This is a genomic window from Bacteroides sp. NGMCC 1.200775 (genome assembly GCF_040798045.1).
GTDB classification, from domain to species: domain Bacteria; phylum Bacteroidota; class Bacteroidia; order Bacteroidales; family Bacteroidaceae; genus Bacteroides; species Bacteroides hominis.
This window is the reverse complement of sequence record NZ_JASCQK010000006.1, coordinates 230,687-285,616: the sequence shown is the minus strand read 5'-3', so window position 1 is coordinate 285,616 and position 54,930 is coordinate 230,687. Positions and strand designations below refer to the sequence as shown.

At 39.0% G+C, this 54,930-nt stretch carries 50 protein-coding genes (1 of these 50 running past the window's edge); 30 read left to right on the top strand and 20 right to left on the bottom strand.

The features are described from left to right. The 8 genes from QK890_RS16670 to QK890_RS16635 all read left to right on the top strand — a co-directional run. Positions 1-364: hypothetical protein (locus tag QK890_RS16670; protein ID WP_367627466.1), on the top strand; the 364-nt coding region annotated here is incomplete at its 5' end. A gap of 185 nt (positions 365-549) precedes the next feature. After that, positions 550-792 (top strand): hypothetical protein, encoded by a 243-nt coding sequence (locus QK890_RS16665; protein WP_007562467.1) that lies wholly within the window; start codon positions 550-552, stop codon positions 790-792. Between the two features lie 66 nt (positions 793-858). Next, positions 859-1,497 (top strand): thymidylate synthase, encoded by a 639-nt coding sequence (locus QK890_RS16660; protein ID WP_007562465.1) that lies wholly within the window; start codon positions 859-861, stop codon positions 1,495-1,497. Next, positions 1,494-2,354, top strand: a complete 861-nt coding sequence (locus QK890_RS16655) for a DNA adenine methylase (protein ID WP_007562461.1) — start codon at positions 1,494-1,496, stop codon at positions 2,352-2,354. The genes QK890_RS16660 and QK890_RS16655 overlap by 4 nt, the downstream gene beginning before the upstream one ends. Positions 2,355-2,629: 275 nt before the next feature. Continuing rightward, a complete protein-coding gene (locus QK890_RS16650) occupies positions 2,630-2,839 on the top strand; it encodes a helix-turn-helix domain-containing protein (protein ID WP_032540868.1) in 210 nt (69 codons plus the stop codon). A 73-nt stretch (positions 2,840-2,912) separates the two neighbouring features. Then, entirely contained in the window at positions 2,913-6,251 is a 3,339-nt protein-coding gene (locus QK890_RS16645; protein ID WP_233481267.1) for a helicase-related protein, read from the top strand. A 12-nt stretch (positions 6,252-6,263) separates the two neighbouring features. After that, positions 6,264-9,290, top strand: a complete 3,027-nt coding sequence (locus QK890_RS16640) for a DUF1156 domain-containing protein (protein ID WP_223129545.1) — start codon at positions 6,264-6,266, stop codon at positions 9,288-9,290. Between the two features lie 16 nt (positions 9,291-9,306). After that, positions 9,307-12,597 (top strand): DUF499 domain-containing protein, encoded by a 3,291-nt coding sequence (locus QK890_RS16635; protein ID WP_032540897.1) that lies wholly within the window; start codon positions 9,307-9,309, stop codon positions 12,595-12,597. A gap of 399 nt (positions 12,598-12,996) precedes the next feature. Here the strand turns inward: QK890_RS16635 and dnaK are convergent, their stop codons facing one another. The 3 genes from dnaK to QK890_RS16620 all read right to left on the bottom strand — a co-directional run bounded on the left by dnaK (position 12,997) and on the right by QK890_RS16620 (position 17,897). Next, positions 12,997-14,916, bottom strand: coding sequence for a molecular chaperone DnaK (gene dnaK / locus QK890_RS16630; protein WP_032540870.1), 1,920 nt, complete (start codon positions 14,914-14,916; stop codon positions 12,997-12,999). A 286-nt stretch (positions 14,917-15,202) separates the two neighbouring features. Then, positions 15,203-15,727, bottom strand: a complete 525-nt coding sequence (locus QK890_RS16625) for a UpxY family transcription antiterminator (protein ID WP_032540871.1) — start codon at positions 15,725-15,727, stop codon at positions 15,203-15,205. A 7-nt stretch (positions 15,728-15,734) separates the two neighbouring features. Then, entirely contained in the window at positions 15,735-17,897 is a 2,163-nt protein-coding gene (locus QK890_RS16620; protein ID WP_186993138.1) for an SLBB domain-containing protein, read from the bottom strand. A 533-nt stretch (positions 17,898-18,430) separates the two neighbouring features. On the opposite strand from QK890_RS16620, the gene QK890_RS16615 reads away from it, so the two are divergent. Next, complete coding sequence (locus QK890_RS16615) at positions 18,431-19,570, top strand: ABC transporter substrate-binding protein (protein ID WP_032540898.1); 1,140 nt, start codon at positions 18,431-18,433, stop codon at positions 19,568-19,570. Then, positions 19,567-20,568 carry an iron ABC transporter permease gene (locus QK890_RS16610; RefSeq protein WP_005809813.1) on the top strand — a complete coding sequence of 334 codons (1,002 nt, stop codon included), beginning with the start codon at positions 19,567-19,569 and terminating at the stop codon, positions 20,566-20,568. The genes QK890_RS16615 and QK890_RS16610 overlap by 4 nt, the downstream gene beginning before the upstream one ends. Positions 20,569-20,663: 95 nt before the next feature. On the opposite strand, the gene QK890_RS16605 is transcribed toward QK890_RS16610, so the two are convergent. Next, complete coding sequence (locus QK890_RS16605) at positions 20,664-21,455, bottom strand: META domain-containing protein (protein WP_005809815.1); 792 nt, start codon at positions 21,453-21,455, stop codon at positions 20,664-20,666. 124 nt (positions 21,456-21,579) lie between these two features. Here QK890_RS16605 and QK890_RS16600 point away from each other — a divergent pair, with 124 nt between their 5' ends. The 4 genes from QK890_RS16600 (at position 21,580) to recA (ending at position 25,704) form a co-directional block, all read left to right on the top strand. Next, on the top strand, positions 21,580-22,830 hold the full coding sequence (locus tag QK890_RS16600; protein ID WP_032540873.1) for a hypothetical protein: 1,251 nt from the start codon (positions 21,580-21,582) through the stop codon (positions 22,828-22,830). 94 nt (positions 22,831-22,924) lie between these two features. Further along, complete coding sequence (locus QK890_RS16595) at positions 22,925-24,118, top strand: saccharopine dehydrogenase family protein (protein ID WP_005818807.1); 1,194 nt, start codon at positions 22,925-22,927, stop codon at positions 24,116-24,118. An 85-nt stretch (positions 24,119-24,203) separates the two neighbouring features. After that, positions 24,204-24,650, top strand: coding sequence for a thioredoxin-dependent thiol peroxidase (gene bcp, locus QK890_RS16590; protein ID WP_005775939.1), 447 nt, complete (start codon positions 24,204-24,206; stop codon positions 24,648-24,650). Positions 24,651-24,660: 10 nt separating this feature from the next. Beyond that, the gene (recA, locus tag QK890_RS16585) at positions 24,661-25,704 is read left to right on the top strand and encodes a recombinase RecA (RefSeq protein ID WP_005775938.1); all 1,044 of its coding nucleotides are present in this window, start codon (positions 24,661-24,663) and stop codon (positions 25,702-25,704) included. A 63-nt stretch (positions 25,705-25,767) separates the two neighbouring features. Here recA and QK890_RS16580 read toward each other — a convergent pair whose 3' ends face one another. Then, positions 25,768-25,992 carry a hypothetical protein gene (locus QK890_RS16580; protein WP_005809822.1) on the bottom strand — a complete coding sequence of 75 codons (225 nt, stop codon included), beginning with the start codon at positions 25,990-25,992 and terminating at the stop codon, positions 25,768-25,770. 141 nt (positions 25,993-26,133) lie between these two features. On the opposite strand from QK890_RS16580, the gene QK890_RS16575 reads away from it, so the two are divergent. From QK890_RS16575 to QK890_RS16565, 3 genes are read left to right on the top strand one after another with little or no spacing between them, the layout of a single operon-like run. Beyond that, complete coding sequence (locus QK890_RS16575) at positions 26,134-26,649, top strand: RNA polymerase sigma factor (protein WP_005775936.1); 516 nt, start codon at positions 26,134-26,136, stop codon at positions 26,647-26,649. Continuing rightward, positions 26,630-27,157, top strand: a complete 528-nt coding sequence (locus tag QK890_RS16570; protein WP_005775935.1) for a hypothetical protein — start codon at positions 26,630-26,632, stop codon at positions 27,155-27,157. The genes QK890_RS16575 and QK890_RS16570 overlap by 20 nt, the downstream gene beginning before the upstream one ends. A 6-nt stretch (positions 27,158-27,163) precedes the next feature. Continuing rightward, positions 27,164-27,847, top strand: coding sequence for a DUF4252 domain-containing protein (locus tag QK890_RS16565; RefSeq protein WP_122143662.1), 684 nt, complete (start codon positions 27,164-27,166; stop codon positions 27,845-27,847). Between the two features lie 83 nt (positions 27,848-27,930). On the opposite strand, the gene QK890_RS16560 is transcribed toward QK890_RS16565, so the two are convergent. From QK890_RS16560 to QK890_RS16550, 3 genes are all read right to left on the bottom strand, one after another. Next, a complete protein-coding gene (locus QK890_RS16560; RefSeq protein ID WP_122143661.1) occupies positions 27,931-28,923 on the bottom strand; it encodes a YeiH family protein in 993 nt (330 codons plus the stop codon). Positions 28,924-29,001: 78 nt separating this feature from the next. Next, a complete protein-coding gene (locus tag QK890_RS16555) occupies positions 29,002-29,898 on the bottom strand; it encodes a LysR substrate-binding domain-containing protein (protein ID WP_005775932.1) in 897 nt (298 codons plus the stop codon). Positions 29,899-29,923: 25 nt separating this feature from the next. After that, positions 29,924-30,505: a DUF6621 family protein gene (locus QK890_RS16550; RefSeq protein WP_044299557.1), complete on the bottom strand. Its 582-nt coding sequence runs from the start codon at positions 30,503-30,505 to the stop codon at positions 29,924-29,926. Positions 30,506-30,728: 223 nt separating this feature from the next. Between QK890_RS16550 and clpB the strand changes: the two genes are divergently transcribed. Continuing rightward, entirely contained in the window at positions 30,729-33,317 is a 2,589-nt protein-coding gene (clpB, locus tag QK890_RS16545; RefSeq protein ID WP_005775930.1) for an ATP-dependent chaperone ClpB, read from the top strand. A gap of 76 nt (positions 33,318-33,393) precedes the next feature. Here the strand turns inward: clpB and QK890_RS16540 are convergent, their stop codons facing one another. From QK890_RS16540 to nusB, 6 genes are all read right to left on the bottom strand, one after another. Beyond that, entirely contained in the window at positions 33,394-33,633 is a 240-nt protein-coding gene (locus QK890_RS16540) for a hypothetical protein (protein ID WP_250704148.1), read from the bottom strand. Between the two features lie 494 nt (positions 33,634-34,127). Next, positions 34,128-34,544, bottom strand: a complete 417-nt coding sequence (locus tag QK890_RS16535; RefSeq protein ID WP_022011923.1) for a DUF5606 domain-containing protein — start codon at positions 34,542-34,544, stop codon at positions 34,128-34,130. Positions 34,545-34,561: 17 nt separating this feature from the next. Beyond that, positions 34,562-35,179: a dephospho-CoA kinase gene (gene coaE / locus QK890_RS16530; RefSeq protein WP_250704135.1), complete on the bottom strand. Its 618-nt coding sequence runs from the start codon at positions 35,177-35,179 to the stop codon at positions 34,562-34,564. After that, positions 35,169-36,182, bottom strand: coding sequence for a CdaR family protein (locus QK890_RS16525; RefSeq protein ID WP_005818784.1), 1,014 nt, complete (start codon positions 36,180-36,182; stop codon positions 35,169-35,171). Before QK890_RS16525 ends, coaE begins: the two co-directional genes overlap by 11 nt. A gap of 23 nt (positions 36,183-36,205) precedes the next feature. Then, a complete protein-coding gene (gene yajC / locus QK890_RS16520) occupies positions 36,206-36,532 on the bottom strand; it encodes a preprotein translocase subunit YajC (RefSeq protein WP_005775925.1) in 327 nt (108 codons plus the stop codon). Positions 36,533-36,577: 45 nt separating this feature from the next. Beyond that, a complete protein-coding gene (gene nusB / locus QK890_RS16515; protein WP_005775923.1) occupies positions 36,578-37,504 on the bottom strand; it encodes a transcription antitermination factor NusB in 927 nt (308 codons plus the stop codon). A 168-nt stretch (positions 37,505-37,672) separates the two neighbouring features. Here nusB and QK890_RS16510 point away from each other — a divergent pair, with 168 nt between their 5' ends. The 4 genes from QK890_RS16510 (at position 37,673) to QK890_RS16495 (ending at position 39,912) form a co-directional block, all read left to right on the top strand. Continuing rightward, on the top strand, positions 37,673-38,059 hold the full coding sequence (locus QK890_RS16510; protein ID WP_044299561.1) for a PUR family DNA/RNA-binding protein: 387 nt from the start codon (positions 37,673-37,675) through the stop codon (positions 38,057-38,059). 144 nt (positions 38,060-38,203) lie between these two features. Continuing rightward, positions 38,204-38,794, top strand: coding sequence for a 50S ribosomal protein L25/general stress protein Ctc (locus QK890_RS16505; protein ID WP_005775921.1), 591 nt, complete (start codon positions 38,204-38,206; stop codon positions 38,792-38,794). Between the two features lie 103 nt (positions 38,795-38,897). Beyond that, positions 38,898-39,461, top strand: coding sequence for an aminoacyl-tRNA hydrolase (pth, locus tag QK890_RS16500; protein WP_005809833.1), 564 nt, complete (start codon positions 38,898-38,900; stop codon positions 39,459-39,461). Positions 39,462-39,486: 25 nt separating this feature from the next. Continuing rightward, the gene (locus QK890_RS16495; protein WP_005809834.1) at positions 39,487-39,912 is read left to right on the top strand and encodes an RNA-binding S4 domain-containing protein; all 426 of its coding nucleotides are present in this window, start codon (positions 39,487-39,489) and stop codon (positions 39,910-39,912) included. A gap of 105 nt (positions 39,913-40,017) precedes the next feature. Here QK890_RS16495 and QK890_RS16490 read toward each other — a convergent pair whose 3' ends face one another. Further along, entirely contained in the window at positions 40,018-40,776 is a 759-nt protein-coding gene (locus QK890_RS16490) for a BT1926 family outer membrane beta-barrel protein (protein WP_032529731.1), read from the bottom strand. 46 nt (positions 40,777-40,822) lie between these two features. Further along, positions 40,823-42,337, bottom strand: coding sequence for a hypothetical protein (locus tag QK890_RS16485; protein WP_250712285.1), 1,515 nt, complete (start codon positions 42,335-42,337; stop codon positions 40,823-40,825). 227 nt (positions 42,338-42,564) lie between these two features. Between QK890_RS16485 and QK890_RS16480 the strand changes: the two genes are divergently transcribed. After that, positions 42,565-42,924: a helix-turn-helix domain-containing protein gene (locus QK890_RS16480; protein ID WP_005775915.1), complete on the top strand. Its 360-nt coding sequence runs from the start codon at positions 42,565-42,567 to the stop codon at positions 42,922-42,924. Positions 42,925-43,337: 413 nt separating this feature from the next. On the opposite strand, the gene QK890_RS16475 is transcribed toward QK890_RS16480, so the two are convergent. Next, entirely contained in the window at positions 43,338-45,497 is a 2,160-nt protein-coding gene (locus tag QK890_RS16475; protein WP_250703939.1) for a glycoside hydrolase family 97 protein, read from the bottom strand. 151 nt (positions 45,498-45,648) lie between these two features. Here QK890_RS16475 and crcB point away from each other — a divergent pair, with 151 nt between their 5' ends. The 3 genes from crcB (at position 45,649) to eno (ending at position 48,146) form a co-directional block, all read left to right on the top strand. Then, positions 45,649-46,035 (top strand): fluoride efflux transporter CrcB, encoded by a 387-nt coding sequence (gene crcB / locus QK890_RS16470; protein WP_005809844.1) that lies wholly within the window; start codon positions 45,649-45,651, stop codon positions 46,033-46,035. 8 nt (positions 46,036-46,043) lie between these two features. Next, positions 46,044-46,709 (top strand): pentapeptide repeat-containing protein, encoded by a 666-nt coding sequence (locus QK890_RS16465; protein WP_032540879.1) that lies wholly within the window; start codon positions 46,044-46,046, stop codon positions 46,707-46,709. A 147-nt stretch (positions 46,710-46,856) separates the two neighbouring features. Continuing rightward, a complete protein-coding gene (eno, locus tag QK890_RS16460; protein WP_005775910.1) occupies positions 46,857-48,146 on the top strand; it encodes a phosphopyruvate hydratase in 1,290 nt (429 codons plus the stop codon). Positions 48,147-48,377: 231 nt separating this feature from the next. On the opposite strand, the gene QK890_RS16455 is transcribed toward eno, so the two are convergent. After that, complete coding sequence (locus QK890_RS16455) at positions 48,378-49,547, bottom strand: 6-bladed beta-propeller (protein WP_022011837.1); 1,170 nt, start codon at positions 49,545-49,547, stop codon at positions 48,378-48,380. A gap of 927 nt (positions 49,548-50,474) precedes the next feature. Between QK890_RS16455 and QK890_RS16450 the strand changes: the two genes are divergently transcribed. From QK890_RS16450 to ric, 4 genes are all read left to right on the top strand, one after another. Then, complete coding sequence (locus QK890_RS16450; protein ID WP_005809848.1) at positions 50,475-51,335, top strand: hypothetical protein; 861 nt, start codon at positions 50,475-50,477, stop codon at positions 51,333-51,335. A 9-nt stretch (positions 51,336-51,344) separates the two neighbouring features. Beyond that, positions 51,345-51,740 carry a thiol-disulfide oxidoreductase DCC family protein gene (locus QK890_RS16445; RefSeq protein ID WP_005809850.1) on the top strand — a complete coding sequence of 132 codons (396 nt, stop codon included), beginning with the start codon at positions 51,345-51,347 and terminating at the stop codon, positions 51,738-51,740. A gap of 63 nt (positions 51,741-51,803) precedes the next feature. Continuing rightward, positions 51,804-52,268: a MaoC family dehydratase gene (locus QK890_RS16440; RefSeq protein WP_005775901.1), complete on the top strand. Its 465-nt coding sequence runs from the start codon at positions 51,804-51,806 to the stop codon at positions 52,266-52,268. A 163-nt stretch (positions 52,269-52,431) separates the two neighbouring features. Then, positions 52,432-53,160 (top strand): iron-sulfur cluster repair di-iron protein, encoded by a 729-nt coding sequence (ric, locus tag QK890_RS16435; RefSeq protein WP_005809855.1) that lies wholly within the window; start codon positions 52,432-52,434, stop codon positions 53,158-53,160. A 236-nt stretch (positions 53,161-53,396) separates the two neighbouring features. On the opposite strand, the gene QK890_RS16430 is transcribed toward ric, so the two are convergent. Both QK890_RS16430 and QK890_RS16425 read right to left on the bottom strand, forming a co-directional pair. After that, entirely contained in the window at positions 53,397-53,996 is a 600-nt protein-coding gene (locus QK890_RS16430; RefSeq protein ID WP_005809857.1) for a hypothetical protein, read from the bottom strand. 181 nt (positions 53,997-54,177) lie between these two features. Continuing rightward, positions 54,178-54,930, bottom strand: partial view of a fimbrillin family protein gene (locus QK890_RS16425; RefSeq protein WP_005809859.1) — the 3' end only. The gene runs 1,137 nt beyond the window's last position; the window shows 753 of its 1,890 coding nt (coding positions 1,138-1,890); its start codon lies off the right edge, out of view; its stop codon occupies positions 54,178-54,180.

The following is a 54,930-nucleotide window of genomic DNA, read 5'->3' as shown; positions in this document are numbered from 1 at the left end:
AGAGGAGTTCGGACACAAGCCTACTGATGAGGAAATCCGCACATTGGTTATGTCATGGTATAACAGCCAGACTGATGCAGCTATCCTATCCGGATTCGCCTATAATGGCGCCCCTGTATGGCTTTCTGTGGAGAACCAGTACAACTATAAGGCAGCATACGATTTGGCCGTTCAGACGGGCGGAGAAACCCTGCCAGTGACGTTTAAGTTTGGTTCGGATGAACAACCGGAATACCATACTTTTACTCAGTTAGAAGAACTGAAAGATTTCTATACAAAAGCAGTAGGATTCATTCAGACAGTTCTGGCTGAAGGCTGGGAAAAAAAGGACAAGTTCAATTTGGAATTATATCGGATTGAGTGATTGACAATCCCTTCGGGGGAGGGATAAAAAAAGCCCCCGGCCTGTTAATATAGACGCCAATCATTTATTAACACAAAACGCCACGAGAGTGCGCGACCGGGGGCAATGCCCTCTGCCGCACTCTCGTGGCGTTTTTACGCATTAAATAAATGATTGGCATTGCAAAAGTACAAAAATGATTGGATATGACATTGTTTGAAGCACTTAAATTTAACAGAGAACCGCTTGAAATGCTTATAAGTTTGGGCGGCAAGCAGGATGACCTTCGATTCATAGACTTATATACGGAGTATGAGGTCATGAAAAAACAAGGTGAAAAGACCACTTATGCAGTGGCGTTTTTGGCAAATAAATATTCGGTAAGCGAACGTAAGGTGTATGATGTTATCAAACGGTTTGGAAAGCACTGCACGCTCGGTGCAGTGTGATTGATGTGCCGGGGATGCCTTGTGTTGTCCGGTAGAGCTACCTTTGTACAACCAAAAATAAAGCTCATGAATAAGTATTACCAGACATTAGACAAGATACTCCAAACGGGCAAAATCCAGACCAATAGGAAAGGGCGTATCAAGTATCTATTAAACGAAAGGCTCATGCTAACCCCCGCTGATTTACTTGACATATTTGAAAGCCACGGGATAGCCAGGAAAAAGCTGAAAGAGGAATTGAAACTGTTTATGCAAGGAGTCCGGGATGTGGAAAAATACAAAGAGGCAGGGATTACCTGGTGGGATTATTGCGGCCATACCCTTGTAAACAGCTATCCAACTTACTTTGAAAAGCTTCCACCCCTCATAACCAGGATTAACCGGGAAAAGCGCAACAGCAAGAATTATGTCCTGTTTCTTGGAGAAACCGGGGTGGAAAGCAACCAGGCACCCTGCCTGAGTCTTGTGCAGTTCCAAATTGATGAGGGAGAATTGGTGCTATCTGCATATCAGCGTAGTTCTGATGCGAACCTTGGGCTTCCGGCTGATATTTATCATCTTTATCTGATGGCAAGGCAGGTGGAGCTTCCCCTGAAGTCCATAACCCTTGACCTTGGAAATGTGCATATATATGAAAATAACATTGACCGGACTCTGGAACTGTTATCCGGAGTTGAAAACATTAAATTTGACTTGAACGTATGAAGAATATGAATTTATCTGCACCACTGCCATTTGTAGGCCAAAAAAGAATGTTTGCTAAAGAGTTTATTAAAGTTTTGGAACAGTTCCCTGAAGATACCGTGTTTGTGGACTTGTTTGGCGGTTCCGGACTTCTTTCGCATATAGCCAAAAGAAGCAAGCCCGATGCTACTGTTGTCTACAATGACTTCGACAACTACCGGTTCAGACTGAAAAATATCCCACAGACAAATAAACTGCTTGCCGATATTAGGGAGCTGGTGGGTAATTCGATACCCAAACATAAACCAATTAAAGGGGAACTTAGAGAACGCATTTTTAAACGTATCGAGGAAGAAGAACTAAATGTTGGGTACGTGGATTTTATAACCTTATCATCCTCACTTATGTTCTCCATGAAGTATAAATTGTCTGTAGCCGAAATGCGCAAGGAAGTCCTTTATAACAACATTCGCAAGACCGGTTATCCGGAGTCTTCTGACTACTTAAAAGGGCTTGAAATTGTATCATGCGACTACAAAGCAGTATTCAACCAATATAAGGATGTTCCCGGAGTCGTCTTTTTAATTGATCCGCCTTATCTTTCCACTGATGTTGGTACGTACAATATGTATTGGCGCTTGTCTGATTATTTGGATGTTTTAAAGATACTCGAAAAGCATTCCTTCGTTTATTTCACATCCAATAAATCCTCCATACTTGAACTGTGTGAATGGATTGGAGCAAACAAAACCATTGGCAATCCTTTTGAGGGTTGTACAAAAAAGGAATTCAATGCCCACATGAATTATTCTGCCGAATATACAGACATGATGCTGTATAAGAAACAGGAAAAATTAGTTCATAAAACAGCTGCTTAGCACTGAACAAAGATACAATTTTTCAAGTAGAAGGCCAAACTTTTGAGCCTTATTTTAATGCCGTTATAAAGCCATTTTTTATGAAATTATAAAGCCGAAACAGAGGTCATTACAAAACTTTTGTTTCGGCTTTTTGAGTGTTGCGCGCTTTCCTTTTTTGAACGCTTCGTTTTGTCCTTTTCCCTGAAAATCGAACGCTTCGTTTCGGATTCTGCGGAAATTTGGATTTGCGGATTATAGTTTTATATCTTTGTTTAACAATTAAGAATTTTGTGATGGACAAACCTATGAATCGGATAAAAGAAGTGCTTGAAGAAAAAGGTATCAAACAAACCTGGCTGGCAGAAAAACTTGGAAAAAGTTTCTGTATTGTCAATTCTTATGTTTGCAATAGAAGACAGCCCAGTTTGGAAGTCTTATTTCAGATAGCAGAAGTCCTTCAAATGGACGTAAAAGATCTTATAAAATCCTCTAACAATGATTGAAGTCGGCAATATAATAAAGAATCTAATACCAACAGAAGCTGTTGTTGTTAACAAAATACAGAAATTAGGAACTATGTATTCGCTCAAATTTACAGGAGTAAATACGAATAAAAGCAGTTCCAAGGTGATTACAGAAGAACAGTTCAGTTCTTTAGAAGTATTGACATCTGATGGAGAGTTCAATTTCAAGGGCGATCCCGATAAATTTGTATTATTTGCAGAAGCAGAAAGAATAAATTCCGCTTATCAATTTGATCCTCTATTTGCCATCAATTGTAGTGTTGTAGATCCACTACCCCACCAAGTAGAAGCCGTATACAAATTTTTGCTTCCCCAACCTAAGATACGTTTTCTGCTGGCAGATGATACAGGTGCAGGAAAAACAATTATGGCAGGCTTATTATTGAAGGAACTATTAATGCGAAAGATCATTGAGCGTATACTTATTATCACCCCAGGCGGCCTGACCAAACAATGGCAAGAAGATGAAATGGGAGTAAAATTTAATATTCCGTTTACGCTTGTCAATAGAAGTATTTTTAATGCTGACCCTACCATTTTTCGCTCGGCAAATAAAGTGGTAGCTTCTATTGATTTCATTTGCCGGGAGGATGTGTTGAACATTGTCAGCAATACAAACTGGGATATGGTCATCTTTGATGAGGCTCATAAGCTATCGGCTTATGAATATGGGCAAAAAACATATAAGTCAAAGCGATATGAAGCTGCACATTTACTTTCGCAACAATGTGAGCATATCTTGCTATTGACAGCTACCCCACATAGAGGAAGAACTGATACGTTCAAGAAACTTCTTCAATTATTAGACGAAGATATCTTTGCAACAGAGGATATTGCTGCCGACAGAGTAAAAGAATTAAGTAAAGATGGGCTGAATAAGTTTTTCATACGCCGATTAAAGGAGGACATGAAAGACTGGAATGGCAACAATCTATACAAGGATCGGTATACTAAAACTGTATCTTTTCAATTGACACCAGAAGAGAAGCGACTTTATGATAATGTAACCAATTATCTGACCAAACAAAAAGAAGAAGCAACCGAAACAAGGAACATTCATGTGTCTTTAGCCTTGGCTGTAATGCAACGACGATTGGTTAGTTCTATTTTTGCGATCAAAAATACATTATACAAACGCTGGATCGCGCTACAAGGCATAGTAGATGAAGTCAGCAAGAATCCTAATATATGGAAGCAACGTCAAAAGTTAGAAGAACTGGATGTGGATAGTATTGACCAATATGATGACCTGGAGGACGATGAACGGGATGCGTTGGATGGTATCCTATCTGACCCTCGAAAATTCAAACTGTTCACCACTTCAAAAAGTTTAGCAGAGATACAGACCGAAGCTAAAGAAGTGAAACGGCTGTATGAAATGGCGAACAGCCTGTACAATCAAAATCAAGAAGAAAAGAAATACATTGAGCTAAAAGAACTCTTAAAAAGTCAGGGAGTTATCAATGGTGAAAAACTCGTTATTTTCACAGAGCACAAAGACACATTGCTCTATTTGAGAGAACGCCTAAGCAATAACGGCTATAAGGTAGCAGTCATTCATGGAGGCTTATCGGTTGATGAACGCCGCCAGGCACAATGGGATTTCATGTCTCCTGAAACCCAAATACTCATTGCAACTGATGCTGCAGGCGAAGGTATCAATCTTCAATTTTGTAGATTGCTAATAAATTGGGATATCCCATGGAACCCTAATCGCTTAGAGCAACGCATGGGACGTATCCACCGCTATGGACAGAAAAATGATGTATTGGTCTTCAATATGGTGGCGGACAACACTCGGGAAGGGCAAGTATTGTCCCGTTTACTGATAAAGTTGGATATTATTCGTCAAAGCATGGGTGATGACCGCGTTTATGATGTTATTCAAGATGTACTGAAGGATGTCAGTCTGGATGCTATTATAGCTTCCGTCTTTGATGGAAAAGAATCTTCCTTTGATAAGTTTATAGAGCAGGATGAAACCATCATTGAGAAAGTATTTCGGAATAAGATAGAAGAACAACAAAAAGTAATCGCCCATAGTGAAGTCGATTATAAAGATGCCCGTATCCTCAAAGAACATTCTGACGAGAAACGATTGCAACCGATTTATATTCGTCTGTTTTTTGAAAGGACTTTCAGCTATTTAGGTGGCAAATATAGGATGATACAGGACGGAATTTATCAAATGGAAAACATTCCGGATATACTTTCCAAACGTCTAAAAGATGATTATAACATCTATGCTGAAAATATCAATAAATTATTGTTCTGTTTCGATAAGCACATATTCCTGGACTATCAGAACACCAATGCCATATTGGGTAAGGTACACTATATCAATCCGGGTAATGCTTTGTTTGATGCACTCATTGATTGTGTGCGGGATTCTTTCAGAGACGAAATGCTGAAAGGTACGATTCTCGTTTCACCGGAAGATACTGAAGACTATTTTGCTTTTTACGTTAAAAATCAAATCACAGATAACCGTCCTAACAAAGGAGACGACAGTATAGCTAATGAGCAGCTTAGTTTTGTCTATCAAACTAATAATGGAGTGTTTCATGCAACTTCACCGGCCAAGTTTCTGGATCTGCATGCACCCCTTCAATTTGCCAAGCAAATCACTCCTCCTGCTGTTATAGGTAATGAAGAAGTCACCGAATGGGCATTCGAGAATATCACCTTACCTCTGTTCACCTCTACGCAAAAGATTGTAGAATCAGATGCTACAAAGCGGAAAGAATATTTGCAGACTGCATTCAGTCAGATTATCATGGATTTGGACATAGAGATTAATGAATTGCAAGGTAAGGTGTTATTGGGAGATGTAAAAATACAGGAAAAGCTGCTGCATAAGATGGAACGAAAAGCAGAACTACTTCGCAAAAAAGATGAACGCATACGCGAAATGGAGCAAATGGTTCAAATAAATCCCAAAGCTCCGGAAATATTGGGATGTGCTTATGTCGTCCCCCTCAGCCAAATGGAGTATGAGCAACATTATGGTATGAAAAGAGACGATGAAGTAGAAGCCATAGCTATGAACATGGCTATCGAATATGAAGCAGTCAATGAATGGCAAGCGGAAGATGTTTCCAGCCAAAACTTAGGATATGATATCCGGAGCATCAACAAGTTGGATATTAAACGGTATATTGAGGTCAAAGGGCGTTCAGGGATCGATGGAGTTATGCTGTCGGAGAATGAAATGAACCGGTTGGCACAACTAGGAAACAGTGCATGGCTTTATATTGTAGTGAATTGCAAATCTAAACCACAATTGCACCGTATTCAAAACCCAGCCAAGAAGCTAATCTTTGAACGGAAAGACAAAGGAGTACAATACTACCTGCCACTGGATGAATGGAGAAATAAAACTGAAAAATAAGAAAACATAGATATGACAAAAGCAAAAAAGCTAATAGAGGTAGCTATGCCGATTAAAGAAATATCGGCCGAAAGTGTACGTGATAAATCTATTCGTCACGGGCACATTTCTACTTTACATTTATGGTGGGCACGCCGTCCACTTCCTGTGTGCAGGGCTGTAATCTTTGCCAGTCTGGTACCAGACCCATTGGATGAACAATGCCCGCAGGCTTTTAAAGATGCTATACAGGAGTTGTTAGGAAACGATCCACTATATGCACCTTATCCGGATATTCCATATACTGCCATATACGATCCAATGCCGGACAATCTACGCAATCGTTTGCTGATGTTTATAGGTAAGTTTTCTCCAGTCTGTCAAACTAATATGTTGAAAGGCAAAAATACAGCTTCGAAAGAGCAGTTAAGTGAAGGTTGCCTGATAAAATGGGAAAGTAAAAATGATAAGGTTGTTTTGACAAAAGCAAGAAAGTTAATTTGGGTTGCATACAATGCAGGACAGAATCCTGATGCTTCTTTTATTTCGTTAAGTCAATCATTTGATGCTGCCTATCAAGCTATTGAAGAAGCTGAAAACAATCTCTATAGTTGTATAGACCGTCATTTAGAAACTGATATCATAAAAGAAAAGGAAGTTGCGCTACAAACTGCAATTGATTGTTTTCAAAAACAGATGCCAAGTGTGTTCGATCCATTTGCGGGTGGAGGCGCTATACCTTTAGAGGCAGCACGTTTGGGATGTCGCAGTTATGGCAATGATATTAATCCAGTTGCCCATATCATTGAAAAAGGAAGTGTAGAGTTTCCACAGAAATATGGTAAGCCCATACGATATACAGAAGAGGAGTTTCGTCGTATTTACGGGAAAGAAGGTATAGACATACTCATTACCAAGGGAATTTCTATCTGTAACGGCATTATTGATATTCCCAACAGGCTTTCTTTTGATGTGGAATATTATGCCAAGCAATTGTTAGCTATGACAGAGAAAGAAGTAGGGTATTTATATCCTGCAGATGAGAATGGGAACAAACCAATCGCTTACTATTGGGCAAGAACTGCTACTTGCTCTAATCCAAGCTGTAAAGCAGAAGTTCCTTTATTGAAGCAGTTTTATTTGGCAAATACTTCATCGAAAAAGGTGTATTTGAATCCTGTCATTAATGGGACAGATATTCAATTCGAGATTAAGGAAGGAACGTGCCCTATAAAAGAAGGATGGAACAAAACAGGAAACCTAACTTGTCCATGTTGTGGTAGTGTAACAACTTCTAAGCAAGTAAAAGAACAGTCTTGTGAATCCCAGTTAAAGGAAAAATTTATTGCAACTATAGTAGAGTCTCATGGTGGAAAAAAATATCAACTTCCATCCATAGACTTATTACTCCCCAATATTGATTACCATAATGAGTTTATACCCTTAGAAATGATGACTAAGCAAACAGACTTAATTAGCAGTCGTGGATGGGGAATAAATCAATGGTATCAAATGTTTTCTAGCCGCCAACTTTACATGCTCCAATCATTTACCAAAAACTTCTCTCTTTTAAAAAACAAAATAGAGCCTACACAATACACTCAAGCTCTTTACACTTACTTAGCAATCTGGATTGATCGAATTGCTGTTGTAAACACATCTTTGGGAAGATGGCATAATAGTGGTGAAAAAATAGAACACCCATTCAGCAGACAAGCTATTGCCATGGTTTTCGATTATCCGGAATCCAATCCTTTCTGTAGTAGTTCTGGCAGCGCAACAAACCAACTTGAATGGATACTGCGATATATAGAATCAGAAAGTAATTCTTCTTTTTGTACTAATTTAAAAAATGCATCAAGTGGAGAAAGAAACCAATTTGGAGAAAAACAACTAACCGCTGTGGTTACAGACCCTCCATATTATGATGCGATTGCGTATGCTGATATATCAGATTTTTTCTACGTTTGGCTAAAGCGAACATTAAATGATACATATCCATTAAACTTTTCAACACCGCAAACACCTAAATCAGAGGAGTGTACTGCGCTAAAACATCATCATAACAATAGCGAACAAGAAGCTAAATTATACTTTGAAAAGAAGCTCACAGATATATTTGATGCAATAGAACAACAAACGTCTGATATTGTCAGTATAATGTTTGCTCACCAAACAACAGAAGCATGGACCACGTTGTGTAATTCTATTCTAAGTGCCCGCATGAACATAACAGGCAGCTGGCCTATGGATACTGAAATGGCAAATAGAAGTTTGGGACTGGCAAGTGCCGCACTTGAATCTTCTGTAACCGTTTCCTGTCGTCCCTCCGAACGTTCTGGTTATGGCAGCTTCAAACAAGTGAAACGAGCCATTGAAGAAAAAGTTAATAAAGAGGTAGAAAAACTTTATGGGTTAGGTTTTCGCGGCGCCGATCTATTAACAGCTTGCTTTGGACAAGCAGTAAGTGAATTTGGCAAATATGAAAAAGTAGAGAAAGCTGATGGAAGCGAAGTGAATGTAACAGAACTTTTAGAACTTGCAAAAACAGCAGCCTTCAATGCCTTGCTCAGAGGTTTTGAAGGAGATGAATATACCAAATTCTACATTGGCTGGTTACAAATGAATGGTATGGGAAAGACTGATTTTGATGACGCTGCCAAATTCACACGCATCGGCATGAATATAGATGTTAGCAACATATTCCATCATCATTTACTAATTAAAGATGGAAACAAACAACATTTAGCTTCCTACACAGAGCGAATCACAGGCGAAATACAAGGCACTAGCATCAGTGATCCATTGATAGACCAAGTACAACAAGCAATGATGCTATGGTCTAAAGAAAATCGTCCTAAACTATTGCGTCTTATTAAGCTGGTAGGTTCTGAAGCTAACAATAGTTTTTGGCGTGTATTGGCCTCCCTAAAAGAGTTACTCCCCGATGGAGATGACCTTAAACAAGTAAATGAGCTACTTGCTAATAGTGAGGAACTAATTCAGTCTTGCCAGAAGGATATAACCGGTCAAGCTACACAAATGAATTTAGGATTTTAATAAATACAGAATGATTATGAATGATAATTTATCCAAAGCACTCAGTATTTTTATTGAAGCTATGCGTCCGTTTGTCGTGGGTTTCTTACTGGAGAAATTTAAGGATGAGCCTTGGGAAGGCGTATTCTTTGCACGGCTTAAACCGGACAAACAAAACACTTGGAATAAAGCTGTTCAGTCGCTATCCGCAGATAGTGACCGTAAGCAACTGGTAGATTATAGCAATCTCTCAAGCTTTGCCATTGCCTTTAAACAAGAGCTAACCGATGAATTGGGAAGTAGCAAGGAGGCAAATAAACTTATCAGCTATCTGCAAGAGATACAGGAAGTACGTAATAAATGCAACCACTATCAGCCATTGGATGAAGACGAGATAGACAGAGCTTTTGGCACTATGAAATTAGTAGCTAAATTACTTCAGATGCCTGATTTAGTGACAGAAATAGATACAATAAAAAATAGAGGAAATGAACCGACTATTCAAATAGAGACACCTATCACTACAGAAGCTTCTTCTACAGTTTCTTTCTCCGAAAACTCCCCTCTACCGGCCTGGTATACGAATGTATACCCTCATTATGACATCCGCAACGGCTCACTTGACGAATCTGTTTTTGCTGCAAACCTTAGCGAAGTGGCTATGGGCATCGGACAAGAGGTGTATAGCAATCCGACTATGTTCTTTGAAAAGACCTATATCACAGCCGGATTGCGTGACATAGCCAACCGGGTTGTTCGGGCGTTGAATGGTGAAGAAACCGATAACCGGGTAATCTCCCTGCAGACAGGATTCGGAGGTGGTAAAACGCATACGTTGATCTCTTTATACCACATTACAAAAACTGGAAAATCTCTACTCTCTTCAGCTTATACTCAGCATATTTTAGATAGTAAAGTAGCTCCTCAGTTTGAGAATGCGCAAGTAGCAGTGTTTACCAATAACACCACTGATGTATCACAAGGCAGAACCACCGATAATGGAATCACTATTTATACTTTATGGGGAGAGTTGGCTTATCAATTAGGAGGTTTAGAAGGATACAACTTAATTAAAAAGAATGACATAGAACGAATTTCACCGGCAGCCAACTTATTCCGACCTATCCTGGAAAAGTCAGCTCCTGCTCTTATACTAATTGATGAGTTAGCGGACTATTGTAATAAAGCATCGGCAGTCATGATAGGAAAAGGAAGTCTATCTGACCAGACTATTGGTTTTATGCAAACACTGACTGAAATAGTATCTTCCGTACCTCGCTGCGTATTAATTGCCACATTACCCGCTAGCGCAACGGAAGTTGCTTCATCGGCCATCGGTCAGCAGATACTGACTGCTTTAGAAAACCGTATTGTCCGGGTTGGAACAAGTATTAAACCCGTCGAAGATGAAGAAATATTTGAAGTCGTTCGCCGTCGTTTATTCGACAACATTGGGAATCCACAAGTGATAGAGCTTGTTTTAAACCGTTACAAGAATACATATCATAATCGGCGTTCCGATTTACCCAATCAAGCCGACCGCATGGAATATATTAACAAGATGCGCAAATCTTATCCCTTCCATCCGGAATTGATTGATATGTTTCGTTTAAAATGGGGACAGGATTCTCGTTTCCAGCGTACTCGTGGAGTATTACGATTATTAGCATCCATCGTGAAGGATTTATGGACACGACGGGGATCATTAACCGGTACCCAAGCATTAATCCATACCTCGGATGTCAACCTTAGTAATCTGCCAACATTGACAGGTACTATAACCAGCCTGATGGGAAGTCAGTGGGAAACAGTGATTCATGCCGATGTTATAGGTACCTCAAGCAATGCTTATAAAATAGATAACGAAGATCCTAACAACAATATCGGTAAATATAACTTAACCCAAGGTATAGCCACTACCATATTAATGGCTTCATTGGGCAACTTGCAAAACAAAGGATTGACTATTGAAGAACTAAAACTATGTATTTTGAAACCTAGTGCATTCAATCATAGTGAAGTAAATAGTGCATTAAACAAATTGGAACAAGTAGCTCATTATCTCTATTCCACTAATGTTGGCTCACGCAGTTATTGGTTTCAATCCAAACCTAATATCAATATTTTGGTAAATCAGGCTAAAGCTGAAATAAACCAAGCGGATATTTCGGGGGAAATTATTAATCGACTAAATGTACAAACCCGTAATGTATCAAAAATCAAGGTACTGGTTAATCCAGCCAATGACATTCCTGAACAAAAAAGCCTTACATTGGTGATACTCGGCCCTGAGTATACAACACAACCCGGAAGTATAAATACCAAAACCAAAAAGCAAGTTGAGCAAATAGCCCAAAATAAAGGTAATAGTAGTCGAATATACAGAAATACTATACTATATTTGGCATGCTCTGAAATAGGTTTAGGTATGCTACATAGTAAGCTACTCGAGTATTTGGCTTGTACGAAAATACAAGCTGAATATAGTGGACAGATAGAACCAGAACAGAAGAAAGATATTTTGGAGCGTAAAGCCGAGTACGATAAGCAAGCAAATGCTTTACTTATTTCCGCTTATAATATTGTATGTAAATACTCTGTAAGCGAGGGGCTAGAGAAAATCGAGATTAAAGATTTTGCACAAGATTTTAACACGCAACTAAGTAGCAATCTTTTTAACAATATAAAAGAAGAAGAATGGCTGCTTGAAAAGTCAATTGGGCTCGGAACTTTACGCAGCAGTGGCTTATACCCTACAATAGAGCAACCTATACAAGTTAACGACTTATATGAATCCTTTTTACGATTTGATGACAAACCCATGATTTGTGGAGTGGAAACTGTCAGTCAAAGTATCCAAAAGTATTGCGAGAATGGTGATTTTAATGTAGCTTGTGGTGAACAAGGAAACTACAATCGCATTTATCATCATGAATCTGTTCCATTCTTAGATGTTACCGATCCGCAATATTGGTTAGTGGATAAATCTATTAATAATCAACCAAAATCTGAAGAAAGTTCTACCGATGAACAGTCAAGTGCTTGGAATTCACCCACAGGAGAAAAATCGGAGCATACGGACTACTCCCAACCTGTTGATGAGATACGGAAATTCAAGTCCATCAAAGTATCCGGAAAAGTACCGGTTGAGCGTTGGACTGATTTATTCTCCAGCTTTGTTGTTCCTCTCAAAAATAATGGTTTGGAAATAGAAATCTCTTTTAAGGCTAAAACCACAAGTTCAAATCCATTGGATGAATCGGCACAAATTTACAAAGTAGTAAAGGAATCGGCAATGCAATTAGGCCTCAATTTGGAAGAAGAATAGAATAAATAAAATAAAGTAAGAGCCATGAAATCTGTGACTCTTACTTTATTTTTGCTACTTATTATTGTACCTCTTTGGAATTAAGAGATGGATAATAAAACCGGACAAGTATCTACCAGTCAATCATATTTATTGTAAAAAAACGCAAGTAAAGATACAATTCGTGCAGAGATAGACTATTCAATATTACCTAGAAAGACAACAAAGTGAGTATTAGAATTCAATATATATGAGGAAGTTAATTAAAAATCATATTTTCACATACTAAAGCGCGTGACAAATATAATGCAAACATATATAAATATAACATAATAAACAGAGGAAAAACACAAAATAAAAAGCGGTAAATCAATGATTTACCGCTTTTTATTTTATATACTACTTATTTATTTATAGATATTAGTGGACCTCTTCAAAGTCAGCATCCTGAACGTTATCGTCTTGTTTGCCGTTATTTTGTCCAGCATTAGCCTGACCTGCGTTCATATCCGGACCAGCCTGCGCACCACCTTGCGCACCACTCTGAGCGTACATTTCAGCACTTGCAGCCTGGAATGCAGTATTCAGTTCGGCCATAGCGCTATCGATAGTTGCCATATCCTGAGCCTTGTGAGCATCTTTCAGTTTCTGAAGAGCTGTTTCGATCGGGGCTTTCTTATCTGCCGGCAACTTATCACCCAGTTCCTTCAACTGAGTTTCAGTCTGGAAGATTAAACTGTCAGCCTGATTCAACTTGTCGATCTTCTCACGTTCTTTCTTATCTGCTTCTGCATTAGCCTCAGCTTCTGCTTTCATCTTTTCGATCTCTTCTTTGCTCAAACCGCTGGAAGCCTCGATACGGATAGCCTGTTCCTTACCTGTAGCTTTATCTTTAGCAGATACTTTCAAGATACCGTTGGCGTCAATATCAAATGTAACCTCGATCTGAGGAACACCACGGCGTGCCGGAGCAATGCCAGTCAGGTTGAACTGACCGATTGATTTGTTCTGTGCAGCCATCGGACGCTCACCTTGCAAAACATGGATGGTGACCTCGGTCTGATTGTCGGCAGCAGTAGAGAATGTTTCGCTCTTACGTGCAGGAATTGTAGTATTAGCGTCAATCAATTTAGTCATAACACCACCCAGAGTTTCGATACCCATTGACAACGGAGTTACATCCAACAAGACCACACCTTTGATTTCGTCAGTCAGTACAGCACCTTGAACAGCGGCACCTACAGCTACTACCTCATCCGGATTAACACCCTTTGAAGGAATTTTACCGAAGAAATCTTCAACCAACTTCTGTACAGCCGGAATACGTGAAGAACCACCTACAAGAATTACTTCATCAATATCTGAGTTACTCAAACCAGCATCTTGCATTGCTTTCTTACAAGGTTCAAGACAAGCCTGAATCAGATTGTGAGCCAAAGATTCAAATTTAGCACGAGTCAGAGTCTTAACCAAGTGCTTAGGTACACCACCTACCGGCATGATATACGGCAAGTTGATTTCAGTACTTGTAGAAGAAGACAGCTCAATTTTAGCTTTTTCAGCTGCTTCTTTCAAACGCTGCATAGCCATCGGATCCTGAGTCAGGTCAGCACCTTCGTCATTCTTAAATTCCTGAACCAACCAGTCGATAATTACCTGGTCAAAGTCATCACCACCCAAGTGAGTATCACCGTTTGTAGAAAGTACTTCAAATACGCCACCGCCGAATTCCAGAATAGAGATATCGAATGTACCACCACCTAAGTCGAATACGGCAATCTTCATATCTTTGTGAGCCTTGTCGAGACCATAAGCCAACGCAGCTGCTGTCGGTTCGTTTACAATACGTTTCACTTCCAGACCGGCAATCTGTCCGGCTTCTTTTGTGGCCTGACGCTGTGAATCAGAGAAATATGCAGGAACAGTGATTACTGCTTCTGTTACTTCTTGTCCCAGGTAATCCTCAGCTGTCTTCTTCATTTTCTGCAGAATCATTGCTGAAATTTCCTGCGGAGTATATAAGCGTCCGTCTATATCTACACGCGGAGTATTATTATCACCCTTCACCACTTTATAAGGTACACGTGCGATTTCTTTCTGCACCTGATCCCAATTTTCACCCATAAAACGTTTGATAGAGAAAACTGTACGGGTAGGATTCGTGATAGCCTGACGTTTTGCAGGATCACCCACTTTACGTTCGCCACCGTCTACAAATGCTACAATGGAGGGAGTTGTACGTTTACCCTCACTATTTGCTATTACTACAGGTTCGTTTCCTTCAAATACAGAAACACAAGAGTTTGTAGTTCCTAAGTCAATACCAATAATTTTTCCCATGATCGTTATTCTTTTATTTATTATTATTTCAGTTTCTTTTGTCCGGTTATTCCCGCACCCCCTTCAGGAGTTTGTCTCAAACGGACGACTATAAAAAAACAAACCTTGTGCCAAAAGGTTGAGTAAGATGGAAAGTGACAGGATTCTGACAGAAAGTCAGATTTTGACATTTTCATGTCACCCAAAGGATGAAAAAGAGTCAAAGTTACAGGGAAATAAAATAATAATTCCCCGCCCTGAAACGGACGAGGAATTATCGTTGAGATGAAAAAAGAGAAAGTAATATCTAAAACCTTTCAATCCACTCTCCAGGTATGGTTATGCGAAAACATCCCATAGTATGAAAACGGATTATTATGCGTATTTCTGTTTCCGAAGTATCGAGTTCGCCCACCAGTCCATTTAAAGAACCTCCGGTGACACGAACCATAGGAGCCGGTTCCGGACAATCAGGTATCCACTCCACAGCAGTATCTATATGAGAAAACAATAATTGATAACTGTTCACCTGCCATTCCGGTATCCGATATTCCCATATATTTTGAGGAATAATTAATCCTTGTATTCCGGACAACTGCAAAACATCAGATTCTGAAGCCCAGATAAGAATGCAACGAGTTATCTGTGGTAACAATGTTTCCTTGGGACGGCCCTGCCATTGATAAGTAATTTTCCGCAATGGAAGATAATTCCGTACTTTTCGTTGATCCAGTTCTTGTTTTACACGTTGCTCTGCCCGCGAAGCTGTAAAAGCAAGATACCAATGACATGACTGTTTCTCCGCCATTTCGGGCTTTTCATTTATATTCATCTATCTCTTATTTTGTTAAACTCACCATAGAAGCAACCATTGCAGCAATAGAAGCCATGGAACTACTCATGCCTGCTGCTCCGGACACAGTAGCTTTTTTCCGTTCTTCTTTAGTGGGAACGATTATTTCACACCCGGGCTCAATGGCATTTGCCGTATTGTGTCTTAATCGGGAAACAGTGCCATTCATATATACAACATAGGCACGTCGCTTCAAGGCCCGGTTGCCAAAGCCGCCGGCTTGACCTATATAATAATCAATTCCACTTCCTTTTTGATAAAGAACCGTATTGGGATACATCACAGCTCCGGTTATGGTCACAGTACTGACATATTTAGGAATAAAAAGTACATCTCCCTCACGCAACACCAAATCTTCATCGGACTTTGGTTTTGCTAATGCTTTTTCAAGTTCAATACCTACTGAATAAGTCTGATCGACTTCCAGAGCAGCCAAAGATACCGAATCTTTTCCGGTTCCCTTAACAGCAAACCGGACTGCATCTTGTTTTTGCCGGATTTCATCAGCTGTCATCCTACGCATCAGGCGTGCACCTTTTACATAGGCATCTTTCGACAATCCTCCGGCCTTAGCTATCAGATCACTCAACCGTTCATTCCTTTTAGTCAGCGCATAGTTGCCTGTGAATATTACTTCTCCATCAACCGTCACATTCGCCTGTTTCTGATAGCCCGGGCTTCTACGTATAAAAACCATATCATAAGGTTCCAATTCAAACACCCTCTTTGCTCCTATCAATAGGCCATTCTCCAATTCAACCGTAAAACTTTTCCCTATTACAGAAGAGGAAGAGGTGCTTTTAGCATCTTTAATACGCCGCGATACATCGATACGAACCGTTGAAGCTGATTCCAACAGACCACCGGCTTTTAAAATCAGATCCTGGATAGTCATATTTTTAGCAAAAGGAAAATATCCCGGATTTGCCACATCGCCATAGATAGCCAATGTTCCTTCCTTTTCCAGTTCCCGGATACTCGATATATAAAGTACATCATTTTTTTGAAGGGGTAAATCAGGAATACTCCCCTCCATCAGTTTCCTCAAATCAACAGGAATCATTTCATGTGACAGATCCTCACGCTCTCGCTTAAGCAACGCTCTATTAAGAAAAGCATCCCCACGAAGCCCTTCGGCCTGACATATCAGTTGTTTTATAGTTCCTGTCAAACTGTCCAGTTGATACATACCGGCACGATATACTGCCCCACGAACTTCCACTTTATTAGAGAAACGATCTAATACCGCCTCTACGGAAACTTCATCATCATCAGTCAGAATAAAGTTTTCATAATCCACTTTATCTACATTATATATTTGCTTCTCTCTTCCGCTACGACGCAATAAACGAACCGTATTCCGATAAGCATCCCCTGTAAAGCCGCCTGCATAGTTGATTAAGGTAGCCAGAGACTCTCCCTGTTTCATCTCATAAATCATCGGTCGTTTCACTTTTCCTGAAATACCGACCAGATTCTCATAAGGAGAGACCAGAATCACATCTCCTTCCGACAAACGGATATCATCTGCCAGTTTTCCCTCCATTATATATTTATATACATCCACATCAGCTACCTTTTCACCGTTCCGCACGACTTGAATCGTACGCAAGCTGCCAATTCGATTGACCCCTCCAGCCCGATACAAAGCATGAAACACTGATGCAAAAGCAGATAACCGATAGGTACCGGGAACTTCAACCTCCCCCATGACATTGACCATAATGGAACGTATCTTTCCTAATGTCACCTTGATATGTACCGATTCTCCGGAGATAGCTGCATAGATTTTACTAAATTCACGCCGTAGATGCTGCTCGGCCTCCTGCATGTTCAGACCACTCAGGTAAATAGGACCGATGTTCTCCACCACAATACTTCCTTCGGGAGAGATAGTCTCTCTTACCGTATTTTCCGAAGTTCCCCATATATCAATTATCACTTCATCTCCCGGTCCTAACATGTAGTTTTCTGGAGTAGGAATATTCAGATTAGGTTCAAATGACAAGTTCCGACTTGCAAATATATTGCGTCCAAAAACCTGAGTTTGTTCGCTCTGTCCTACTACTTTTTGCAGCTCTTCCTGTTGAGCCCTTACCCATCCAATAAATAAAAGAAACAGTAAAAAGACTAATACTTTCTTGCCCATTTTCCTAAGTTATTCTATAAGATTATTTTTCTTCTTAAATCTCCGAAAATCATAAAGTATCCATATCAGACAAGCAAGCAGTCCTAATATTACACTTCCAAGAATCAATCCTAATAAAATCATAGTAGTTAGCTTTTAATATATTCTCAATAAAACACTCTTATTATCAACGTATTATATCTAAAAAAATGTGTTTTTAAACGTACGTTTAAAAACACATTAAAAACAAGTGATTCGTTAAAGGGAAAGATTTATAAAATCATAGAGATAAAATGAAAAGAAAAAGAACAGACATTGATTTGAGAATGAGGTTATTTCAATAACAATGAAAGTTAAAATGAAGTCTTTTTATTAAACACTTTGTGTATTTAAATATTAGCTTTATCTTTGTGAACAAATAAACGTACGTTTAAAAACACATTTTCATCGGCTTTCCCTTTGCTCGTATTTACGGCATTTTCCTTATTAGGCAGACCTATAATCCGGAATAATCCTGTATTTTTGCACCACGACTAATCAATATTTAAAGTATGATGAACCGATCTTCTTTTATTCTTTTTGTACTAATATCATTTCTGCTCACTGCTTGCAAAGAAAAGCAGAAAGCAACACTCACTGTCGAAGAAGGTGTTTCGGCCCCTCTTTCATATGCAGAAGGATTCGGAATAACACATTCTCCTGAATACACTACAGTAACAGTATATAATCCCTGGAAACCGGGAGAGACCTATGATATCTATTATCTTGTGAAAACCGAAGATCAGCCTGTCCCTGCCAACGGTCACAAAATAGTGATCCCACTAAAAAGTATTATGACCAACTCAGCTACTCATTTGGGGTTTCTTGAACTTCTGGGGGAATTGCATAAAGTGACAGGGGTGTGCAACTCGGCCTATATTTACAATCCTACCATTCTGCAAGGTGTCAAGGAGGGTAAAATAAAAGATTTGGGCGATGCTTTCAATCTGGACATAGAAAACTTACTTTTATTACACCCACAGGCCGTAATGACTTCTGCCTACAATACCGAAGACGAAAACAGCCGACGTATGAAACAAACGGGATTGCCGATCCTATATAATATTGAATGGCAAGAAAAATCTATTCTGGGACGTGCAGAATGGATTAAATTTGTCGGAGCCCTTTTTGACAAAGAAGCATTGGCTGACAGCATTTTCGGGCAAATAGCAAAACAATACAATGAAGTAAAAAAGAGTGCCGAGAAATTTTCATATGCGCCTTCTATACTTTCCGGGCAAGATTACAGGGGAACCTGGTCTATGCCGGGAGGAAGAAGCTATAGTGCACAACTCTTCCGCGATGCAGGTGCCAATTACTATTATGCCAACGACACAACAGCTTCCGGTAGTATATCCAGCAGTATTGAAGAAGCTCTGATACATTTCAACCAAGCTGACATATGGGTAGGCGTACAAGCCAATACTTTGGAAGAGTTGGGACGAATGGACTCGAAATACAAACTATTCAAATCATATAAAGACGGCAATGTATACCATATAAACAAGCGGGCAAATGCTACTGGTGGAAACGACTATTGGGAAAGTGGAGTAGCTCGTCCGGATCTATTATTGAGTGATATGATCAAGATCGTTCATCCGACACTATTGCCTGACTACGAGTTAACTTACATGGATAAATTAAGAAGTGAATGAAAAACTACCGGCTGTTTTTATTATTAATCATATTATTAGTCATTGCTTTCATGGCAGATATTGCTATTGGAAGCGTCAACCTCTCCATACGAGACGTATGGGATACACTTACCGGAGGCAGTGATAATCTTATCTATCGTGAAATTATCATCAATCACCGACTTCCCAAAGCATTAACAGCTATTTTAGCAGGAGCATCACTTTCTGTTGCCGGAGTATTGATGCAAACTCTGTTTCATAACCCACTGGCCGGTCCTGACGTATTGGGAGTAACTTCCGGCGCCAGCCTGGGAGTAGCCTTACTCACTTTAGGCACTTCTTCGCTTCCTTTATGGCTTATAGCAGGATGGGGGCAAGTGACAGCTGCTATCATTGGGGCTATAGGAGTTTTATTATTGGTAATAATCGTTTCTATCAAAATACCTCAGACTGTCTCTCTGTTAATTATAGGCATGATGTTCGGCAACTTTGCCGGTGCCATCGTCAGTATCCTGCAAAGTATGAGCAATCCGGATACTCTCAAGCTTTTTATTACCTGGACCTTTGGCAGCCTCTCTTCAGTGGGCTGGGAACAGATGAGTGTGATGGCCCCTGTCATTGCCTGTGGAATTCTGACTGCATTGCTCTTGCAAAAGCAACTCAATATTTTGTTGTTGGGAAAAAACTATGCCAACGGATTGGGAGTCTCTGTGATCAGATTACGCCTTTGGATTATTCTGGCCACTGCACTTTTGGCCGGAACTTCGACGGCTTTTACCGGTCCTATAGCCTTCATAGGCATCACCATGCCCCATGTAGCCAGAGGATTGTTTGGGAGCCCTAATCACCGTATTATTCTTCCGGGCTCCATACTGTGTGGTGCCATTACGCTGTTAATTTGCGACTTAATTTCTCAAATGCCCGGAATGCAGGGTACATTACCTATCAATGCAGTAACTGCTTTGTTTGGCTCTCCAGTAATCGTTTGGATCATATTCCGCAACTCATATCTAAAATAAGAAGAACCATTATTATACTAAACCTTAGTTAAAAGATACAGAGAAGGGTGTCCCACGTGGGACACCCTTCTCTGTATCTTTTAACTAAGGCACTACTATTTTTTCACTAATACCATTACCAATGTTCCGTCTGCGTTATACAAACCAATTCCACCACCGGACAATACATCAAATGATTTCACCTCATTGATAGCCTTCATCACTTTACTTTCTACCTCCATGTCCGGACAAGCCATCATAGTAGAAATAACATTTGGGAAAGAAATAGAACGAGGATTTTCTTTATCAGTTTCAAATCCTCCATTAATCAGATTACATCCGGCATTTCCATGAATAGATTTCTTTTTAATGTCAAAACTGATAAAAGGCTGCTTCTCCATACCGGAAGGGATAGCCTCACCATTCACTTCCTCTATTTTCCATTCACCGTTCAGTGCAGACAACTTCACCGTAGATACTTTCTTCTGAAGGACAACTACCGGGCGACTGGAAGCATTACAAAGAGCCATGTTCTGTTTACCCAGTTTTTTATAACTCTTTACCTGTCCCAATGCATTCAGTACATTTTGTTCCGTTGTCATATCAGGACAAGCCATACGAGTACTTCCCAAACGACTCATATCAATAGTACCGGGTTTTGAATTTAGATCTATCGAACCCATCATACGATTACAGCCGCTGTTACCATATACTTTTCCAGTTGCTGTATCAAAACCGATAAACGGCAATTCCTGATTCTCTGCCGGAACAATAGCTGAACCGTTCACTTCAATAATGTTCCATTCACCATTTAAAGATGATAAAGAAGCGGTCTCTTTGGTTGAACCACAAGATGACATTGCGAATGCTGCACCTGCCATGCAAATTGAAAACAATACTTTTTTCATTGTTATACTATTTAAGTTAAATATTGGCGCAAATATAGATAAAAAATAATATAAAGTTGATACATTTGTCGAATTAAGATAAACAGAACAGACATACGAATAGTTCAACAAACAATATACAATCATGAAAAGACGTATCAGAACCTTATTACTCCTCCTCTTGACAGTCGCTTCGGCGGCAATTGCACAGAAAGATTATTCCGTACCCCTCGCTTCCCCCTTGGCTCCATCGGTTGATGAAGAAACGAATTTCATAACAACGTATTTTCCGATGAAACAATTATGTAAGTGGACACCTGGAATAAAATTTATGTTTATTCCGGATAGTGGTGACGAATTCATCCCCATATTTTATTGTTACGAAAACGGGAAAGAAGTAGTTAACGACTTACTCAAAAATAAAACTGTAGAATATGTAGGATCAGAAGAAACAGAGCATGAAACATATATCGGTAAAATATATACTTCACGTTTCATTTTTGAATGTGAAGGTAAAAAATACTATTATGAAATGAAAGATACCAAACTAAACGATCTGTGTGATAAAGATCCTCGTGCCGGTATCAACGGGCTCGTCTACCTGCAAGATATAAATACTGCCAAAGAATTATTGATTGGAAAAACACTTTATACCCGGACTACCATAGTAAAAGTAGATGATGTCAGCAGTTACTCCGGATACAGAGAGGTCAGCATTCCCAAAGGCGAACCCGTAAAAGTCATAGCAATAAGTATTGGTAGCAAAGCTTTTCCTGTGAGAATTGTTTTTACTGACAGTGAAGGGAACACCTATTATATTGACGTAGCCATGTCCAGAACAAATTCCTGTATGGAACCTGAAGATTTTCAAGCAGAAAAAAGGATGAGCTACTTCCCCAATGCATTTTCTTTTACCAATCCGGACATTAAAGCCAAAGAGTCCATTCAATCTAAATATATCGGACAAGCCGTTTATCCCTTAAAAACAATACGAACAAAACAAGCAGATTTACTGCGTTATACTCCCCTACAAATCAAAGATGTGCAACCTGAAAAAACAGGAACGTCAGTTACACTCCTACTGGCAGATGTTTTGGGAACAACATACCGAATAAAAGTAGATTTGAGATATGACCCTATCCTTAGAAATGAAGATTTCATCGAAAATCTTTTTGAATTTGCCAACATACGAAAAAAATATCCGAACATTAGCGAAGCCAACTGGTTAATGCTTGCTAAAGGAGAGGTAAAACCGGGTATGACAACCGAAGAGTGTAAGTTGGCAATCGGCGAACCTATCGAAATCAGAGCCCGGACCGACTCTCGTTTTGAGACATGGTTATACAGAGGAAAAATACTGGAGTTTGAAAATGGTATCTTGCTTCGCGCCAAATAAAGAAACTTAAATCGGCGAATATTCTGAAATAATGCCGTATATTTGTTCCATCAACAATTCTTAAATTCTTAATTTAAAATTCTTAATTAAAGAAATGGGTAGAGTTCTTATTATCGGTGCAGGCGGTGTAGGTACCGTTGTAGCACACAAAGTGGCACAAAATGCCGATGTATTTACTGATATCATGATCGCCAGCCGCACGAAGTCAAAATGTGACGACATTGTGAAAGCCATCGGCAACCCCAGCATAAAAACAGCCCAAGTGGATGCTGATAATGTAGACGAACTGGTAGCACTATTCAACGACTTCAAACCGGAAATGGTTATTAACGTTGCTTTGCCTTATCAAGATCTGACTATCATGGAAGCCTGCCTGAAAGCAGGTGTAAACTACCTGGATACCGCTAATTATGAGCCTAAAGACGAAGCTCACTTTGAATATAGCTGGCAATGGGCTTATCACGAACGTTTCAAAGAGGCAGGTCTGACTGCTATCTTAGGTTGTGGATTCGACCCAGGGGTAAGTGGCATTTATACGGCATATGCTGCCAAACATTATTTCGATGAAATTCAATACCTGGATATAGTAGATTGTAATGCCGGAAATCATCACAAGGCTTTTGCTACAAACTTCAATCCGGAAATCAATATCCGTGAAATCACCCAAAACGGACGTTATTATGAAAACGGACAATGGGTAACCACCGAACCCTTGGAAATTCATAAAGACTTGACTTATCCGAATATAGGTCCTCGCGATTCATACTTGTTATACCACGAAGAGTTAGAATCACTTGTAAAACACTTTCCAACTATCAAACGAGCACGTTTCTGGATGACATTCGGTCAGGAATATCTGACTCATCTACGTGTGATTCAGAACATCGGTATGGCCCGCATCGACGAAATCGATTACAACGGGCAAAAAATTGTTCCTTTGCAATTCTTGAAGGCCGTGCTACCTAATCCTCAAGATCTGGGTGAAAATTACGAAGGGGAAACCTCTATCGGTTGCCGCATCCGTGGCTTAAAAGATGGCAAAGAACGTACCTACTATGTATACAATAACTGTAGTCACGAAGCAGCATACAAAGAAACTGGTATGCAGGGAGTAAGCTATACCACAGGTGTCCCGGCCATGATTGGTGCCATGATGTTCTTCAAAGGCGAATGGAAGCGACCGGGTGTGAATAATGTGGAAGAGTTTAATCCGGATCCGTTCATGGAACAATTGAACAAACAAGGTCTGCCTTGGCACGAAGAATTCGACGGAAACCTGGAATTGTAATTAACATAATAATATGTCAATTGGCTATATGCCACCTTGTGGTAAGCTGATTGACATAATTTATACATTGGGAAAATCATCAAAGATGAATATAGGAGATAAAGCCCCTGAATTGCTGGGTATCAATGAAAAGGGAGAAGAGGTACGCCTCAGCAACTATAAAGGAAGAAAAATCGTCCTTTATTTCTACCCCAAAGATAGCACTTCCGGCTGTACGGCTCAGGCTTGCAGCCTGCGTGATAATTACGCAGAATTGCGTAAGGCCGGATACGAAGTGATCGGTGTTAGTGTAGACAATGAAAAGTCACATCAAAAATTTATTGAAAAGAATAATCTGCCATTTACCTTGATTGCCGATACTGATAAAAAATTAGTAGAGCAATTTGGAGTATGGGGAGAGAAAAAGCTATATGGCCGTGCCTATATGGGTACTTTACGCACTACTTTCCTGATCAATGAAGAAGGAGTCGTTGAACGAATCATTGGTCCGAAAGAGGTAAAGACCAAAGAACACGCTTCACAAATTTTATAAATCGATCATTATGGCAAAGAAAGAAGACGAGTTAAATTTTGAAACAGATAATAATAAAATGGCATCAAGCGAAAAATTAAAAGCCTTACAGGCTGCCATGGACAAGATAGAGAAAAGCTTCGGTAAAGGTTCTATCATGAAAATGGGTGAAGAAGTGGTAGAACAAGTAGAAGTAATTCCTACAGGTTCGATTGCACTGAATGCAGCATTAGGCGTAGGCGGTTATCCCCGCGGAAGAATAATTGAAATTTATGGTCCGGAATCATCCGGTAAAACCACACTGGCGATCCACGCCATTGCAGAAGCACAAAAAGCCGGTGGAATTGCCGCTTTCATTGATGCTGAACATGCCTTTGACCGTTTTTATGCGGCCAAGCTGGGAGTGGATGTAGATAATCTGTTTATCTCTCAACCGGATAACGGAGAACAGGCACTGGAAATTGCAGAGCAATTGATCCGCTCTTCAGCCATCGACATCATCGTAGTGGACTCCGTAGCCGCCTTGACTCCGAAAGCAGAAATAGAAGGAGACATGGGCGACAATAAAGTAGGTTTGCAGGCTCGATTAATGTCTCAGGCATTACGCAAGTTGACATCAGCAGTGAGTAAAACCCGTACGACTTGTGTTTTCATCAACCAATTGCGTGAGAAAATCGGTGTAATGTTCGGTAATCCCGAAACAACAACCGGTGGCAATGCATTGAAATTCTATGCTTCGGTACGTTTGGATATCCGCGGTTCACAACAAATAAAAGACGGTGAAGAAGTGATTGGTAAACAAACAAAGGTCAAGGTTGTGAAGAACAAAGTAGCCCCTCCTTTCCGTAAAGCAGAATTCGATATCATGTTTGGCGAAGGTATATCACATTCTGGAGAGATTATTGATCTGGGAGCCGATTTAGGAATCATCAAGAAAAGTGGTTCATGGTATAGCTATAACGACACGAAGCTGGGACAAGGTCGCGATGCAGCTAAACAGTGTATTGCCGATAATCCTGAACTCGCTGAAGAACTGGAAGGATTAATCTTCGAAAAACTGAGAGAACACAAATAACTCTAATCAATAGATAACGATTGGCTGTATTTCATTGAATGACAGCCAATCGTTTATCATATATCAATTCAGAGAATTCCGTTTTTCCAATGCCAACGGATAGTACTTATCCAGTAACATCGCCCACTCCGCTATAAGTTCAATTGGCATTCTCTGACCATTTTCATCACCAGACTCTGCAAATGTCCTTATCCGATCATCCAATGTAACCAAGCGCCGTATCTCCGGTTCTCTCTCACCTAATACCTCTACAATAATATCCAATTTCGTAATTTCACTTTCACTCATAGTATTTCATTTTAATTAAGTCATTAAAAGTACATCCTTTTCATCAAATATCTTCATATTACTTGCTCTTTTTTCTCTTTCTTTGTAACATAATTCGTCCCGTTACGTCTTACAAATATAAACATTGACAAAAACGAATCCATGGATGCTGAGAGTTTTAAAAAAGAGTTTCTGCCTTATCACCGCAAACTGTACCGTGTAGCTTACCGACTACTGGAGAATTCAGCCGATGCGGAGGATATAGTGCAAGAAGCCTACCTGAAGCTGTGGGATAAGCGGGAAGGACTGACTGTTATTAGTAATCCGGAAGCATTTAGTGTCACTTTGGTAAAGAATATGTGTTTTGATTTGCTCCGCTCAGGAAAGTACATATTGTCCCGACAAACCGTAGAACTGTCTGCCGTTCAGGATATTTCCCAGTCGGACAACCTGGAAGTACGCGAAGGCGCACGACAGGTAACAGATATCATAGCCCACTTACCCGAACAGCAGCAACGGATCATAAACATGCGCGATATCAAAGGCTGTTCTTACGAAGAGATAGAACAAGTTACCGGATTGAATTCTATTAATGTTCGTGTACTGCTATCACGAGCAAGGAAAAAGATACGTGAAGAATTTAATAAATGGAATAATTATGAAAGTCGAAGAAATTGAAAGGTTGCTCGCCAAGTTTTATGAGGGGACTACTACCGAGAGCCAAGAAGAGGCGCTGAGAGATTATTTCAGAACAACGGAAGTGCCCGAACATCTGCTGAAGGACAAAGAAATCTTTCTTAACCTTTACTTAAACGCAGATCATGATGTGGAAATTCCTGCATATTTGGAGGACAAACTAAACTTGTTGATTGATGAAATGGCCGAGAAAGAACAACGCTTCTTCCGCCCCAACAGTTCCAAGAACAATTGGCGCTGGATTGGAAGTATAGCAGCCACTATACTATTACTTGTCGGTCTTGGATATGGTATCGACAATCTGGGTAAAAATGTGTGTCCACCTACACCGCAAGACACGTTTTCTGACCCGGAAGAAGCCTATCGAATGTTTCAGGCGACATTACTGGAGATTTCCGTTAACCTGAACAACGGGTTCAATGAAGTGAAGGAAAGCCAAATTGACATGAGAAGAATACATCAAGAAGTAAAAAACGAAATAAAAAAATAAACGGTTATGAAAACAATGAAATTTATTCTGGTTTGTGTGCTGCTATTATCACCTCTCTTTTGTCAGGCACAAAAGAATCTGTTCAACAAATACAACGACATGAAAGGGGTATCATCAGTTTACATCTCTAAAGCAATGATGGAACTAAATCCGAACTTATTTATGAAGGACCTTTATATAGGTAAGGTGGCAGAACACTTGAATTCTGTTCAGGTCCTTTCTACGCGTGATAATAAGATACGTGAAGAGATGGCTAAAGATATTCGTTCTTTGGTGCAGTCATCCAAATATGAACTATTGATGAAACAAAAAGGGACAACTTCCGGTTCAGAAATCTATGTAAATCGTAAAGGAAGTAAGATAAAAGAACTAATTATGGTAATGGACGGAGCATCTTCCCTAAAATTTGTATATATGGAAGGAGATATGACGACGGATGATATCAAAAAACTAATGTTGTATCAAAATACCAGTCAGTGCTTTATAATATCAGGAGATAGGCTCTATACCAATAATAAACCTGTCATTTATGACAGCAAGAAAGATATACGCAAACAAAAAGGTATGATAGAATTAAGCGGAACTTATAATTTGAACACTATAGATACAAATTATAGCGAAGAATTAAACGCTTTGAATGACGAACTAAAAAACCTTGGGAAAGAATTAAAAAACATAAGTACAGAGTAAATGATATAGGATAGTTATTATATGTAAGAGGTACGATGTATTTAGACATCGTACCTCTTACATACAGTTCTGTTTATATTTAATCAGCACCAATAAATATATGCTAAAGTGCTCAGACTAATCACTGCCCACAAAAGTACTCCCTGTATCAAAGGTTTGATACCTACGGACTTCACAACATCCAATGAAAGAGAAGCCCCGATGAAAAACATAGTGATAGTTAAAGTCTTACGAGCCAATCCATTGATAGCTGCCCCCAATGCAGGCACACTATCCAACAAATAGGTATTCACAATCATAGCTAATACAAAGAAGAAGATAAACCAAGGAATGCTGATCTTCTGTCCTTTACTTTTAAAGATAAACGAAGTAGCAAATGCCATTGGAATAATCCAAAGGGCACGGGTCAATTTAATAGTAGTAGCAACTTTTAGTGCCTCCTCACCGTATGCAGCACCGGCACCTACCACAGAACTTGTATCATGAATAGCAATGGCAGCCCAAGTTCCGAACTCATGTTGACTCATATTTAAAGCATGTCCGATTACTGGAAAGATAAAAAGTGCAAGTGCGTTTAATATGAATATTGTAGCCAACGCTACAGACATTTCACTATCATTCGCCTTTACTACAGGACCTACAGCAGCAATAGCACTACCACCACAAATCGCCGTACCCGAACTGATAAGATAAGAGGTATTACGATCTACCTTCAAGAACTTACGACCAATAAACCACCCAATGATCAGTGTACCGATTACTGAAATAACAGTAAACTCCATTCCTTCTTTACCGGAAGCAAGTGCCGAATGCAAATTCATACCAAAACCTAATCCGACAACAGAGTATTGCAACAAATATTTGGATGTCTTTTTATTAAATTTCGGATGCGCCTGTCCACATGTCAATGCGAAAGCTAACCCAAGGAAGAGAGCTAATGGTGGAGTTACCCATGCAGAAAGTGCCTGCAATCCTGGAACATAATCCAACATTAGAAATAAAGTCAAAATAGAAAGTAAAGAAACATAGACCTTTTTATTGTTTGTCTGTAACGTTTTCGTAATAGCTGATACCATATCTTATTATCTTTTTTATTTTTCGGGTGCAAAGATACGGCTACTTATCGGTATATGCCAATTGCATCTAATTATGCTTTATAACTTTTTATTATGATGCATGGCAAACTGCATCAAAACCTGTGACAATCCACTCTCCTGCCCTTGGGGTTGGGCAAAACAGAATTCACGCAACATAGGCATGCCTTTGATTTCGATAACCCGAAAAGTACCGGAAAGTAATTCACGACTGATGGAACGGATAGAAACAATTCCCATACAATCTGTATGTTCCAGAAATAATTTGATACTCTCCGTACTACCCAAATATAAAAGCACATTCAAAGATGATAACTTTATATTATGTCCGGACAAAGCTCTTTCAAAAACATCCAACGTGCCCGAACCTCTCTCACGAAGCACAAGAGGAATTCTGGATAAATCTTCGGGAGTAATTTCATCCGGTAATGAGAGCTTATTACCTGTGTGGACAACAGCCACCAATTCATCCTGCAAAAACGTAGTATATTTAAGATTCGGCAAACGAGAAATTCCCTCCACTAAACCTAAGTCAATGCGGTGTTCCTGCAAAGCTGCTTCTATTTCTCTGGAATTCCCATTCAGCAAAGAAAGATTTACCTGAGGAAATTTTGCTATAAAATTAGCCAATAAAGGAGGAAGCACATATTGCGCAATTGTAGTACTGGCACCTAACTTTAAATCACCTATATATTCATTATGGAGTAAATGCATTTCATATTCCAGCCGTTTATAGTCCTCCAATATCTTTTCACTATGTTCTTGCAAAAGCTTCCCTGCCTCTGTCAAAGATATCTTATTCCCTTGCCTGTCAAACAAGCGGGCCTGATAGCAAGTTTCCAATTCCTGAATATGCTTGGTTATAGCAGGCTGACTGACAAACAACTCTTGTGACGCTTTCGTAAAACTAAGGTTCTTAGCAACACTTAAAAATACTTTTAGACGAAAATCAGACATAAATATAAAGGTTTATTGTCTATAATTACAATTCTTCTCCCCTGATTCCCAACGCTTGCATCAACGGATATGCAAGCATTTCCCATTGATGCCCTTCCAGCATTTCCTCCGGTTCATTCATACGAAACTGAATCGTTTTTTTATTTTTAATCTTTTTCAACCGATTCATTACTTTATCACCATATTCTTCATTAAAAGAGACTAAAATCAATTGTCTCACATCGGCAGAATCTGCAACAATATTTAATAAATCGAGATATAATTCCTCACGGGATACCATTTCCTCACAAGGTACACCGGCAAAAGAAAACTCTCCAAACTGACTCTTAAACGCTACACCATTCAGCTCTGTAGATAAATCAGACGGTACACAATTAGATAACCGGACGGAATTCTTATCGTATACCACTAATATTTGAATCTGATTTTCTCCTTCTGTTATGCCTGAGTCTAACGCTAAATAAGTTATCAATTCCGAAAGATCAATCTCTTGTAACTCACGCTTCAATGTTCGCTCAAAATATTTCTTCAGATCCGTTATAACTAAATTCAAGAACGCTGCATCTATCAATATCACATTCGAAGAGAACTTTATTTTTTCGTCCATATAGTAATTCCTTTATAATTATATTCAGGCTATAAAGATACAACATACTTCTAAAATGCCCTTGCATTCGGACACAATTTCCTTGTAAAAAGGAAAATATATGACATTTTGGCTTTTACATTCCTTAAAAAGCTGAAAAAAAGTCAGTTTTTAACCCATGGCAAATCTTTTGCGCCTTCAATAGTGTTATTGAAAATAAGAAAAAGAAAGGAGAATAAACGATATGAATTTCAACAATTTTACCATTAAATCACAGGAAGCTGTACAGGAAGCGATCAATCTGGCACAAAGCCGGGGACAACAAGCCATTGAAACAGCTCATATCCTGTATGGAGTGATGAAGGTAGGCGAAAATGTTACTAACTTTATCTTCCAGAAGTTAGGATTGAACGGCCAGCAAATCGCCCTTGTACTCGACAAGCAAATTGACTCTTTCCCAAAAGTTTCGGGTGGTGAGCCTTATTTGAGTCGGGAAGCAAACGAAGTCTTCCAGAAAGCAACACAGTATTCCAAAGAAATGGGTGATGAATTTGTTTCACTGGAACACTTATTACTGGCATTACTAACGGTAAAGAGTACTGTATCTACTATTCTGAAAGATGCAGGAATGACCGAAAAAGAACTACGCGGAGCTATTAATGAATTGAGAAAAGGAGAAAAAGTCACTTCTCAGTCCAGTGAAGATAATTATCAATCACTGGAAAAATACGCCATAAACCTGAACGAAGCCGCTCGTAGCGGCAAACTCGATCCGGTGATCGGACGTGACGAAGAAATTCGGCGTGTACTTCAGATTCTGAGTCGACGCACCAAAAATAACCCTATATTAATAGGTGAACCGGGTACCGGTAAAACAGCAATAGTTGAAGGACTGGCACACCGTATCCTCCGGGGAGATGTTCCTGAAAACCTGAAAGATAAACAAGTATACTCTCTGGATATGGGGGCACTGGTTGCAGGAGCCAAATACAAAGGAGAGTTTGAAGAGCGGCTTAAATCCGTAGTGAATGAAGTGAAAAAATCTGAAGGTAACATCATACTCTTCATCGATGAGATCCATACATTGGTAGGAGCCGGGAAGGGAGAAGGTGCCATGGATGCAGCTAATATCTTGAAACCTGCACTTGCCCGTGGAGAGTTACGTTCCATCGGTGCTACGACCCTTGATGAATACCAGAAGTATTTTGAGAAAGACAAAGCTTTGGAACGCCGTTTCCAGATAGTACAAGTAGATGAGCCAGATAATCTGAGTACAATATCCATTCTGCGTGGTCTGAAAGAACGATATGAAAATCATCACCATGTACGTATCAAAGACGATGCAATCATAGCTGCCGTAGAATTAAGCAGTCGATATATAACTGATCGTTTTTTACCGGATAAAGCAATTGACCTCATGGATGAGGCGGCAGCCAAACTCCGTATGGAGGTAGATTCCGTCCCGGAAGGATTGGATGAAATATCACGTAAAATCAAACAGTTAGAGATCGAACGGGAAGCCATTAAACGCGAAAATGATGAACCGAAATTACAAACAATCGGCAAAGAATTGGCCGAACTGAAAGAACAGGAGAAATCATACAAAGCAAAATGGCAAAGTGAAAAAAGTCTGATGGATATAATCCAGCAGAACAAAGTTGAAATCGAAAATCTTAAATTTGAAGCCGACAAGGCTGAACGTGAAGGCAACTATGGGAAAGTTGCAGAAATCCGATATGGAAAATTACAAGAATTGAATAAGGAAATTGAGGATACCCAGAAAAAGTTACATGAAATGCAAGGGGATACAGCTATGATAAAGGAAGAGGTAGATGCTGAAGATATCGCCGATGTAGTATCCCGCTGGACCGGAATTCCCGTAAGCAAAATGATGCAGAGTGAAAAGGACAAGTTACTTCATCTTGAAGAAGAATTACATCAGCGTGTTATCGGGCAAGATGAAGCCATTGCAGCTGTATCCGATGCCGTACGCCGCAGCCGCGCAGGATTGCAGGATCCCAAGCGTCCGATTGGTTCCTTCATCTTCCTGGGCACTACCGGAGTAGGTAAAACCGAACTGGCTAAAGCACTTGCAGAGTTTCTTTTTGATGATGAAACAATGATGACCCGTATTGATATGAGTGAATATCAGGAGAAACATAGTGTTTCACGTTTAGTTGGAGCACCTCCGGGATACGTGGGATACGATGAAGGAGGACAGTTGACAGAAGCCATACGGCGTAAACCCTATTCTGTAGTACTGTTTGACGAGATCGAAAAGGCTCATCCGGATGTATTCAATATATTGTTACAGGTACTTGATGACGGAAGGTTAACAGACAATAAAGGTCGCGTGGTAAATTTCAAAAATACAATCATCATCATGACCTCTAATATGGGTAGTAGCTACATACAGAGTCAAATGGAAAAACTGAACAGCGCCAACAAAGACGAAGTTGTAGAAGAAACCAAGAAAGAGGTAATGAATATGCTAAAGAAAACCATACGCCCCGAATTCTTAAACCGTATTGATGAAACCATCATGTTTCTACCACTAACGGAAAAAGAAATAAAACAAATTGTCCTGCTGCAAATCAAAAGTGTGCAGAAGATGCTTGCGGGTAATGGAGTAGAGTTGAAGCTGACAGATGCCGCTTTAGATTTTCTTTCACAAGTAGGTTATGATCCAGAGTTCGGTGCACGTCCTGTAAAAAGAGCTATTCAGAGATATTTATTAAATGATTTATCAAAGAAATTATTAGCACAAGAAGTAGACCGTAGTAAAGCAATTATTGTAGATGCACAAGGTGACGGATTGGTTTTTCGTAACTAAAGAATTGAGAATCTATAAACTATAGCGATCTGCCGGTATGCCTTATGGTATACCGGCTTTTCTCTTTCTTGAAAGTTCAATAAGTGATCCTCTTGACCTCCACCGGATAGGATGCACAATGAATAACAAGCACATACATGCCTCTTCTCGGCAATATAAAAGTAACACAATCTCCCGTTGAGTGAATCTTCCCTATTAACTCACCCTGCTCACTATACAGGTATACCATTGTATTAACTTGCAGACGTTCCAAAGACAAAACTCCGGTAAAATCGTCCAGTTTCATACAGATACCGCTATCTCTTGTTGCTTTCATGCTCTTTCCTTCTCTCCTATCACTCCCGGTTCCCTCGAAAGAATCTTTCGTATATAAAAAAGCGTGGGAACGTTGCAATTATCGTACCTGAGGCTCTGGACTGCCACTATTCAAATAATGTACAACAACCCACGCTCGATACTATATATTTGCATATACAGCAGAGCATGAGCGTTCGTTGCATTATTCCTGAATAGTGAAATTGTCCAGATTTCAAGTACAGAATAATATCTTAAAAACGCTTTTGTTCTTTTTGTGTAATATTCCTCGCAACACTGACTCTTCAGGTATCGACGGATTGCAACAAAGATAATTAAAAAGCCCTGAATACGACAAATAAGTTCTCTAAAATATTCTATGCAAATTTTATATAGTTATGCAAGAACAGCTTAAGGAGCCTTTTGTTTATTGGGGCATGATAAAAAATAAAAGCGCAATATCCCCCTTTCAGTAAGGGATATTGCGCTTTTAACTAAAAGAAACAGAATTAATTTTTATTCCGCCTCAGCAGCAGCTTCTTCACCAAATTCTGTAATTCCGTTAGAAACAAGAATATTGTACCATAAGATCAATTTCTTGATATCATTCACATACACTCTGTCACGATCAAAATCAGGCAAAACCTCAGCTAAATATTGGCGTAGTTGCTCGGGAGTAGCCTTCTTCACATCTATAGAGGCCATAGCTGCATTTTCCTTTTCTTTTATTGAACGCAATACGTCACGCAAAGGTACTTCTGAATCGTTTGTGTACATTGCTATATCTGCCAAAGAGATAATCTTTTCATTACCATAAGCAGGAAAACGTTTCTTAGTCGCATCAATTGTTTCTACAATTAACATATTTTTCCCCTGCGAAATAAGCTTATACAATCCCGGTTTACCGGAGATAGACAAAATAGTCTTTAACATAGTATATTACTTTTATATTAGTTATTTTTTGCGGAGCAAAGGTAATGAATCTTTTGATATAGGAAAGCAATTAACTCTAAAATCTGTGGTATCAACGGTTTCTCATCATCATTTATTATAACGAAAGAAGCCTGTTCACACTTTTCTTCATCACTCATTTGGCTCCGAATACGTTGCATTATCTGTTCACACGAAGCATTGTCACGTCGAACTGTACGATCCACCCTTATTTCTAAAGGGGCATAAACCATCACAATATAATCAACCTCATCAGCAAACCCCGACTCTATAAGGATTGCTGATTCCATACCTATAATATCCATGCAACCCTTGTGTGAAGCCCATTGCCTGAAATGCTCTTTAACTCTCGGATGTATGATTCTATTGACCTGAGAAGCATGTATGGAGGAAGCAAAAAGGTATGAAGCCAATAAGACCTTATTTAATTTACCGTTTAAGAAAATCTCCTCTCCTACCAAGTCGCACAGTTCCTTACGTATAACAAGATCGGTCGCTACAATTCTCTTGGACTCTTCATCTGAAATATAGACAGGAATCCCCATTACTTCAAGTAGCCGTGAAACAATACTTTTGCCACTGCCTATCCCACCGGTTATACCAATTTTAATTGCCATAAGAAGAAACTTGTTCTATAAGAAAATCAACCTGCTCCGGATGAATGCGTATATGACTCACTCCACGTGGAACTGACTTCAATTTGACAGTATATTTATCAGTGCCCAACTTTAAAAGTTCTTCATAAGAGACATTTACAACAAAATCACTTGCCTTAATTTTGCGAAAACGGCTTAGTCCAACCTGAAATGTAATCTGGACTTTAGACGGAAAAGCTCTCAACACCTTATCTGCCGGAAAATTAATACCACGCAATGGTACTTCAACAGTCTTTTCCGTATATATATCCACAGGCAAAGTTAAATCAATCGCTCCGGGAACAAACTTAGCTCCTTTCACTCCGGCAAGCGCAATTCGTTGCCTCAATGTATCCGCTACATTCTCAAAGTTCACTTTTTGTGTATAGGCAGTTGTAATTGTATCCAATATAGCTACAGGAGCATATACTAAAACAGAATCCGGAGAATAAATGGTATCGGAAATATAGTATTGACGCCCTGCAGTAACTTTACCCTCTAATTTAACAGGCACCAATTTCGACTTTCCGGTAGAATAAATATACTCCAAGGTATCTGGTTTGACAGAAAGCAGACGAGTGGACACATTGAGCTGTCCCAGAATCTTTTTCTCAAGTTCTGAAGTATAAATCTTCACATGATTATTAGGGGCCTTTGACTCAGAAAAATCGATATTTACCGGAAAGAAACTTTTGCCCAACATATAGTTCAGCAATACCGTACCCTTATCTTTTACTTTGATACGCAATTCAGAAGGAGGTTCAGAAGTTAAAACTACATGATTAGGTACTCCTTTCAGACGAACAGGAATTGAAAATTCTGCTTCATAATCATTATTTAATGTTTGAAGCAGCCAAAATCCACCTGCAATAAAAAAGAAAAATAAAAAAATTAAGAACTCTCTGCTCTTATCACTAAGCAGAAAGTCCTTAATCCTTCTTGATAATTTTAAATAAATATACTTTATGTTCCTACGTTCGAACATAGGCTTTATTTATTTTTAGTTCCTTATTTCGTAGCAGACTGGCTATTGGCAGCTGAAGCATCTGCAAAAATAGAGTTCTTATCTATCTTAATTTTTACATTAGAAGCGATTTCAAGAACAATATAATCATCATTGATTTCCTTAATCACACCATGAATACCACCAGCAGTAATTACATTCTGATTCACCTGGAGAGACTTACGGAAATTAGCGATCTCTTTCTGTTTCTTATTCTGCGGACGAATCATGAAGAAATACATGATAACAAACATTGCTATCAGCATAATCCACATCAAACTACCATCAGGGCCAGCAGCAGGAGCTTGAAAAAATACAGTTAATAGGTTCATAAAATAATCAGTTTTTTAGTTTTTTAATCTATTTGGACAAAGGTATTAGTTTTTTGTCAACTTACCTTCTTTTTTTAATTGATTAACTATTCCGTCCAATGTACCATTGATAAAGCTACCGCTCTTCACTGTACTATAGAGTTTGGCAATCTCTACATACTCATTTAACGAAACACTGACCGGAATGTTCGGAAAACTAAGAATTTCTGCCAACGCACACTGCATAATAATCACATCCATGAAAGCTACACGATCCAAATCCCAGTTCTTTGTGTTTTCACTGATCAGATGACGATAATAATCGGCATTCAGAATGGCCCGACGGAACAAGCGCCGTGCAAATTCCTGATCTTCATCATCCTTAAACTCAGGCAATAATGGCTGGTTAGCCCCTTGTTTTTCTTCAAAACGCTTGATAGTTTTCAATACAAATGTATCAACAATCTCTTTATCATCATTCCAATATAAACTCTGATCTTCCAACACTTGATCCAGCGAATCATTATTGAAAACAAACGTTTTATATAGTTTTCTCCACAACTCACGATCCATTTCGTAAGATTTATCGGAAGAAGCCATATATTCTTTATATATATCGGATGCAATAATCTTCTCGTACAATTCTTTGATAAAGTCCTGATCGTTTGCCCAGGTTCTTTTCTGGTTAGCTATAAACTCGCTCAATTGTTTATTTACTTCAAGTTGTGCGATAAACTTATTTTCCACAAACTTCATGTTAGGATACAACTCTTCTTTTGTCGGCGCCAATTTAGCTTTCGCTGTGTCAATGCGTTTTTGTGCATATTCCGTCAAAGCAATCATAAGCATCAGCAAATAGTTGTATAAGTCGTAAGCCTTAGAGAGGCTAAAGAACAACTCTTTCTCCGCTGAGTCTAAATTTTTGCTGCCGTTTTGATAGTAAGCATACACTATCTGTATGATCTTTAGACGAATAAGAACTCTGTTAATCATAATCTTAATTAATACTGTTATTAACGAATTGCAAAAGTAGACATTTTTAATGAGTTTACGCAAATAAATCACATTTTTTAATGCAGTATTTCATTCTCTTTCCTTTTTCTTTTGACGGTTTAAAAAAAATATCCAATTTTGAAGCCAATTATAAACAGACCTAACAATATGGAAGATTTTAAAAAGAAAATAGGAACAGACATGAATGATAAAGAGATTGTATTCTCCAAATCGATTAAAGCTGGTAAACGTATATATTATCTGGACGTTAAAAAGAACCGTAAAGATGAAATGTTTCTTGCTATCACTGAAAGCAAAAAAGTCGTAATGGGAGAAGGAGACGATTCCCAGGTAAGTTTTGAAAAGCATAAAATCTTTTTGTATAAAGAAGATTTTGGTAAATTCATGTCCGGTCTTGAACAAGCGATCAGTTATATCAATCAGAATCAAGAATATACCGAAGAATTAGAATCCGGAAAAAAAATCGAATCTGAAAGCGAAACTGAAACTGCAGTTTTAGATAGTGAAATTAAAATAGATATTGATTTTGAATAATTAAAAACATCAATTCTTTGATATTTCAGAAAGAAAGTGTACTTTTGCACCGCTTTTTGCACATCGTGTGATAATCACATCGTGTGATGGTGAATTAAGCAAGCAAAATAACTTAATTTAGAGTAACACAAAAAATTTCAAGAAATGAGATCAATTGAAGTTAAAGGAACTGCAAGAACAATTGCAGAACGCTCTTCTGAACAGGCAAGAGCTTTGAAAGAAATTCGTAACAACGGTGGTGTACCTTGTGTACTTTACGGTGGTGGAGAAGTTGTTCACTTCACAGTGACTAACGAAGGACTTCGCAATCTGGTTTATACTCCGCACATCCACGTAGTAGACCTGATTATCGATGGTAAAAAAGTGAATGCGATTTTGAAAGACATTCAATTTCACCCTGTAAAAGATACTATCCTGCACGTAGACTTCTATCAGATTGACGAAGCTAAACCTATCGTAATGGAAGTACCGGTACAACTTGAAGGTCTTGCTGAAGGTGTGAAAGCCGGTGGTAAATTAGCATTGCAGATGCGTAAACTGAAAGTTAAAGCTTTGTACAACGTTATTCCTGAGAAACTGACTGTCAATGTATCTCACTTGGGTCTTGGCAAAACAGTTAAAGTAGGCGAATTGAGCTATGAAGGACTGGAACTTCTGAATGCAAAAGAAGCTGTTGTATGTGCCGTTAAGTTGACTCGTGCGGCAAGAGGTGCAGCTGCTGCAGCAGGAAAATAATATCGCTATCCTTTATTAGAGATATCATTCAAACGCAGATTAATGCAGATTTCACATCTGTGTTAATCTGCGTTTTTATTTAAAAACAAATAAACTGAAAGATATGAAATACTTAATTGTCGGATTAGGCAACATTGGTCCAGAATACCATGAAACTCGCCATAATATAGGCTTTATGGTGTTGGATGCTTTGGCTAAAGCAAACAACCTATCATTCAAGGACGGTCGTTATGGCTTTACAGCTACCCTATCTGTAAAAGGAAGACAAATGATTCTGTTGAAGCCTTCGACATTTATGAATCTAAGTGGCAATGCCGTGCGTTATTGGATGCAAAAGGAAAATATTCCATTGGAGAATATGCTAATCATCGTTGATGACCTGGCTCTTCCTTTTGGAACATTACGTCTGAAAAGCAAAGGTAGCGATGCAGGTCATAACGGATTAAAACATATCGCAGCTATCTTGGGAACTCAGAATTATGCACGGTTGAGATTTGGCATTGGCAATGACTTCCCAAAGGGCGGACAAGTTGATTTCGTATTAGGACATTTTACGGAAGAAGACTGGACAACAATGAACGAGCGCCTGGAGACAGCCGGAGAGATTGCCAAAAGCTTTTGTTTGGCAGGAATCGACATAACGATGAATCAATTCAACAAAAAATAATAATTCATTTTCAATTTATAACCCAATGCCTGAAGCAAGAATAGATAAATGGATGTGGGCAGTCCGCATCTTCAAAACCCGCACCATCGCCGCTGAGGCCTGCAAAAAAGGACGAATCAGCATCAACGGATCGTTTGTGAAAGCATCTCGTATGATAAAGCCAGGAGACGTAATTCAAGTAAAAAAGCCCCCCATTACATACTCTTTCAAAGTATTACAAGCTATCGAGAAACGAATCGGAGCAAAGCTTGTATCCGAGATGATGGAAAACGTAACGACACCCGATCAATACGAACTTTTGGAAATGAGCAAAATCAGTGGTTTCATTGATCGCGCAAGAGGCACCGGACGCCCGACTAAAAAAGACCGTCGAAGCATTGAAGAATTCACTACTCCGGAATTTATGGATGACTTTGATTTTGACTTTGATTTTGAAGAAGACAATAAATAAAAATCCCCGACAGCCGTCACGGACACCGGGGAGGTATAAATAAATGGACTTATTTATAAAATCACCCACCCGACCGATAACCTATCGGCCGGATGGAGATAGAGGTCAAAACTTAAATCCGATCTTCAATGTCGGAGCTGCCAAAACACTGTAGTTATGGCTGTCTGCCGACAGATCGCCAAGACCGGCTTGCGGATTATACGTGGTCTTGTTGTACGTATAAGCAAACGGATCGATTTGCGCACCGACGTAGAGGGCAGGAAGAACATAGTAATCGACACCGATAGTCAAGGCGCCACGAAGATTCCAGCTTTCGGCAACCGATTTGCCCATAGAGGTCTCTTCATCATACTTCATTTCATTTTCGCCGTAAGCAAAACCTACGCGAACGCCTGTATACCACATCAGGTTAGGAACACGCTTGATGTTGAAATAACGATCAACACCTGCCGACACATTATAGGCGAACGACTGAGCATCGGCTACGGCACGGTAGTTAGGGATACTCCCATCACCGATCTCCGTATTTTCGTCTATTGTACCGGGAACAGCCGGATAACCGGGGTTATTCGTGAAGCTGACACCGCCACCCAAATTTAGTTTCCACTGATCTTTGAAGAACCAGCCCCCTTCGAAACCAACCATCAGCTTTTTGTCTGCCCAGTTGGTTGAGAGCGCTCTGACTTCATAGTCAGTCAGCAGCCCCGAAGGGGCTGTGACATTTGTGTAACTATTGTATCCAACAGTAGCCGCTACCGTAAAGTCTCCTTTTTTAGGAGTATTGTCTTTACTACAGTTCTGTGCATTAGCTGCAAGACACATCATGGGTAGAACGGCCAACACTAAAAGTCTTTTTATTTTCATACGATACTTTTTTTGATTTGTTGTTTTCTGCCGTTACTTTAGGTGATTATTCAGCTCTTAATTCTGCATCCAACGCAGCTTTTGCATTGTCAACAATAATTTTCTTAGCAGCAATCTCTTTTTCCAGATTATCCAACTCTTCTTTTCCCTTAGCTAATTGAGCCTCAGCATTCGTGATATTAGCTTCATAGAATTTAATCTGTTCCTTAGCCTGAGCAATATTTAATTCACATTGAGCAATTAATTCTTCAAGGTTCTGACTATTATTATAAAGTGCATTAAGAACACTATACTCACTCCAAAGTTTCATCGGAGTCTCATTTGCATCATTAAATGCTTTAGCAACAGTTTCATTCGCTTTAACCAATGCTACAATTGCACTAACGGCATCATTATATGCTTTTACATCAACAGCTGCAAGAGTAGCAGCAAATTCATCAGAAGCAGCCTTTTCTTTATCATACTCAGCTTGTGCAATCACAATACCATCTTTCGCAGAAGCAATTGCACGCTTTGCATTTTCTATAGCTTGCTCTTTAGCCTCCTTTTCTGCATCTGTTGTTTCACCCATCTTATTTGCATCTTCCAACTGTGCATTAGCAGAAGCAAGACGACCATAAGCAGTATTCTTATCCTTAGTATCTGCTGACGTACCCAAAGCATCTGCCGCATTTTTTACACGATTTGCAAAAGATGTTTCTGCTTCAAGTTTTTGGCTTTCACTTATATAAGCCCCTAAATTAACAACATCAGATTTAATACCAGTAGTCGATTCCCACTGCAAATATTCTGTTCCTGTAAATGCAACGACACCATAATAAAGATTATTTACCTCTTCAATTGCATCTCTATCCAAAGCATCAATAGCTTCCTGAATACCTTTGGCGTCTGCATCCAAAGCAGCACCTTCATTATTCATCACTGTACTATTGGCTAACCTATACTTTTGAAGAGCAGCCTCCTTTTTAGCGTTAAGCGCATCCTTATCAATATTTGCATTAACTGGGTCTTTCAGAACCTCCAATTTAGCAGTTTCCGCTGCGATACTTCTATTCAAAGTAATAGTGTTAATCTTAGCATTTGCTTCTGCTGTAGTTATACCTGCTTCTAACTGAGCAAGACCGGCTGTTCTGGTAAGAAAGTTTTCATTCAAAACAGCCAATTCACCAGCAGCTATAGTATACTGTCCGTATAACCACTGAACACGTTCATCAGCATTTTTTAAAATAGCCAGTTCAGCTTCAGAAGCAGCTTTCTTTGCTTCAGCAATTGCTTTTTCCGCCTCGGCTTTAATTCGTTCAATTTCAACAGCAAATTTCTGTTTAGCCTCTTCAGTCATTTCTTTCTGGTATTCAGCTTGTGCATTTTTTAATGCAGCCTCAGCTTCAGCTGTAATTTTCGTAGCCTCAGCTTGTGCATTTGCCAATGCTGCCAAGCCTTTCAACTGCTCAGCTTTAGCATTACGCACTGCCTCTACTGAAGTCGATTCGTTGTTATCAACGCAAGCTCCCAGTGACAAAGCACCCAGGAGCACTGCTACCATCACGAGTTTCTTTTTCATAATCTCAAAATTTTAATGAATAATAGTAATAATATAAATGTTATGTTCCACTCTGTTTTTCTTCTGCTACCAGAAGAGTGTTGTTTCACTTCTCTCAGTGATCCGCTGCAAATATATCCTAATTTATCTGATAAAACAAATAAATTATGAACAAAATACAAAAATAGACAGAGATTCTTTTATATCGATAAACCTAACTCTTCAGATTATGTTGTACTTTCATGCAAATGAAAAAAAGTAATATTTATATAGGTGAAATTATCAAGAATGTAATGTCTGAGAGACAGGTTACTAAAGCCGAACTCGCAAGACGGTTGGACGTTAAGCCTCAAAGTGTAGATTACCTACTAACAAGGAAAAGCATCGATACGGATACATTATACAATATTTCACTGGCGTTAGATTATGATTTTTCCCTTTTATATAGCATCAAAAAAGAACAGAGAAATTATGATAATGAAGATATCAGATATAAATTGGGAAATGCCAAAATTACAGTAGAAATAGAACTGCAGCAAGATGAAATTATCAAGCTAAACCTGAAAAAGAAAATAGCCGAGTTACTGGATGGAGGAGCTAATAAGTAGAGTTGTTTACACCTTATTATATATAGGGAACAAAAGCTATCAAAGCAAAGATATAATCATAACAGAATAATTTAACAATGTTAAGGAGAAAACAAAGATCGTTATTCCCTCTGTACAAAGAACAAATCTTTTAAATGCAAACAACTTGTTCTTTGCATTCAAAAAACAAGCTTTAACTCTATGTTAAAGTTAGCTTTATAAACATTCAACATTAGACTATTAATCACTTGATTAAAAACGATATAATCAATAAAGATAAGAACAGCAGATAAAAATAGAAAGTCAAGAGATGACTCACTTAATTGATAATATAGTAACTATCAACAAAAGGAGTCCGGACATACATATTGTGTATCCGGACTCTTTCATTTCAAAAAAATAACCAAACTAACCTTTTTACCACTAACCCACCTTTATTTCCACTTTTTAAGTTCTTTTCGGTCGGCCGGAGTAGCTTCTATCAGACTGAGAGCGAAACCTCCACTACGAGCCAATTTAGTAGAAATCCTGGTTTTATTAGTCACTATACCTTTTTTAATCTCATAAGAGGTAGGATTCTTCTCATAATCCGCATCTTTCCCATCAGCATATAAAGTGGCTACATACTGTTTCCCCGGATCCAGGAAATCAAGAACGAATGTAGAAGTACGGGATTTTTCACCTGTAATACCTCCAACGAACCAATTATCGGTTCCTTTGGCTTTTCGAGCCACCGTGATATATTCTCCCGGTTCTGCTTCAATATATTTACTGTCATCCCAGTCTACTGCCACGTCTTTAATAAACTGAAATGCATCCATGTGGCGCTCATAACTCTCCGGAAGGTCGGCAGCCATTTGCAGCGGACTATAAAGTGTAACATAAAGGGCCAATTGTTTTGCCAAAGTGGTATGCACAAAACTATGTTCACCACTCAAGAAAGACAATTGAGTGTCAAAAATACCTGGAGTATAATCCATTGGACCACCAATCAAGCGTGTAAAAGGAAGCAATGTAGTGTGGAATGGTTTATTCCCACCAAAAGCTTCATATTCTGTTCCACGGGCAGACTCGTTACCGATCAGATTCGGATACGTACGACACAATCCGGTTGGACGAACGGCTTCGTGAGCATTTACCATGATTTTATGATCGGCTGCTTTCTTCACTGCATAGAGATAATGATTATTCAGCCATTGCCCGTAATGATGCTCACCGCGTGGGATTATATTGCCTACATATCCGCTCTTCACAGCGTTGTAGCCGTTATCTTCCATAAATTGGTAAGCTTTGTCCATATGGCGTTCATAGTTACGAACAGATGCAGAGGTTTCATGGTGCATCATCAACTTTACCCCTTTATTCTTGGCATATTCATTCAACATTCTCACATCAAAGTCAGGATATGGAGTGACGAAATCAAACACATAATCTTTTGACTTGCCAAACCAGTCCTCCCATCCTTCATTCCAGCCCTCAACCAATACCTGGTCAAAACCGTGTTCAGCGGCAAAATCGATATAACGTTTCACATTCTCATTATTGGCACCATGACGCCCATTGGGCTTAGTTTTAGCATAATCGGTCTCACCCAACTTCACTGAATAAACGTCGTCAGTATAAGCCCATGTACTTTTACCCGTAATCATCTCCCACCATACACCTACATATTTGACAGGCTTAATCCAAGAAGTATCCTCCAATTTACATGGCTCGTTCAGGTTTAATGTTAATTTGGAAGTAAGAATGTCACGTGCATCATCACTGACCATGATTGTACGCCATGGAGACTGACAAGGAGTCTGCATATATCCTTTATCTCCCTGTGCATCAGGAGTCAGCCATGATTCAAAAACAAAGTTTTTATCATCTAAATTAAGATGCATACAAGAGTAATCCACTAAGGCAGCTTCATGAAGGTTGATATACAATCCATCACCGGTCTTCATTTGTAAAGCAGTCTGAACCCCGGTAGGAGAAAAAGGAGTCTGGGAAGCATTGGGAGTAACAGCTGTTTTCATCAGGCCACGTATTTCCGAAAGCTTCGATCGAGTATAATCATATTCTTGTGTATCATAATCGCCCGGTATCCAGAAAGCAGTATGATCGCCTGTCATAGCAAATTGGGAATGCTCCTCTTTTATCACAAAATAATTCAGATTCTTTTGCTGCGGAAATTCATAGCGAAAACCAAGTCCGTCATCATATAAACGAAAACGAATCAACATCTTACGATCCTGAGCTTTTTGGTCTAAAGTTACCGCAAGCTCATTATAATTGTTACGGATTTGCTTTACTTCTCCCCAAACAGGTTTCCAGGTTTCGTCAAAAGAAGAAGTCTTGGCATCGATCAATGTAAAACCATCCATCAGACCGGGATCATCTTTCAGTTCAAGGCCCAGTTTAGAAGGTTTAATCACTTCTTTACCCTTATAAGAAAGTTCATACACAGGCTCCCCCTTTCCATTCACCGAAAAGTTCAGTTTCAAGAGTCCATTTGGAGAAGTAATGCTTTCGGCCATTGCCACACTACTCACTAAAAGAGAAAGAAAAAAGCAAGCCAACTTAAAAGTCAGTTTATTCATGTTCTTCATGATATGGTTTAATATAAATTAGTAATCATGCAACAAAGATAAGCAAGAAGCAGATTCCGGTTCGACGAATAGAACTGAAATAAAGAAGATTTATCAGAAAACGTTTGCATAAACAGTTGACAGTGGTAACTTTGCCAACAAAATAAAAAAGATGAAAGAGATTATTTATATATTTATCGGAGGAGGCATAGGCAGTGTATCCCGCTATCTGGCACAAATAGCCGTCAACGAGAAACTTAGCCCTACTTTTTTCCCCTTTCCGTGGGGAACATTTGCCGTGAACATTGCTGGAAGTTTGTTAATAGGATTATTTTATTCACTTTCAGAACGTCTTGATCTATCCTTCGAATTAAGGCTATTTCTGACTGTTGGTTTCTGTGGAGGTTTTACCACATTTTCTACTTTGGCTAATGATGGCCTGAGTTTACTGAAAGGAGGCTTCTACGGCATATTCGCATTTTACACATTAGCCAGTATGATACTCGGGCTTTTAGCCGTATTAGGTGGAGGATACCTCGGAGAACATTTAAAACAATAGACTAATATATGAAACCAGCAATTAAGAAAGTCCAACCTGTTAAAGTCATAGCCCCATTCATCAATGAGCAGTCCGAAAGCATCACTCCGCTCGATATTTTGGTGGATGAAGAGAAAATTTCTGATTTATATTTCTCTAAAGGAGTTGTCCGACAAGTAAATAAGCCCTATCTAAGTATTAACAATTGTACTTTCAAACAACAAATATTCAACGAATGCCAGTTGAAATCAGCCCAATTAACAGACATACGTTTTGAAAATTGCGACTTATCCAACGTGTCCTTTGCCGGAACTACTTTCTACCGGGTAGAATTTATATCATGCAAGCTCTTAGGAACAGGTTTTCCGGAAGCCACCCTAAACCATGTCCGGATGGAGCATTGTTATGGACAATATATCAATCTTTCCATGACGAAAATGCGAACCGTTCGTTTCAGCCATTGTGATTTTCGAAACGCCAGCCTCAATGACAGTAAATTAATACCAGCAGCTTTCGACAATTGTGAATTGCTTGAAGCAGATTTTTCGCATACGTCTTTAAAAGGTATCGACCTCAGGAGCTCAAGAATAACAGGTATTCAACTAAACATAGCTGACCTGAAAGGGGCTATAGTCAGTTCATTACAGGCAATGGACTTACTGCCTCTGTTAGGAGTCAAGGTTGAAGACGACTGAACTTTTCCACCCCTCTCTTTGTTTTATAGTATAAAAGTGATAATACTGATTTATAGGGAAAGAGACCGCACGGAATACCTATTAATAGTTATTCTACCGCTTCCCATAAGTGAGTACATTTGCAGAGACTAAAAAACAAGAGAAATAATGAAAATAGAAAAAATTACAGGACGAGAGATTCTCGACTCAAGAGGTAACCCTACAGTAGAAGTAGACGTAGTATTGGAATCAGGCATCATGGGACGTGCATCCGTTCCGTCGGGCGCATCGACCGGTGAGCATGAAGCGCTTGAACTCCGCGACGGTGATAAACATCGTTACGGCGGTAAGGGTGTACAGAAAGCAGTAGAGAACGTTAATAAAGTCATTGCCCCACATCTGATTGGTATGTCAGCCCTCGACCAAATGGGCATTGACCATGCTATGCTGGCACTGGACGGAACAAAGACAAAAGCCAAACTGGGTGCAAACGCTATCCTGGGTGTTTCACTTGCCGTAGCCAAAGCAGCTGCCAATTATCTTGATATTCCCCTTTACAGATATATCGGCGGCACAAATACTTATGTTTTGCCCGTCCCAATGATGAATATCATTAATGGAGGATCACATAGCGATGCCCCAATCGCCTTTCAAGAATTTATGATTCGCCCGGTTGGTGCAAACTCTTTCAAAGAGGGACTGCGCATGGGTGCCGAAGTATTCCACGCCTTGAAAAAAGTATTAAAAGACCGTGGTTTGAGTACAGCTGTAGGTGATGAAGGAGGCTTCGCTCCGAATCTGGAAGGCACAGAAGATGCACTAAACTCTATCCTTGCCGCTATTAAAGCTGCCGGATATGAACCGGGTAAGGATGTAATGATCGGCATGGACTGCGCTTCTTCCGAATTCTATCATGACGGTATCTACGATTACACCAAGTTTGAAGGTGAAAAGGGTAAAAAACGTACAGCCGAGGAACAGATTGACTATCTGGAGAAACTTATCAACGAATATCCGATTGATTCCATCGAAGACGGTATGAGTGAAAATGACTGGGAAGGCTGGAAAAAATTAACTCAACGTATCGGCGACCGCTGCCAATTGGTAGGTGATGACCTTTTCGTTACTAATGTTGATTTCTTGGCAAAAGGTATCGAAAAAGGTTGTGCCAATTCTATTCTGATTAAAGTAAACCAAATAGGTTCGCTGACAGAAACATTAAACGCTATTGAAATGGCACACCGCCACGGATATACAACAGTCACCTCTCACCGTTCCGGCGAAACAGAAGATGCAACCATTGCAGATATTGCCGTAGCAACAAACAGCGGACAGATTAAAACCGGTTCGTTGAGCCGTTCGGACCGCATGGCGAAATACAATCAGTTGCTTCGTATAGAAGAAGAATTGGGTGACCGTGCTGTATATGGTTACAAACGAATTACCGTAAAAGGCTAAATAAAATCATGATAAGCATAGCATGATGAAAGGTTAGTTATTTTTATAATGATTGAATGTAAATGTGAAAAGGAGGTTGTGTCAAATACGCTTTGACACAACCTCATAGTATACGTAAAGAACAAGAGCAACACCATCTATTCGGTCAACAATCCTGCGAATGGAATAAAAGGAGTGTTCAGCAGGTGGTGGATGATCCACTGCTCTTGATAAAATAGTTGGTTGCCTTTTTCATTTTAAACCACTATTTTTTTGCTTTACCAACATGATTACAGGATTGTCTTCTTCATTCAACTTTGAAGCAATATCTTTCAATTTGCCATCTTTCAGTTGCTCTTTCTTATAAATCTCAATAAGTTGGGATGCACTTAAACTCGTGACATCCTCGATATCGCGATTTATTGATTTCGCCGTCATAGCTACAGTTCTTTTTTCTGCATAGTCATCATTATATACGGCAACTTGAAATATGGCTTTTTCCTTCTTGTCGTACACCAGCTCATCTGTATAGAATCCGTTACCTTTTTCAAAGTTAAATACATTTTTAACGGTTTCCATAAAGTAATAACGGTCGGTATGAATACCCATATAAAGAAAAATTTCAGGCTCCATAGTATTTGCAGAGGGGGTTCTTACAATAAAGGGGCTTAATGTACCATCCGGTGCATAGTTATACAATGTATCGGCTGATGCGTCCATAAGTGTCCATTTGCCGTTACTTAGGCGTATTTGGTAAGAATAATTTGCTATAAATCGATCTCCATCAGTCACAATCGGTGTGTTAATCGTTTTAAAAGGAATAAAAATTTCCCGGGTGATACTTCCATCCTGTTTTGATATAAGAATATGGTACGATTTGTTTCTATCTTTTCCTTTGTTATGATAATCTGACATATCATAACAGATCAAATTATGTTTGTCATAATCAAAAATAGATGAAATATCTCTACCAAGATTCAAACACCGTTTGAATTCTCCGTTAAGATCGTATACTAAGATTTTATTTCCCGGTGACTTTACGAATATTTCATCATTGTTTTCATCAAGAATAATCTCATTAATCCTTGCATATTCTTCTGCCCCTTGCCCTCGCCGATTTATCTTTTTTAATCCTTTACCGGTTTGCCTGTCAAAAATAAAAATATCCCCATCATTATTCCTATTGGTTACCAATAAGTATTCTTTTCCCACATCTTGTACTAAGCCTTGTGTAAGAAACTCATCTGTAGTTTCCAGCGCAACATATTCCACATTCATAAAATCCTGAAGAATCAATTCTTTTTTAGGATAGCTTTTCGAAACGTCCACGATGATTAAATCATCGTTTGATTGTTTATTTCTTCCACATCCAGTCAATACTACCAACAGAATGACTGTCAAAACAGTGTTTACTTGTTTCATCTTATTTGTTTTATTTGTTTTTTTATGTAACAAAGATTAGTACGATCAATAATTATTTTAAATTTTTCATATTCAATTCCTTTTAAGGTTAAAAAACGGGCTGAAGTGTTTCGGGGTAAATATACCACTATCTGATGTCTTAAGCAAGAAAAAAACATTAATATACAAGAAATCAAAAAGAATAAATTAAGTGACAAGATTCTATTATTGAAAGAATATCACAATATCGACTTCTCTTTTTTTTCCATCATTCGAACTGTTCGAATTGAATAATAGATTACTGCCTTTATCTGATTTCTATCTTTCTGCTTCAGAAATGCATAGGGTTGTGTGGGTTGGTTATAAACTATCTTTTGAGGTCTACATTCATTTCGTTATGATGAAATACCGGTTATACCTGTAACATGTTCATTGTCATCGGAAAAATTGTTATCTGAAGGATTGGAATATGATCAGGGGGGGGATAAAGAAATTCAGTAATATGTACCGGTGGGGATATCATCGTTATTGGGTGGACGAGGTATGATAGCCTTTTTATGTCTGAAAACGAGTAATGGAACTTGTTAATGGTTAACAATACAAGTGTGAAATGTTAATAAGTTATCGGTAACATTAAACCATGTTATAATAGAGCAGAATATCGTGCGTAAATTTGCTAATTAGTTGGGAATCGGTATTTTTGTATTGTGTTTTTTCATAAGTATTAGATTTAAGGTTAACAAAAGATTGGTTGCTCGGGACGAGTAGCCATTTTTTGTTTTATGCAGTAATGTGGTTTCGCTTCCGATGATATTTATTTCTTTAATTTCCCTGTTCCCTTTGTAATTTATAGATGGTTTTGAGAGCAAAACGACTTTTATATTGTTATTAGTGCAATATCAGCTATCTATAGGCTTGTTCTATTTACTAATTATTAAAGGAAACATTATGAAAAAGAATCTATTGTTTTTTGGAGCACTTGTGAGTGCTTTTCTGTTGGCCTCTTGTTCGGGTGGAAGCAAGAGCAAAGCTCCTGTTGCCAGTACGGCAGATATTGAAAATGCGACAGAGGTAATCAAATATTATAATACTTCTCTCGGAGTATTAAAAGATATGGTGAAGGAAAAAGATGTAAATGCCGTTTTGGATTATATGGAACAAAAAGGAAAAGTACCGGCTCTTACCGCCATCGCCCCACCGACAGTTGTTGCAAAAGATTCGGCGACGGTGATGAATCCCGGAGATTACTTCAATGGAGAAACCCGCCAGAATCTGGTGCAGAACTATGCCGGATTGTTTAAGGCGAGAGCAGAGTTCTACGCAAATTTCGATACCTATCTTTCTTACTTGAAAAAGAAAGATGTAACCAAAGCGAAGCAACTGTTAGAGGCGAATTATCAGTTGAGCACACAGATGTCTGAATACAAGCAGAATGTTTTTGATATTCTGAGTCCGTTTACCGAACAGGCTGAACAGGTGCTTCTGGCGGACAGTCCGCTGAAAGAACAGATTATGTCTGTACGGAAGATGTCTGCTACGATGCAGAGTATTTTGAACCTGTATGCACGTAAGCATATGATGGATGGCCCCCGCATTGACCTGAAAGTAGCTGAACTTACCAAACAACTCGATGCTGCTAAAAAACTTCCTGCCGTGAATGGTCATGAAAGCGAGATGAAGTCTTATCAGACTTTCCTTTCACAGGTAGAAATATTTATCAAACAGGTGCAGAAGGCTCGGGAAAAAGGAGAATACAGTGATGCCGATTATGATATGTTGACCAGTGCATACGAGACTTCCATTATTTAGAAAAATAGAATGAATATTATACTTTTCGATGGTATATGTAATCTCTGCAACGGGACAGTTTCTTTTATTGTAAAGAGGGATAAAAGAAAGCTGTTCCGTTTTGTTTCACTGCAATCTGAAGCGGGTAAAACTTTGTTGGGCCGGTATGCTGTTGAAAGTAGTAATAAGACTCTCTATTATTTTCGGAAAGGAGATTGTTATTCTAAATCTACGGCTATACTTTATATCTTAAAAGACCTGGGAGGATTCTGGCAGTGTTTTTATCCATTGATCCTGATTCCGGTAAAAGTAAGGGATGCATTGTATTTATTGGTTTCCAAATATCGGTATCGGATATTTGGGAAAGTAGATTCATGTACTAAGCCGGCGAGTTTTTCTGATGAAGAATCTAAAAGACCGGATTAATTTTAACTTATCTAAAAAAAATATATCTTTGTAGCAAAGATGTACATTTTTAAATGAAGAAATATGGATAAAGTAATTATTAATTCTTATGAAGATTTTGAGAAATTAGTGGGGCAGCAGATTGGAGTCTCTGACTATCTGGAGGTTTCTCAGGAACGTATCAACCTTTTCGCTGATGCAACATTAGATCATCAGTGGATTCATGTGGACACAGAGCGTGCTAAGGTGGAGAGCCCTTATCATAGCACCATTGTTCACGGATATCTGACATTGTCATTACTTCCTCATTTGTGGAATCAGATTATTGAAGTAAATAATTTGAAGATGATGATTAATTATGGTATGGACAAGATGAAGTTCGGGCAAGCAGTACTGTCAGGTCAAAGTGTGCGACTGAAGGCAAGTCTGCATTCTCTTACTAACTTGCGTGGTGTGGCTAAAGCTGAAATTAAGTTTGCGATTGAGATTAAAGATCAGCCTAAGAAAGCACTCGAAGGTATCGCTATCTTTCTGTATTATTTTAATTAAGAAAAGAATATGGCATACACAAGTTATAGAAAACTGTGTATGCCATTGTTTTATACTTCATATTGCTTCGAAAGACAAAAGAAAATCCTTCCTGTAACATTGGTTACAAATTATTTGTTTTCTGTTCCCTACCTTTGTCCTCTGAATAATAAAAGAGGAAAATATGAAAGATTATAAACTTATGACAGTCGGCCAGATTGTAGCCGATCGTTTTGACCACGCAAAGGTATTCAATAAGTATGGCATTGATTTCTGTTGCAATGGAGATGTCTCGCTGACTGATGCTTGTGAAAGAGCCGGAGCAGGGGTGGACAGTTTGTTGGAAGAGTTGAGGCAAACGCAACCGAACCATTCTCCGATTTTTGATTTTAAAAGTTGGCCTATGGATTTATTGGTAGATTACATCCTGAAATTCCATCATCGTAATATCCGTTACCAGGGACCGCAGATTCTTCAATTGCTTGATAAAGTTTGTGAGGTACACGGTGAGAAACATCCGGAACTTCATGAGATACGTGGGTTGTTTCAGGAGTCCTGGATAGATCTGAATAATCATCTTACCAAGGAGGAAATGGTGTTGTTTCCTTATATATACGATTTGTTCGATGCAGTGACCCAACACCGCCCCGTTCCGCCTTTTCATTGTGGCAGTGTCAGTAGCCCTATTTCGGTAATGATGCATGAACATGATGCCGAAGGTGAACGTTTTCGCCGGATTTCTTTATTGGCTCAGGGATATTTAGTACCCGATGATGCTTGTGACACCTACAGGTTATTGTTTGAGATGTTGGAGACATTTGAGAAAAATTTGCATCATCATATTCATTTAGAAAATAATATTGTTTTTCCTATGGCTATAGAGCTACAGGAGAACTGTGAACGAATGTGTTAATTGTTAACGTTTTTAGCCTAAAGTATTAACAAAACAAGATCGAGTATTAAACGGTGTTATAATACAGGATATTTTTGCTCTGATATTTGCTAATTGCTTGAAATTCGGTATATTTGTATTGTGTTTTTTTCATAAGTATTAGATTTAAGGTTAACAAAAGATTGGTTGCTCGGGATGAGTAGCCATTTTTTGTATTCGATACTTTGGTTATTTATTCTTCAATTAGAGTATGACGTTTAAAATCTATATCCCAGTCCTATTCTCACAGTAGGATAGATGGCGGAATTGCCGTTGGAGGACTTTATATAACCGGCTCCGCCAGATAGATCGAAAAGAAAATGTTTCCATACGCGTCGAAATCCCCAATATGGGGTGATAACATATATATGCGCTGTTTTTACTCCGCTGCTGATGGCTATTGGAAAAGAATATCCGAAACAGGCAGATAAATACCCACCGGAATTGCTCCAAGTACGCTTGCCATTGCGATGCCTTTTCTTCAGGTTATAATAAAAACGTGGTTCTATGGCTAAATCTCCGGTTACTAAATGATAGTCTTTGGTGGCGATATGAAATTCGCGAAGTGATTCCATTTTGAGTTGCCATGTTCTTCCAAAAGCATAAGAAGCTCCTGCGCTAAAAATAACAGTACCTTTCGGAGCAAAAGCATATTCATAACTATATGCCAGTCCGATACCATTTAAACTGATACTGTGACCGGAGACGGTTTGGAATTGGGCAGATGCATCTGGTCTTTTTTGAGGATTGTGCTCAGCATGGATAGAGAGGGCGAATAATGTAAGTAGAATTGTGGTGATAAATAATACTTTCTGCATATGTTTTCTGTTTTGGGTTTTATAATTGATTTCTTGATTATAAAGACAGAAAAAAGAAGAAGATTCCCTATTCGAATGAAGAGAATAATTTAACGATAAAATACAGAATCTAAAGTTTGGGCCAGTAGCGGTGAGGAGATCTACCTAAACTTTAGATTCTGTATGATAGGCAAAGTGCTTGTTATTTACGGATGCATCTGACAGAAAGAGCTCTGTCTGTTATATTGCCGTCTTTTATTTCATTTGTAGTATGCAGCAAATAGATTGCTTTATTTATTTGATTTCCAGATGAATTGGTAGACCAGTATACCACCGTATATAAGCCGTTGGTATACCCGTTCTTACTTTTTAGAATATATCCTTCCGGCATTCCATTGAATCCTGTAGTGTTAAGTATAGGAAGCTTGTCACCGTTTTCATCGCTTGACCATGGCCCAGATTTCAGTTTAGAAGCATCATTGTTTATATATTGCTTTAGTTGTTCCCACTCGGTTTCGGTAGGAATATTCCATCCTTGGGGTGATAACTTGCCTGAAATAACAGCTTCAGAATTGTAAAAGTAAAAATTTTGAGGCGCATCTTGATATTTCCCGGTGTAATAGCCTGCTGTTGCCGTGAAATCCTTTTTCAAAGTAATTGTTTTACCGTCGGTATAGCGTGTCGCTTCCAAACTACGTCCCATCCAATATTGGATTCCTATTTTTACTATAGGATAAGTTTTGGTTTCCGTATTCCGTATATCTGTCAAGACATCTTCTTGCAATCGTACAGGTAGAGGATTTTCCGGCTTGGATATTGATATTGAGTTATCTTCGGCTATGTAGAAATCGTTGATGACGCTTTGATTTCCGGGCGTGTAGGCTAATACATTATTAACTTTGTTCCAAGAGACCTTGCCTCCGTGAACGGCTGCTGTTTCGTCAAGTAAACAAAT

Coding starts and splice junctions, on each gene's coding strand:
- clpB (WP_005775930.1), top strand. CDS start 30,729: ATGAATTTCAACAATTTTACCATTAAATCACAGGAAGCTGTACAGGAA.
- QK890_RS16475 (WP_250703939.1), bottom strand. CDS start 45,497: ATGAAGAACATGAATAAACTGACTTTTAAGTTGGCTTGCTTTTTTCTT.
- yajC (WP_005775925.1), bottom strand. CDS start 36,532: ATGAACCTATTAACTGTATTTTTTCAAGCTCCTGCTGCTGGCCCTGAT.
- QK890_RS16600 (WP_032540873.1), top strand. CDS start 21,580: ATGAAAAGACGTATCAGAACCTTATTACTCCTCCTCTTGACAGTCGCT.
- QK890_RS16655 (WP_007562461.1), top strand. CDS start 1,494: ATGAAGAATATGAATTTATCTGCACCACTGCCATTTGTAGGCCAAAAA.
- QK890_RS16540 (WP_250704148.1), bottom strand. CDS start 33,633: ATGAAAGCAACAAGAGATAGCGGTATCTGTATGAAACTGGACGATTTT.
- QK890_RS16510 (WP_044299561.1), top strand. CDS start 37,673: ATGGAAGATTTTAAAAAGAAAATAGGAACAGACATGAATGATAAAGAG.
- recA (WP_005775938.1), top strand. CDS start 24,661: ATGGCAAAGAAAGAAGACGAGTTAAATTTTGAAACAGATAATAATAAA.
- QK890_RS16625 (WP_032540871.1), bottom strand. CDS start 15,727: ATGAATATAAATGAAAAGCCCGAAATGGCGGAGAAACAGTCATGTCAT.
- QK890_RS16575 (WP_005775936.1), top strand. CDS start 26,134: ATGGATGCTGAGAGTTTTAAAAAAGAGTTTCTGCCTTATCACCGCAAA.
- QK890_RS16450 (WP_005809848.1), top strand. CDS start 50,475: ATGAAAAAGAATCTATTGTTTTTTGGAGCACTTGTGAGTGCTTTTCTG.
- QK890_RS16565 (WP_122143662.1), top strand. CDS start 27,164: ATGAAAACAATGAAATTTATTCTGGTTTGTGTGCTGCTATTATCACCT.
- nusB (WP_005775923.1), bottom strand. CDS start 37,504: ATGATTAACAGAGTTCTTATTCGTCTAAAGATCATACAGATAGTGTAT.
- QK890_RS16555 (WP_005775932.1), bottom strand. CDS start 29,898: ATGTCTGATTTTCGTCTAAAAGTATTTTTAAGTGTTGCTAAGAACCTT.
- crcB (WP_005809844.1), top strand. CDS start 45,649: ATGAAAGAGATTATTTATATATTTATCGGAGGAGGCATAGGCAGTGTA.
- QK890_RS16465 (WP_032540879.1), top strand. CDS start 46,044: ATGAAACCAGCAATTAAGAAAGTCCAACCTGTTAAAGTCATAGCCCCA.
- QK890_RS16660 (WP_007562465.1), top strand. CDS start 859: ATGAATAAGTATTACCAGACATTAGACAAGATACTCCAAACGGGCAAA.
- QK890_RS16650 (WP_032540868.1), top strand. CDS start 2,630: ATGGACAAACCTATGAATCGGATAAAAGAAGTGCTTGAAGAAAAAGGT.
- QK890_RS16430 (WP_005809857.1), bottom strand. CDS start 53,996: ATGCAGAAAGTATTATTTATCACCACAATTCTACTTACATTATTCGCC.
- QK890_RS16455 (WP_022011837.1), bottom strand. CDS start 49,547: ATGAAACAAGTAAACACTGTTTTGACAGTCATTCTGTTGGTAGTATTG.
- QK890_RS16620 (WP_186993138.1), bottom strand. CDS start 17,897: ATGGGCAAGAAAGTATTAGTCTTTTTACTGTTTCTTTTATTTATTGGA.
- QK890_RS16615 (WP_032540898.1), top strand. CDS start 18,431: ATGAACCGATCTTCTTTTATTCTTTTTGTACTAATATCATTTCTGCTC.
- QK890_RS16550 (WP_044299557.1), bottom strand. CDS start 30,505: ATGGACGAAAAAATAAAGTTCTCTTCGAATGTGATATTGATAGATGCA.
- eno (WP_005775910.1), top strand. CDS start 46,857: ATGAAAATAGAAAAAATTACAGGACGAGAGATTCTCGACTCAAGAGGT.
- pth (WP_005809833.1), top strand. CDS start 38,898: ATGAAATACTTAATTGTCGGATTAGGCAACATTGGTCCAGAATACCAT.
- QK890_RS16505 (WP_005775921.1), top strand. CDS start 38,204: ATGAGATCAATTGAAGTTAAAGGAACTGCAAGAACAATTGCAGAACGC.
- QK890_RS16645 (WP_233481267.1), top strand. CDS start 2,913: ATGTATTCGCTCAAATTTACAGGAGTAAATACGAATAAAAGCAGTTCC.
- QK890_RS16535 (WP_022011923.1), bottom strand. CDS start 34,544: ATGTTAAAGACTATTTTGTCTATCTCCGGTAAACCGGGATTGTATAAG.
- QK890_RS16595 (WP_005818807.1), top strand. CDS start 22,925: ATGGGTAGAGTTCTTATTATCGGTGCAGGCGGTGTAGGTACCGTTGTA.
- QK890_RS16525 (WP_005818784.1), bottom strand. CDS start 36,182: ATGTTCGAACGTAGGAACATAAAGTATATTTATTTAAAATTATCAAGA.
- dnaK (WP_032540870.1), bottom strand. CDS start 14,916: ATGGGAAAAATTATTGGTATTGACTTAGGAACTACAAACTCTTGTGTT.
- QK890_RS16485 (WP_250712285.1), bottom strand. CDS start 42,337: ATGAAAAAGAAACTCGTGATGGTAGCAGTGCTCCTGGGTGCTTTGTCA.
- QK890_RS16640 (WP_223129545.1), top strand. CDS start 6,264: ATGACAAAAGCAAAAAAGCTAATAGAGGTAGCTATGCCGATTAAAGAA.
- ric (WP_005809855.1), top strand. CDS start 52,432: ATGAAAGATTATAAACTTATGACAGTCGGCCAGATTGTAGCCGATCGT.
- QK890_RS16570 (WP_005775935.1), top strand. CDS start 26,630: ATGAAAGTCGAAGAAATTGAAAGGTTGCTCGCCAAGTTTTATGAGGGG.
- QK890_RS16480 (WP_005775915.1), top strand. CDS start 42,565: ATGAAAAAAAGTAATATTTATATAGGTGAAATTATCAAGAATGTAATG.
- QK890_RS16635 (WP_032540897.1), top strand. CDS start 9,307: ATGAATGATAATTTATCCAAAGCACTCAGTATTTTTATTGAAGCTATG.
- QK890_RS16580 (WP_005809822.1), bottom strand. CDS start 25,992: ATGAGTGAAAGTGAAATTACGAAATTGGATATTATTGTAGAGGTATTA.
- QK890_RS16445 (WP_005809850.1), top strand. CDS start 51,345: ATGAATATTATACTTTTCGATGGTATATGTAATCTCTGCAACGGGACA.
- QK890_RS16665 (WP_007562467.1), top strand. CDS start 550: ATGACATTGTTTGAAGCACTTAAATTTAACAGAGAACCGCTTGAAATG.
- QK890_RS16610 (WP_005809813.1), top strand. CDS start 19,567: ATGAAAAACTACCGGCTGTTTTTATTATTAATCATATTATTAGTCATT.
- QK890_RS16495 (WP_005809834.1), top strand. CDS start 39,487: ATGCCTGAAGCAAGAATAGATAAATGGATGTGGGCAGTCCGCATCTTC.
- QK890_RS16560 (WP_122143661.1), bottom strand. CDS start 28,923: ATGGTATCAGCTATTACGAAAACGTTACAGACAAACAATAAAAAGGTC.
- coaE (WP_250704135.1), bottom strand. CDS start 35,179: ATGGCAATTAAAATTGGTATAACCGGTGGGATAGGCAGTGGCAAAAGT.
- QK890_RS16440 (WP_005775901.1), top strand. CDS start 51,804: ATGGATAAAGTAATTATTAATTCTTATGAAGATTTTGAGAAATTAGTG.
- QK890_RS16605 (WP_005809815.1), bottom strand. CDS start 21,455: ATGAAAAAAGTATTGTTTTCAATTTGCATGGCAGGTGCAGCATTCGCA.
- bcp (WP_005775939.1), top strand. CDS start 24,204: ATGAATATAGGAGATAAAGCCCCTGAATTGCTGGGTATCAATGAAAAG.
- QK890_RS16490 (WP_032529731.1), bottom strand. CDS start 40,776: ATGAAAATAAAAAGACTTTTAGTGTTGGCCGTTCTACCCATGATGTGT.